General features: G+C 63.1%; 47 protein-coding genes, 2 tRNA genes and 1 riboswitch (2 of these 50 cut by a window edge). Of the genes, 25 read left to right on the top strand and 24 right to left on the bottom strand.

The window, feature by feature from the left end:
• Nucleotides 1-48: the 5' end (the start) of an acyl-CoA dehydrogenase family protein gene (locus tag K3136_RS10945; RefSeq protein ID WP_221430349.1), read on the bottom strand. Its footprint begins 1,602 nt before the window's first position; the window shows 48 of its 1,650 coding nt (coding positions 1-48); the start codon lies at nucleotides 46-48; its stop codon lies beyond the left edge, outside the window.
• A gap of 129 nt (nucleotides 49-177) precedes the next feature.
• Here K3136_RS10945 and K3136_RS10940 point away from each other — a divergent pair, with 129 nt between their 5' ends.
• The 9 genes from K3136_RS10940 (at nucleotide 178) to mmsB (ending at nucleotide 7,796) form a co-directional block, all read left to right on the top strand.
• Nucleotides 178-1,392: a DUF819 family protein gene (locus K3136_RS10940; protein WP_221430348.1), complete on the top strand. Its 1,215-nt coding sequence runs from the start codon at nucleotides 178-180 to the stop codon at nucleotides 1,390-1,392.
• A 90-nt stretch (nucleotides 1,393-1,482) separates the two neighbouring features.
• Nucleotides 1,483-2,979 carry a CoA-acylating methylmalonate-semialdehyde dehydrogenase gene (locus K3136_RS10935; RefSeq protein WP_221430347.1) on the top strand — a complete coding sequence of 499 codons (1,497 nt, stop codon included), beginning with the start codon at nucleotides 1,483-1,485 and terminating at the stop codon, nucleotides 2,977-2,979.
• Between the two features lie 80 nt (nucleotides 2,980-3,059).
• Nucleotides 3,060-3,290 carry an I78 family peptidase inhibitor gene (locus tag K3136_RS10930; RefSeq protein ID WP_247711335.1) on the top strand — a complete coding sequence of 77 codons (231 nt, stop codon included), beginning with the start codon at nucleotides 3,060-3,062 and terminating at the stop codon, nucleotides 3,288-3,290.
• Nucleotides 3,287-3,676, top strand: a complete 390-nt coding sequence (locus K3136_RS10925; RefSeq protein ID WP_221430345.1) for a RidA family protein — start codon at nucleotides 3,287-3,289, stop codon at nucleotides 3,674-3,676. Before K3136_RS10930 ends, K3136_RS10925 begins: the two co-directional genes overlap by 4 nt.
• Nucleotides 3,677-3,725: 49 nt before the next feature.
• The gene (locus K3136_RS10920; protein ID WP_221430344.1) at nucleotides 3,726-4,880 is read left to right on the top strand and encodes an acyl-CoA dehydrogenase family protein; all 1,155 of its coding nucleotides are present in this window, start codon (nucleotides 3,726-3,728) and stop codon (nucleotides 4,878-4,880) included.
• A gap of 11 nt (nucleotides 4,881-4,891) precedes the next feature.
• The gene (locus K3136_RS10915; protein WP_221430343.1) at nucleotides 4,892-5,938 is read left to right on the top strand and encodes an enoyl-CoA hydratase/isomerase family protein; all 1,047 of its coding nucleotides are present in this window, start codon (nucleotides 4,892-4,894) and stop codon (nucleotides 5,936-5,938) included.
• Nucleotides 5,935-6,717: an enoyl-CoA hydratase-related protein gene (locus K3136_RS10910; RefSeq protein ID WP_221430342.1), complete on the top strand. Its 783-nt coding sequence runs from the start codon at nucleotides 5,935-5,937 to the stop codon at nucleotides 6,715-6,717. The genes K3136_RS10915 and K3136_RS10910 overlap by 4 nt, the downstream gene beginning before the upstream one ends.
• A gap of 4 nt (nucleotides 6,718-6,721) precedes the next feature.
• Nucleotides 6,722-6,925 carry a hypothetical protein gene (locus K3136_RS10905; protein WP_221430341.1) on the top strand — a complete coding sequence of 68 codons (204 nt, stop codon included), beginning with the start codon at nucleotides 6,722-6,724 and terminating at the stop codon, nucleotides 6,923-6,925.
• 4 nt (nucleotides 6,926-6,929) lie between these two features.
• Nucleotides 6,930-7,796 (top strand): 3-hydroxyisobutyrate dehydrogenase, encoded by an 867-nt coding sequence (gene mmsB / locus K3136_RS10900; protein ID WP_221430340.1) that lies wholly within the window; start codon nucleotides 6,930-6,932, stop codon nucleotides 7,794-7,796.
• Between the two features lie 133 nt (nucleotides 7,797-7,929).
• Here the strand turns inward: mmsB and K3136_RS10895 are convergent, their stop codons facing one another.
• The 10 genes from K3136_RS10895 to K3136_RS10850 all read right to left on the bottom strand — a co-directional run bounded on the left by K3136_RS10895 (nucleotide 7,930) and on the right by K3136_RS10850 (nucleotide 19,471).
• On the bottom strand, nucleotides 7,930-8,661 hold the full coding sequence (locus tag K3136_RS10895; protein ID WP_221430339.1) for an Nmad3 family putative nucleotide modification protein: 732 nt from the start codon (nucleotides 8,659-8,661) through the stop codon (nucleotides 7,930-7,932).
• Between the two features lie 17 nt (nucleotides 8,662-8,678).
• Entirely contained in the window at nucleotides 8,679-10,244 is a 1,566-nt protein-coding gene (gene gcvPB / locus K3136_RS10890) for an aminomethyl-transferring glycine dehydrogenase subunit GcvPB (protein ID WP_425594369.1), read from the bottom strand.
• 56 nt (nucleotides 10,245-10,300) lie between these two features.
• On the bottom strand, nucleotides 10,301-11,668 hold the full coding sequence (gene gcvPA, locus K3136_RS10885; protein ID WP_221430337.1) for an aminomethyl-transferring glycine dehydrogenase subunit GcvPA: 1,368 nt from the start codon (nucleotides 11,666-11,668) through the stop codon (nucleotides 10,301-10,303).
• Between the two features lies 1 nt (nucleotide 11,669).
• Nucleotides 11,670-12,026, bottom strand: a complete 357-nt coding sequence (locus K3136_RS10880) for a hypothetical protein (RefSeq protein ID WP_221430336.1) — start codon at nucleotides 12,024-12,026, stop codon at nucleotides 11,670-11,672.
• A 29-nt stretch (nucleotides 12,027-12,055) separates the two neighbouring features.
• Nucleotides 12,056-12,427: a glycine cleavage system protein GcvH gene (gene gcvH / locus K3136_RS10875; RefSeq protein WP_221430335.1), complete on the bottom strand. Its 372-nt coding sequence runs from the start codon at nucleotides 12,425-12,427 to the stop codon at nucleotides 12,056-12,058.
• Nucleotides 12,428-12,431: 4 nt separating this feature from the next.
• The gene (gcvT, locus tag K3136_RS10870) at nucleotides 12,432-13,604 is read right to left on the bottom strand and encodes a glycine cleavage system aminomethyltransferase GcvT (RefSeq protein ID WP_221430334.1); all 1,173 of its coding nucleotides are present in this window, start codon (nucleotides 13,602-13,604) and stop codon (nucleotides 12,432-12,434) included.
• A 156-nt stretch (nucleotides 13,605-13,760) separates the two neighbouring features.
• Nucleotides 13,761-13,855, bottom strand: a riboswitch (glycine riboswitch).
• Nucleotides 13,856-13,911: 56 nt separating this feature from the next.
• On the bottom strand, nucleotides 13,912-16,539 hold the full coding sequence (metH, locus tag K3136_RS10865) for a methionine synthase (RefSeq protein ID WP_221430333.1): 2,628 nt from the start codon (nucleotides 16,537-16,539) through the stop codon (nucleotides 13,912-13,914).
• The gene (locus K3136_RS10860) at nucleotides 16,539-17,579 is read right to left on the bottom strand and encodes a homocysteine S-methyltransferase family protein (RefSeq protein WP_221430332.1); all 1,041 of its coding nucleotides are present in this window, start codon (nucleotides 17,577-17,579) and stop codon (nucleotides 16,539-16,541) included. The genes metH and K3136_RS10860 overlap by 1 nt, the downstream gene beginning before the upstream one ends.
• 3 nt (nucleotides 17,580-17,582) lie before the next feature.
• Nucleotides 17,583-18,503 (bottom strand): methylenetetrahydrofolate reductase, encoded by a 921-nt coding sequence (gene metF / locus K3136_RS10855; RefSeq protein WP_221430331.1) that lies wholly within the window; start codon nucleotides 18,501-18,503, stop codon nucleotides 17,583-17,585.
• Nucleotides 18,500-19,471: an ArsR/SmtB family transcription factor gene (locus K3136_RS10850; protein WP_221430330.1), complete on the bottom strand. Its 972-nt coding sequence runs from the start codon at nucleotides 19,469-19,471 to the stop codon at nucleotides 18,500-18,502. The genes metF and K3136_RS10850 overlap by 4 nt, the downstream gene beginning before the upstream one ends.
• Nucleotides 19,472-19,772: 301 nt before the next feature.
• Between K3136_RS10850 and K3136_RS10845 the strand changes: the two genes are divergently transcribed.
• The gene (locus K3136_RS10845) at nucleotides 19,773-21,782 is read left to right on the top strand and encodes a glycoside hydrolase family 3 N-terminal domain-containing protein (protein ID WP_221430329.1); all 2,010 of its coding nucleotides are present in this window, start codon (nucleotides 19,773-19,775) and stop codon (nucleotides 21,780-21,782) included.
• 94 nt (nucleotides 21,783-21,876) lie between these two features.
• On the opposite strand, the gene K3136_RS10840 is transcribed toward K3136_RS10845, so the two are convergent.
• The 5 genes from K3136_RS10840 to K3136_RS10820 form a co-directional block, all read right to left on the bottom strand.
• Nucleotides 21,877-22,281, bottom strand: coding sequence for a hypothetical protein (locus tag K3136_RS10840; RefSeq protein ID WP_221430328.1), 405 nt, complete (start codon nucleotides 22,279-22,281; stop codon nucleotides 21,877-21,879).
• Nucleotides 22,282-22,372: 91 nt separating this feature from the next.
• Nucleotides 22,373-23,797: an aldehyde dehydrogenase family protein gene (locus K3136_RS10835; protein WP_221430327.1), complete on the bottom strand. Its 1,425-nt coding sequence runs from the start codon at nucleotides 23,795-23,797 to the stop codon at nucleotides 22,373-22,375.
• 104 nt (nucleotides 23,798-23,901) lie between these two features.
• Nucleotides 23,902-27,606 (bottom strand): calcium-binding protein, encoded by a 3,705-nt coding sequence (locus K3136_RS10830; RefSeq protein ID WP_221430326.1) that lies wholly within the window; start codon nucleotides 27,604-27,606, stop codon nucleotides 23,902-23,904.
• Between the two features lie 102 nt (nucleotides 27,607-27,708).
• Nucleotides 27,709-31,380 carry a calcium-binding protein gene (locus tag K3136_RS14140; RefSeq protein ID WP_221430325.1) on the bottom strand — a complete coding sequence of 1,224 codons (3,672 nt, stop codon included), beginning with the start codon at nucleotides 31,378-31,380 and terminating at the stop codon, nucleotides 27,709-27,711.
• Between the two features lie 90 nt (nucleotides 31,381-31,470).
• The gene (locus K3136_RS10820) at nucleotides 31,471-34,890 is read right to left on the bottom strand and encodes an AAA family ATPase (protein WP_221430324.1); all 3,420 of its coding nucleotides are present in this window, start codon (nucleotides 34,888-34,890) and stop codon (nucleotides 31,471-31,473) included.
• Between the two features lie 152 nt (nucleotides 34,891-35,042).
• Here K3136_RS10820 and K3136_RS10815 point away from each other — a divergent pair, with 152 nt between their 5' ends.
• The 3 genes from K3136_RS10815 to K3136_RS10805 are packed head-to-tail and all read left to right on the top strand — an operon-like array spanning nucleotide 35,043 to nucleotide 39,964.
• On the top strand, nucleotides 35,043-36,725 hold the full coding sequence (locus K3136_RS10815) for a hydroxysqualene dehydroxylase (RefSeq protein ID WP_221430323.1): 1,683 nt from the start codon (nucleotides 35,043-35,045) through the stop codon (nucleotides 36,723-36,725).
• A gap of 40 nt (nucleotides 36,726-36,765) precedes the next feature.
• Nucleotides 36,766-37,752, top strand: coding sequence for an acetoacetate decarboxylase family protein (locus K3136_RS10810; protein WP_221430322.1), 987 nt, complete (start codon nucleotides 36,766-36,768; stop codon nucleotides 37,750-37,752).
• Entirely contained in the window at nucleotides 37,745-39,964 is a 2,220-nt protein-coding gene (locus tag K3136_RS10805) for an NAD(P)-binding protein (RefSeq protein ID WP_221430321.1), read from the top strand. The genes K3136_RS10810 and K3136_RS10805 overlap by 8 nt, the downstream gene beginning before the upstream one ends.
• A gap of 11 nt (nucleotides 39,965-39,975) precedes the next feature.
• Here K3136_RS10805 and K3136_RS10800 read toward each other — a convergent pair.
• Nucleotides 39,976-40,066 (bottom strand) — tRNA-Ser (locus K3136_RS10800).
• A gap of 123 nt (nucleotides 40,067-40,189) precedes the next feature.
• Complete coding sequence (hspQ, locus tag K3136_RS10795; protein WP_221430320.1) at nucleotides 40,190-40,570, bottom strand: heat shock protein HspQ; 381 nt, start codon at nucleotides 40,568-40,570, stop codon at nucleotides 40,190-40,192.
• Nucleotides 40,571-40,732: 162 nt separating this feature from the next.
• Between hspQ and K3136_RS10790 the strand changes: the two genes are divergently transcribed.
• The 3 genes from K3136_RS10790 (at nucleotide 40,733) to K3136_RS10780 (ending at nucleotide 42,475) form a co-directional block, all read left to right on the top strand.
• Nucleotides 40,733-40,822: transfer RNA gene (locus tag K3136_RS10790), tRNA-Ser, on the top strand.
• 214 nt (nucleotides 40,823-41,036) lie between these two features.
• Nucleotides 41,037-42,125, top strand: coding sequence for a peptidylprolyl isomerase (locus K3136_RS10785; protein ID WP_221430319.1), 1,089 nt, complete (start codon nucleotides 41,037-41,039; stop codon nucleotides 42,123-42,125).
• Nucleotides 42,122-42,475 carry a DUF1905 domain-containing protein gene (locus K3136_RS10780; protein WP_221430318.1) on the top strand — a complete coding sequence of 118 codons (354 nt, stop codon included), beginning with the start codon at nucleotides 42,122-42,124 and terminating at the stop codon, nucleotides 42,473-42,475. The genes K3136_RS10785 and K3136_RS10780 overlap by 4 nt, the downstream gene beginning before the upstream one ends.
• Here K3136_RS10780 and K3136_RS10775 read toward each other — a convergent pair.
• The 4 genes from K3136_RS10775 to K3136_RS10760 all read right to left on the bottom strand — a co-directional run bounded on the left by K3136_RS10775 (nucleotide 42,472) and on the right by K3136_RS10760 (nucleotide 47,975).
• Nucleotides 42,472-42,837, bottom strand: a complete 366-nt coding sequence (locus tag K3136_RS10775; protein WP_221430317.1) for a VOC family protein — start codon at nucleotides 42,835-42,837, stop codon at nucleotides 42,472-42,474. The genes K3136_RS10780 and K3136_RS10775 overlap by 4 nt on opposite strands.
• Nucleotides 42,834-44,927: a RelA/SpoT family protein gene (locus K3136_RS10770; RefSeq protein ID WP_221430316.1), complete on the bottom strand. Its 2,094-nt coding sequence runs from the start codon at nucleotides 44,925-44,927 to the stop codon at nucleotides 42,834-42,836. The genes K3136_RS10775 and K3136_RS10770 overlap by 4 nt, the downstream gene beginning before the upstream one ends.
• A gap of 49 nt (nucleotides 44,928-44,976) precedes the next feature.
• The gene (locus tag K3136_RS10765; protein ID WP_221430315.1) at nucleotides 44,977-45,960 is read right to left on the bottom strand and encodes a hypothetical protein; all 984 of its coding nucleotides are present in this window, start codon (nucleotides 45,958-45,960) and stop codon (nucleotides 44,977-44,979) included.
• A gap of 89 nt (nucleotides 45,961-46,049) precedes the next feature.
• The gene (locus tag K3136_RS10760; RefSeq protein WP_221430314.1) at nucleotides 46,050-47,975 is read right to left on the bottom strand and encodes a M1 family metallopeptidase; all 1,926 of its coding nucleotides are present in this window, start codon (nucleotides 47,973-47,975) and stop codon (nucleotides 46,050-46,052) included.
• 176 nt (nucleotides 47,976-48,151) lie between these two features.
• Here K3136_RS10760 and K3136_RS10755 point away from each other — a divergent pair, with 176 nt between their 5' ends.
• From K3136_RS10755 to K3136_RS10740, 4 genes are all read left to right on the top strand, one after another.
• On the top strand, nucleotides 48,152-49,048 hold the full coding sequence (locus tag K3136_RS10755) for a glycoside hydrolase family 16 protein (protein ID WP_221430313.1): 897 nt from the start codon (nucleotides 48,152-48,154) through the stop codon (nucleotides 49,046-49,048).
• 73 nt (nucleotides 49,049-49,121) lie between these two features.
• On the top strand, nucleotides 49,122-50,564 hold the full coding sequence (locus tag K3136_RS10750) for a cytochrome ubiquinol oxidase subunit I (RefSeq protein ID WP_221430312.1): 1,443 nt from the start codon (nucleotides 49,122-49,124) through the stop codon (nucleotides 50,562-50,564).
• Nucleotides 50,564-51,559: a cytochrome d ubiquinol oxidase subunit II gene (gene cydB, locus K3136_RS10745; RefSeq protein WP_221430311.1), complete on the top strand. Its 996-nt coding sequence runs from the start codon at nucleotides 50,564-50,566 to the stop codon at nucleotides 51,557-51,559. The genes K3136_RS10750 and cydB overlap by 1 nt, the downstream gene beginning before the upstream one ends.
• A complete protein-coding gene (locus K3136_RS10740; protein ID WP_221430310.1) occupies nucleotides 51,559-51,675 on the top strand; it encodes a DUF2474 domain-containing protein in 117 nt (38 codons plus the stop codon). Before cydB ends, K3136_RS10740 begins: the two co-directional genes overlap by 1 nt.
• On the opposite strand, the gene K3136_RS10735 is transcribed toward K3136_RS10740, so the two are convergent.
• Nucleotides 51,656-52,537: a Rieske (2Fe-2S) protein gene (locus K3136_RS10735; protein ID WP_221430309.1), complete on the bottom strand. Its 882-nt coding sequence runs from the start codon at nucleotides 52,535-52,537 to the stop codon at nucleotides 51,656-51,658. The genes K3136_RS10740 and K3136_RS10735 overlap by 20 nt on opposite strands.
• Nucleotides 52,528-53,385 (bottom strand): oxygen-dependent coproporphyrinogen oxidase, encoded by an 858-nt coding sequence (hemF, locus tag K3136_RS10730; protein WP_221430308.1) that lies wholly within the window; start codon nucleotides 53,383-53,385, stop codon nucleotides 52,528-52,530. The genes K3136_RS10735 and hemF overlap by 10 nt, the downstream gene beginning before the upstream one ends.
• Before the next feature lie 124 nt (nucleotides 53,386-53,509).
• On the opposite strand from hemF, the gene pdeM reads away from it, so the two are divergent.
• From pdeM to K3136_RS10705, 5 genes are all read left to right on the top strand, one after another.
• Complete coding sequence (pdeM, locus tag K3136_RS10725) at nucleotides 53,510-54,211, top strand: ligase-associated DNA damage response endonuclease PdeM (RefSeq protein ID WP_221430307.1); 702 nt, start codon at nucleotides 53,510-53,512, stop codon at nucleotides 54,209-54,211.
• A 100-nt stretch (nucleotides 54,212-54,311) separates the two neighbouring features.
• Nucleotides 54,312-54,830, top strand: a complete 519-nt coding sequence (gene infC / locus K3136_RS10720; protein ID WP_221430306.1) for a translation initiation factor IF-3 — start codon at nucleotides 54,312-54,314, stop codon at nucleotides 54,828-54,830.
• A 249-nt stretch (nucleotides 54,831-55,079) separates the two neighbouring features.
• Nucleotides 55,080-56,234, top strand: coding sequence for a DUF547 domain-containing protein (locus K3136_RS10715; protein ID WP_221430305.1), 1,155 nt, complete (start codon nucleotides 55,080-55,082; stop codon nucleotides 56,232-56,234).
• A 38-nt stretch (nucleotides 56,235-56,272) separates the two neighbouring features.
• A complete protein-coding gene (locus K3136_RS10710; protein WP_247711334.1) occupies nucleotides 56,273-56,431 on the top strand; it encodes an anion permease in 159 nt (52 codons plus the stop codon).
• A gap of 157 nt (nucleotides 56,432-56,588) precedes the next feature.
• A protein-coding gene (locus K3136_RS10705; RefSeq protein WP_221430304.1) for a cystathionine gamma-synthase family protein crosses the window boundary here: on the top strand, nucleotides 56,589-57,671 show its 5' portion. Its footprint extends 231 nt past the window's final position; the window shows 1,083 of its 1,314 coding nt (coding positions 1-1,083); its start codon is at nucleotides 56,589-56,591; its stop codon lies off the right edge, out of view.

Genomic DNA, 57,671 nt, shown 5'->3' with positions numbered 1-57,671 from the left:
CTGCGCTTCGCCGCATGCGTCGCGCGCAAGTTCAATCCAATCGCCCATGCCTGCTCCGTCTCCTCGGCACCCGCTTTCGTGCTGGGGAAGGCGCGATTGCGGGTCAACATGGTTTTTCTTATCGCAAGCCGCTAGGCAGGCCTGCGAACATCCGATTGGTAGCGGGACGCACACATCATGATCAGCGACGATCGCATTATTCTCGGCATTCTGGCCGCACTTCTGGCCTTCGTTTTCGCGACGCGCGACAGGCCCGGGTGGAAGAAGTTCTATGTCTTCGTGCCGATCATCCTCGTCTGCTATCTCGTGCCCTCTCTCTTCGTGACGACCGGGCTGATCGATACCAGCGAAAGCCAGCTGTGGCCGGTCGCCAAGGACTATTTCCTTCCCGCCGCGCTGTTCCTGATGACGCTCAGCATCGACATCAAGGGCATCCTCGGCCTCGGCAGCAAGGCGATCATCATGTTCCTGACCGCGACGGTCGGGATCATCCTGGGCGGACCGCTCGCGCTCTGGATCGTCGCTCAATTCGACCCCACCGTGATCGGATCGGGCGATACCGCCGCATGGCGCGGGCTGGCAACTCTGGCCGGCAGCTGGATCGGTGGCGGCGCGAACCAGACCGCCATGCTCGAAGTCTATGGCTATCCGCTCCAAGGTTTTGCCGCCCTGCTCGCGGTCGACATCATCGTGGCCGAGATCTGGATGATCTTCCTGCTTTATGGCGCAGGCGCGCATGAGCGGGTCGACAAATGGCTCGGCGCGGACAGTTCCTCGATCACCAGGCTGCAGGAAAAGATGCAGGACTATTCGGACAGCATCGAGCGCGTGGCCAAGGCGAACGATTACATCCTGCTGTTCGGGGTCACTTTTGCGGTCGTGGGCCTGTCGCACCTGCTCGGCGGGTGGCTGGGCAACTTCTTTGCAGAGCTGCAGGGCGAGGATGCGACGCTCGCGAGCAGCTTCTTCTGGGTCGTCGTGGTCTCCACCACCGCGGGCCTCCTTGCCAGCTTCACCCGTGCCCGCGAGCTCGAAGGCATCGGGGCGAGCAAGTTCGGCGTGCTCTTCATCTTCCTGCTGGTGGCGATCATCGGCACGCGGATGGACGTAACCAAGATCATGGACGCACCCGCCTTCATGGCGATCGGCGCGATCTGGATGCTGTTTCACATCGTCCTGCTGCTGGTGGTCGCGAAGATCATCAAGGCGCCGTTTTTCTTCGTGGCCGTGGGCAGCAAGGCCAATGTCGGCGGGGCAGCTTCGGCACCGGTCGTGGCGGGCGCTTTCCACCCTGCCCTGGCACCGGTCGGGGTCTTGCTGGCGGTGCTCGGCTACGCGCTCGGTACCTATGGCGCGATCCTGTGTGCGCAGTTGATGGCGGGCGTCGGCTAGGCTCCGAAGACAAAGGTTTCATCTGAAACCGGTTGATTTCGGACCTCTCGCTTGCCAAGGCCGTTGGCAAGGAAAGAGAGGAATACTCCCATGCGTCAGGTTGACCATTTCATCGCCGGTGGAGCCGCAGGTTCCGCAACTCGCACCCACAAGATCTGGAACCCCTCGACGGGCGAAGTCCAGGCCGAAGTCGCGCTTGGCGATGCGGCTCTGCTGCAGAAAGCGGTCGACGCGGCCAAGAAGGTCCAGCCCGAATGGGCAGCCACCAACCCCCAGCGCCGCGCCCGCGTGATGTTCGCGTTCAAGGAACTGGTCGAAGCGAACAAGCAGGAGCTCGCCGAGCTGCTGTCGAGCGAGCACGGCAAGGTTGTCGACGACGCGCATGGCGATGTGCAGCGCGGGCTCGAAGTCATTGAGTTTGCCTGCGGCATCCCGCAGGCGCTGAAGGGCGAGTACACGCAGAGCGCAGGCCCGGGCATCGACGTCTATTCGATGCGCCAGCCGCTCGGCATCGGTGCGGGCATTACCCCGTTCAACTTCCCGGCCATGATTCCGATGTGGATGTTCGGCATGGCGATCGCGGCGGGTAACGCTTTCATCCTCAAGCCCTCGGAGCGCGATCCCTCCGTTCCGGTCCGCCTCGCCGAACTGTTCCTCGAAGCGGGCGCCCCTGAAGGTCTGTTGCAGGTCGTCCACGGCGACAAGGAAATGGTCGACGCCATCCTCGACCATCCCGATATTCCCGCAATCAGCTTCGTCGGTTCGTCCGACATCGCGCAGTACATCTACTCGCGCGGCTCGGCGAATGCGAAGCGCGTGCAGGCCTTTGGCGGCGCGAAGAACCACGGCATCGTCATGCCCGACGCCGACCTCGACCAGGTGGTGAACGATCTTGCCGGTGCCGCCTTCGGCTCTGCTGGTGAGCGCTGCATGGCTCTGCCCGTCGTCGTCCCTGTAGGCGACGACACCGCAGACAAGCTGCGCGAAAAGCTGATCCCTGCGATCAACGCGCTGCGCGTCGGTGTCTCTAACGATCCCGATGCGCATTACGGCCCCGTAGTCACGCCCGAGCACAAGGCGCGCGTCGAAGGCTGGATCGATACGGCCGAGAAGGAAGGCGCCGAAGTCGTCATCGACGGTCGCGGCTTCAGCCTGCAGGGCCACGAAAACGGCTTCTTTGTCGGCCCGACGCTGCTCGACCGCGTCACCACCGACATGGAGAGCTACAAGGAAGAAATCTTCGGCCCCGTGCTCCAGATCGTGCGCGCCAAGGATTTCGAGGAGGCCGTGCGCCTGCCGAGCGAGCACCAGTATGGCAACGGAGTCGCGATCTTCACCCGCAACGGCCACGCCGCGCGCGAATTCGCCAGCCGCGTCAACGTCGGCATGGTCGGCATCAACGTGCCGATCCCCGTGCCCGTCAGCTACCACAGCTTCGGCGGCTGGAAGCGTTCTGGCTTCGGCGATATCGACCAGTACGGCATGGAAGGCCTCAAGTTCTGGACCAAGGCCAAGAAGGTCACCCAGCGCTGGCCCGACGGCGGCGGCGACGGGTCGAACGCCTTCGTCATTCCGACGATGGGGTGACGGCCATGCGTTGGAGCATCGCCCTACTCGCTGTCGCCCTAGTGGCCTGCACTCCTTCGCCAGTTCTTCCCACAGGCGGAGTGGACGCAAGCGACCTCGATGGCGATGGTGCCTGTCAGGCTGCTCCTGCGCAAACCCTTCTTCATCAGGCCGCCAGCGACGAGCTCGCAGAAGCGATTCTCAAAGCCAGCGGTGCCCGAACCCTGCGCTGGGGAGGGCCGGATACGGTCTTCACCATGGACTATCGCGAGGACCGGGTGAACGTGATCTACGATGCTGACGGCACCATTACGCGGATCACCTGCGGGTGAGCGAGCGCCGGCGCACCACCAGCGGATCGCCCTTCGAGGAGCAATTCGGCTTCTGCCGCGCCATTCGCGAAGGCAATCGCATCATCGTGGCGGGCACCGGCCCGATTGAGCCCGACGGCTCCTCCACCCAAGGCGATGCCGGCGCACAGGCCGCGCGCTGCTGCGAGCTGATAATCGCGGCGATAGAGGATCATGGCGGAAGCGCAGGCGACGTCGTGCGCACCCGCATGTTCCTCACCGACTTCGACGAGCAGGCAGCCGTGGGCAAAGTCCACGCGCGCTTCTTTGGCGCCGCAAAACCGGCCGCAACAATGGTCGGCGCACCATGGCTTTGCCGCAAGGAATGGAAAGTCGAAATCGAGGCCGAAGCAATCGTTCAGCGCTAGGTTCTCGCGCCTCTTCACTTGCCTGCCTTAGCGGTCTAGAGCGCAGCCCATGACTACGAATTCAGGACAATTCCAGCTCACCGAAGAGCAGCTCGCGATCCAGGAAATGGCGCAGCGCTTCACCGCCGACAACATCACGCCGCATGCTGCGGAATGGGACGAGAAATCGCACTTCCCGCGCGAAGTGATCCAGAGCACTGCCGAACTCGGCTTTGGGGCGATCTACGTCTCCGAAGAAAGCGGCGGCATTGGCCTCGGCCGGCTTGAGGCGGCGTTGATCATGGAGGCCATGGCCTATGGCTGCCCGACCACCAGCGCCTTCATCTCGATCCACAACATGGCGAGCTGGATGATCGACCAGTTCGGCAGCCAAGACGTGAAAGACCGTTACCTGCCCGACCTCGTCAGCATGGAGAAGATCGCCAGCTATTGCCTCACCGAACCCGGCAGCGGGTCCGACGCAGCAGGCCTCAAAACCAATGCGAAGCTCGACGGCGATCACTATGTCCTGAACGGCACCAAGCAGTTCATCTCGGGCGGCGGCGTCAACGATGTCTACGTCACCATGGTCCGCACTTCCGAGCACAAGACCAAGGGCATCACCTGCCTCGTGATCGACAAGGACACGCCCGGCGTATCCTTCGGCAAGCCGGAGAAGAAGCTGGGCTGGAACGCCTCGCCCACCGCACAGGTCATCTTCGAAGATGCGCGCGTGCCCGTCGCCAACCGCGTCGGCGATGAAGGCGAAGGCTTCCGCTTTGCGATGATGGGCCTCGACGGCGGTCGTCTGAACATCGGCGCCTGTTCGCTTGGCGGCGCGCAGCGCTGCCTCGACGAGGCGGTGGCCTATACCAAGGACCGCAAGCAGTTCGACACGCCGATCGCCGACTTCCAGAACACGCAGTTCATGCTCGCCGACATGGCGACCGATCTCGAGGCGGCGCGCGCCCTGCTCTACCTCGCGGCGGCCAAGGTCACCGACAACGCGCCCGACAAGTCGCGCTTCTCGGCCATGGCCAAGCGCCTTGCGACCGACAATGGCAGCAAGATCGTCAACGACGCGCTGCAGCTGTTCGGCGGCTACGGCTACCTCAAGGAATATCCGATCGAGCGTTTCTGGCGCGACCTGCGCGTCCACTCGATCCTCGAAGGCACCAACCAGGTCATGCGCATGATCGTGGGCCGTGACCTGCTGCGCCAGTAAGGACCTGCGCGATGACCGATGAAGTGAACATTCATACCCATGGCCGCACCGGCCATATCTCGCTCAATCGCCCCAAGGCGCTGCACTCGCTTACGCTCGACATGTGTCACGCGATGAGCAAGACACTCACCGGCTGGGCGGGTGACGATGCGGTCGAGGCGATAATCCTCGACCATGCCGAAGGCCGCGGCTTTTGCGCGGGCGGCGACATCAACCTGCTGCGCAACTCAGCGCTCAACGACGGCGGTGAGAGCGGGCGCGCCTTCTTCCATGACGAGTACCAGCTCAACCACCAGATGATGACTTATGACAAGCCGATCGTGGCTTTCATGGACGGCATCACCATGGGCGGCGGCGTGGGCATTGCCCTGCCCTGCAAGTACCGCGTCGCGACCGAGCACACGCGTTTCGCTATGCCGGAAACAGGCATCGGCCTTTTCCCCGACGTGGGCGGCGGCTGGCACCTGTCGCGCCTCGGCGGACGCCTCGGCCAGTTCCTCGCGCTCACCGGCGCGCGGCTCGACGGTGCGGAATGTGTCTGGGCGGGCATCGCCACGCATTACCTGCCGAGTGAGAAGCTCGCCGAAGCCAAGGCGCGCATCACCGAACACCCCGACCGTATCGCGGGCATCCTGTCCGAACTCTCGGTCACTCCGCCCGCAGCGCGGATCGAGGGTAATGCCGAGCTGATTAAGAAACACTTCGCCTCCGACCGCTACGAGGACATTCTCGCCAGGCTCGAGGCCGACGACAGCGATTGGGCGGCGAAGGAACTTGCCACCTTGCGCACCAAGAGCCCGCAGACCTGCAAGGTCGCGCTGCGCCAGCTGAGCGAGAGCGAGAAGCTCGACAGCTTCGCCGACAACATGGTCATGGAATACCGCATCGCATCGCGCGTCCTGACCCGCCCCGACTTTGCCGAAGGCGTGCGCGCAGTGATCGTGGACAAGACGAACGACCCAAAATGGGATCCGGCAACGCCCGAGGGCGTGAGCGAGGAGCTGATCGACAGCATCTTCGCCCCGCTTCCCGCCGATGAGGAATGGAAACCCCTATGACTTTCGAAACCATCACCGTCGAACAGCGTGACGCGGTTACGCTGATCACCCTGAACCGCCCCAAGGCGCTCAACGCACTCAACTCCAAAGTGCTCGAGGAACTGATCGAGGCCTTTGCCGCCTATCAGGCCGACAGCAGCCAGCTGTGCGCAGTCCTGACCGGCTCGGGCGACAAGGCCTTTGCCGCCGGCGCCGACATCAAGGAAATGAGCGAGAAGGAAGCGGCAGACTTCTATCTCGACGATTTCTTCAGCCCCTGGACCAGCGAGATCGTGAAGAAGACCCGCAAGCCGTGGATCGCCGCGGTGAACGGCTTCGCGCTTGGCGGCGGGTGCGAGCTCGCCATGATGGCAGATTTCATCATCGCTTCGGAAAACGCCAAGTTCGGCCAGCCCGAAATCAAGCTGGGCGTTGCGCCCGGCATGGGCGGTTCGCAGCGCCTGACCAAGGCCATCGGCAAGTCGAAGGCCATGGAGATGTGCCTGACGGGCCGCATGATGGGCGCCGAGGAAGCCGAGCGCAGCAATCTCGTCGCCCGCGTTGTGCCGCATGACGAGCTGCTCGACGATGCCATGAAGACCGCCGCGCAAATCGCCGCGATGCCGCCGATGGCTGCGATCGCGAACAAGGAAATGGTCAACGCCGCTTTCGAGACGTCGCTGGATCAGGGCCTGATCATCGAACGCCGCATCTTCCAGATCCTCACCGCGAGCGAGGACAAGAAGGAAGGCATGGCCGCCTTCGTCGAAAAGCGCGAGGGCAAGTGGAAGGGGCGCTAGAAGCGTGAATATGCGCAGCTACTTTGCCGGTATGGGCACCTACCTTCGGGTAATGGTTGTCCTGTTCTGGATTGTGGTTGGCATTATCATCATCTGGAATCTCGCGAGCGGCGTTCCCGCCGCACCGTGGTGGATTTACGCCTCTTTCGCTGCCGTTATCGTCCCAATGTGGTTCGTTGGTAAGTGGCTTCAGTCTTTCAAGGAATAGAACAATGAAAATCGCTTTCATTGGCCTCGGCAACATGGGCGGCGGGATGGCCGCGAACCTCGTGAAAGCGGGGCACGAGGTGAACGCCTTCGACCTTTCCGAAGAGGCGCTTGCGACGGCCGGGGACAACGGATGCGAAACTTTCACAGACGCCAGCGAAGCCGTGCAGGGCGTCGACGGCGTGGTGACCATGCTGCCCAATGGCGGGATCGTGAAGTCCGTCTACGAAGGCAGCGTGATCGGCAAGGCTCCTGCGGGCGCGGTGCTGCTCGACTGCTCGACCATCGACGTCGCCACCGCGAAAGAGGTGATCGCCAAAGCCGAGGCCGCCGGTTACGACATGGTCGATGCGCCGGTCTCCGGCGGGATCGCGGCGGCCAATGGCGGCACGCTCACCTTCATGGTCGGCGGAACCGACAAGGCCTTCAAGCGCGCCGAAGAGGTGCTGAACGCCATGGGCAAGGCGGTGATCCATGCAGGTGACGCGGGCGCGGGCCAGACCGCCAAGATCTGCAACAACATGCTGCTGGCCATCACCATGATCGGCACGACCGAGGCGATGAAAATGGCCGAGAAGCTCGGCCTAGACCCGCAGAAGTTCTACGAGATCAGTTCGCAAAGCTCGGGCTATTGCTGGCCGCTCAATGCCTATACGCCGATGCCTGGCGTCGGCGTCGAGAGCCCGGCGGACAATGGCTACAAGGGCGGCTTTGCGACTGCACTGATGCTGAAGGACCTGCGCCTCGCGATGGAGGCAGCCGGCAGCGTCGATGCCAAGACCGCGCTCGGCAAGCATGCCACCGAAATCTACGAGGCTTTCGCCGAAGAGAACGGCGGGCTCGACTTCTCGGCGGTGATCAAGACGCTCTAGGATCGGGTTGGTATCGCACTGCCGCTCAGTAGGGCGACTGGCCGAAAGGCTCGGAACAGCAATGCGATACCGAGCCTGAGCCTAACGACAAAAACCCTGCGAGTCCCGCGGCTGAAACCGGATATTCGCAGGATTAATCGCGCAACTCGGCCAGAATTCGGTCCAGCCAGCGCTTCGGACCCTGCCTTCGTCCGATGTCGGCGACGAATTCCTGGCCCCTAGCGACGCTCCTGAGCCTGCCGCCGCGCAGCCAGCGATCCGCGCGGTCGTGATAGGATAGCCCGCCCTTCTTCAGCCAGTCGGGCCGCTCCCATAGCGAGGGCGGGCCGCCGGACACCGTGAGGCGCAAGGCGGCACTTGCCCGCGGCGCGGTGCCGCCCGGACCGACATAAATGCAATCGTTGGAGCCGTGCATTTCGAGCGCATGCGGATGAGCGTGAGCAGCCAATGCCGTGCGCTCCTGCTCGGCGCATTCGGCAAGGTGGACCATGCGCTCCACCTCCATCCAGCCGAAGATGCGGTGATGGGGTTCGCCGCTGTCTTCCTCGCGGAAGAGCCCGAAGAAGAGGAATACATCGCCCTCCCCCACGCCCTGGTTGGCGAGATGGGTCTGCGCGGCCCCTACCTGACCGAACAGGCAGGTGCCGTCCGCGAGGAACATCGGGTCATGATGGCAGAGGTCGCCCGCGCCGAGCTTGCCGCGGCTGGAGAGCGATGCATGCTCGCCCAGCCCAAGCTCGCCATAGGTCGTACGCGAGGCAGTACCTGCCGGGATCGGCAGGCTCAGTGGCCTGCCGTCCACGATCGGCGACGGACCTCCGCCCGCCGCGCTGTCGAAGCCCTTGCGGCTGAAGATTATCCTCATGGCCGCTTCGGACAGGCTTACCGCCCGCCCTGCTCGCTCATCGTCGGCTCGCCAGCAGGAGGATTGGGCTCTTCCCAGGCGAGGATCGGCTTGCGCGCGGCGAGCGTCTCGTCGAGGCGGCGGCGCGGCGCGTAATGCGGCGCGGTCTTGAGCGTCTCGTCGCCAGCCTTGGCACGCTCGGCAACGCTGCGCAGGGCCATGATGAACTGGTCCAGCGCCGCCTTGCTCTCGGTCTCGGTGGGCTCGACCAGCATCGCGCCATGCACCACCAGCGGGAAGTACATGGTCATCGGGTGGTAGCCCTCGTCGATCAGCGCTTTGGCGAGATCGAGCGTCGAGATATCTTCCGCAAATCCCTTATCGCTGAACAGCGCCTCGTGCATGCAGGGGCCGCTGTGGCCGAAGGGCGCATCGAGCACATCGTCGAGGCTGCGGAGGATATAATTGGCGTTGAGAACCGCGTCCTCGGCGACCTGGCGCAGCCCGTCCGCGCCGTGGCTGAGGATGTAGCTCAGCGCGCGGGTGAACATGCCCATCTGCCCGTGAAAGGCGGTCATCCGGCCGAAGCTCTGCATCACGCCGCCGAAGTGTTCTTCGGAGAATGCGTCGGCATCCTCTTCCTCGATCAGGTGGACGACGCCATCCTTGGTACGCGCCGTGTAGGGCAGCGGGCCGAAGGGGCTGAGCGCTTCGGACAGGACCACGGGGCCCGAGCCCGGACCGCCACCGCCATGCGGGGTGGAGAAGGTCTTGTGCAGATTGATGTGCATCGCATCGACGCCGAGGTCGCCCGGGCGCACCTTGCCGACGATGGCGTTGAAGTTCGCGCCGTCGCAATAGACGAAGCCGCCTGCCTCGTGGACCGCGTCGGAGATTTCCTTGAGGTCGCGCTCGAACAGGCCGAGCGTCGAGGGGTTGGTGATCATCACGCCCGCAACATCTGGGCCGAGACGGTTTTTCAGCGCATCGAGATCGACGCGCCCGTCCGAATTGGCAGGGATGTCCTCGATCTTGTAACCCGCAAAGGCAGCAGTGGCGGGATTGGTGCCATGCGCGCTTTCGGGCACGAGGATAACTTCACGCGCATCGCCGCGCGCTTCCAGCGCGGCACGAATGCAGAGGATACCGCACAATTCGCCATGCGCGCCCGCCTTGGGGCTCATGGCGACGCCGTGCATACCGGTGAGGTCAATCAGCCAGTGCGCCAGCTCGTTGATGACTTCGAGCGCACCGCGCACGGTGTCCACCGGCTGCAGCGGATGGACATCGGCAAAGCCGGGCATCCGCGCGACCTTCTCGTTGAGCCGCGGGTTGTGCTTCATCGTGCAGCTTCCGAGCGGGAAGAGGCCGAGGTCGATCGCGTAGTTCTGGCGGCTGAGGCGCGTGTAGTGGCGCACGGTTTCCGGCTCGGAAAGACCGGGCAGGCCGATCTTTTCGGCACGCTCGAGCCCGCCAAGGCGGTTGGCGCCGCCCGTCGGTTCGGGCAGGTCGACGCCGGTGGTCTCGGTGGTGCCGATCTCGAAGATCAGCGGCTCTTCGAGCATCAGCGCGCGGTTGCCGGTGACGGTGTCGGGGCCGCTCATCGCATTGTGATCCTGAACGGGGCTGCCGGGCTTCCAGCCGGATGCGTTGGGACTGCTCATGCCAGCACCTCCTTCAAAGCGGAGGCAAGTGTCTCGATGTCCTCCTCGGTGGTGGTTTCGGTGACCGCGACGATCAGGCCGTCGGACAGCTCTTCGTGCTCGGGGAACAGGCGCCCGAGCGAGACGCCTGCCAGAATGTTGTCCTTGGCAAGCTTACGCACCACCGCGCGGGCATCCTGGCCGAGGCGGATGGTGAATTCGTTGAAGAAGCTGTCGTTGAGGACAGAGACGCCCGGCACTTCGGCCAGCTTGTCGGCGGCGAGGCTGGCGAGGCGGTGGTTTTCCATCGCCAAGGCACGCAGGCCCTTCTCGCCCAGCAGCGTCATGTGGACGCTGAACGCCAGCGCGCAGAGGCCCGAATTGGTGCAGATGTTCGACGTCGCCTTTTCGCGGCGGATATGCTGCTCGCGGGTCGAGAGCGTCAGGACGAAGCCGCGCTTGCCCTCCGCATCCTGCGTTTCGCCGCACAGGCGCCCGGGCATCATGCGAACATGCCTGGGATCGCGCACGGCGAAGAGGCCGAGATAGGGCCCACCGAACTGGAGGCCGACGCCGATCGACTGGCCCTCGCCCACGACGATGTCCGCGCCCATTTCGCCGGGCGACTTGATCGCGCCCAGCGCCACCGGTTCGGTGTTGACGACGATCAGCAGCGCGCCCTTTTCATGCGCAGCATCAGCAATCGGCTGCAGGTCGGTGACGCGGCCGAGGATGTCGGGATATTGCACCACGACGCAGCTTGTGTCGCCATCGATGCGCGCGATGAGTCCGTCCGTATCAGGCGAGGCCTGCATGGCGGGCTTGGCATGCGCAATCTCGTCGTCGGTGAACTTCGCCATGGTCTTCACGACCTCGGCGTAATGCGGGTGCAGCGCGCCCGAGAGCACGACCTTGCGCTTCCTGCCGCGCGCGATGCGGCTCGCCATCGCCACCGCTTCCCAGCAGGCGGTCGAACCGTCGTACATCGAGGCATTGGCCACAGCGCAGCCATAGAGATGCGCGACCTGGCTCTGGAACTCGAAGAGCATCTGCAGCGTGCCCTGCGCGATTTCCGGCTGGTAAGGCGTGTAGGCGGTCAGGAACTCGCCGCGCTGGATGATATGATCGACGCTTGCGGGCACGTGGTGCTTGTAAGCGCCTGCGCCGAGGAAGAAGGCCGCATCGGAGGCCGCGAGGTTCTTCTTCGACAGCGTGCGCATATGCTTTTCGACCGCCATCTCGCTGGCATGCATCGGCAGGCCATGGATCGGACCGTCGAGCCGCGCCTCTTCGGGCACATCGACAAACAGCGCATCGACGTCAGGCGCGCCGATCTTCTCAAGCATCGCCGAACGGTCGGCATCGGTCAGGGGTAGGTAGCGCATCTTAGTAAACCTTGAGTATTTGGAGCGGGACGATGTCCGGTCCGCGATCTGTACAGATTTGACGAGCGCATTCGTCTGTCACGCGGGCACGCAACAAAATCTCCCTCCCCGCAACTGCGGCCAGTTGAGGCTCCAGTTCGGGGGCGAAATCGATAATCAAAACTGAACGTTTGTCATCCGAAGGACCGCTAAACAAAACGCAGCCCCAGGCTTCGCCTTTGCAGCCCTCGATTGTGCCGCGAACATTTACCGTGCGACCGCTCCATTCCAAGCGTTTCTCTCTCACTTCTGCCAGTGAGGGATCATCGAATACCGGCGTCGATTGGCAGGCAGCGACAAGGGTTGCAAGAATCGCCACAGACGGATTCACCCTTGTCGCGATCAAAATCAAAGCTCGTCGCAGAAGCTCTTGTAGGCCTTGTCGTCCATCAGCCCTTCGAGTTCGGACTTGTCGGAGACGGTCATCTTGAAGAACCAGCCGTCTTCTTCCGGAGAGGAATTGACCAGCGCGGGGTCTTCTTCGAGACCGTCGTTCACTTCGACGACTTCGCCCGAAAGCGGCGCGTAGACGTCGCTCGCGGCCTTGACGCTTTCGACCACGGCGGCGTCCTTGCCCTTCTCGACCATGGTGCCGACTTCGGGCAGTTCGACGAAGACGATGTCGCCCAGCTGGCCTTGCGCGTAATCGGTGATGCCGACCGTGGCGGTGTCGCCTTCGAGGTCGATCCATTCGTGTTCATCGGTGAAATAACGGGCCATCAGGTCACTTCCCTCTGTAGTAGCGGTGGGGGACGAAGGGCATGGGTGCGACCTTCGCCGGCAGTCTCTTCTTACGAACCTCGACCTCGAGTTCGGTTCCCTCTTCGGTGAGCTCGGTGTCGATGTAAGCCATTGCAATCGGGCGCTGGAGCGTGGGCGAGAAGCCGCCGCTGGTCACGCGGCCGACCTGTTTGTCGCCGGAATAGACGAGCGCACCTTCGCGCGCCGGCAGGCGGCCTTCGATGTCGAGGCCGACGCGCTTTTGCGCCGGACCATCGGCGAACACCTTGGCGACCGCTTCGTGGCCCATCCAGCCCCCTTCCTCGCGGCGCTTCTTGGTCAGCGCGAAGGTAAGATCGGCAGAAACCGGGTCGGTTTCTTCGGTGATGTCATGGCCGTAAAGCGGCAGCCCCGCCTCCAGGCGCAGGCTGTCGCGCGCACCGAGGCCGATCGGGCGCACCTCGATTTCGGCGCACATGCGGTTGCAGAAGGTCTCCGCATGCTCAGCCGGAAGTGAGATTTCGAAGCCATCTTCGCCCGTATAGCCCGAGCGCGTGATGCGCAGCGGCCATTCGCCGAAATCGTGACAGACCGAATCCATGAAAACCATGTCGTCGATCACATTGCGCATGACGCGGTTGAGCGCGGTGGCGGCATTGGGACCCTGCAGCGCGAGCAGCGCGTGTTCGTCCATGTGGGTAAGCGTCACATCGTCGTCGAGATGTTCGCGAAGATGCGCGATATCGTCCCACTTCATCGCGCCGTTGACGACGAGGTAATAGGCAGGCTCGCCCCAGTGGCCTTCGGTGCCGGCTTCCTCGTCCGCTTCGATCCAGGGCGTAGCATTGGTGACCATGAGATCATCGAGGATGCCGCCGTCCTCCGCCATCAGCAGCGAATAGCGCGTACGGCCGGGCTTGAGCGAGGCGATGGCGCCGGGAAGCAGCTTTTCGAGTTCCTCGGCGGCCTTATCGCCCGTGACCATCAGCTGTCCCATGTGGCTCACATCGAACAGGCCCGCCTGCTCACGCGTCCAGTTGTGTTCGGCGACGATGCCTTCGTACTGGATCGGCATTTCATAGCCCGCAAAGGGGACCATGCGCGCGCCCTTGCCGCGATGCCATGCATCAAGCGGCAGCGTCTGTACTTCGTCGATGGTTTCGTTGTCTTCGCTCAAGTCCCGTCCTTCAAAAGCATGGGAGCGCCCGCCATCGGGACGCCCAACCAACCCATGCCCCCTCTGTCGGGAAACCTGAGAGACTGACGCGCAGATGAGCGCGCTTACCCCTTCGGTGGCCACGCGCAGGAAGCGGTGGCGCTTTCCAGAGTGTCGATGGTGCGCACGGTCCGTGTGCCTGAGAGTTTCCGGGGCGGTTGCTCCTTCGGCGTCGGGCAACTGTCCTGCCCGAACTCTCCCGTGCGCGCCCGCCGCAGAATCGCTTCCACAGCCGACGGATATGCCCTGCGCGATAAGCCCTGCGGGGTCAATCCAGATTGGGCCGCAGCCAGCGCTCCGCAGTTGCGATATCCACACCGCGCCGCGCCGCGTAGTCCTCCAGCTGGTCGCGGCCAATGCGCGCGACACCGAAATACTGTGCTTCGGGGTGCCCGAAATAGAACCCGCTGACGGCGGCCGTGGGATACATGGCGAAGTTCTCGGTCAGTTCCAGCCCGACATTCTTCGGCACATCGAGCAGGTCGAACAGGATCGGCTTCAGGCTGTGATCGGGACAGGCGGGATAGCCCGGTGCCGGACGGATACCGCGGTATTCCTCCTTGATCAGCGCCTCGTTGGTGAGCTGCTCCTGCGGCGCATAGCCCCACAAATCGGTGCGGACGTGCTGGTGCAGCCGCTCGGCAAAGGCTTCCGCAAACCTGTCGGCCAGCGCCTTGAGGAGGATATCGGAGTAATCGTCCTTGTCCTCGATGAATCGCTTCGAATGCGCCTCGATCCCGTGAATGCCGACGGCAAAGCCGCCGATCCAGTCGCCCGCCGGATCGATGAAGTCGGCAAGGCACATGTTCGCACGCTCGCGGCTTTTCTTCACCTGCTGGCGCAGGAAAGGCAGGATCACCCGCTCCTCGCGATCGGCGAGGTGGAGCGTGACATCGTCGCCATCTCGGGCGCAGGGCCAGAAACCCGCGACACCCTTCGCGGTCAGCCATTTGCCCTCGATAATCCGGTCGAGCATGGCGTCAGCATCGGCCTTCAGCTGGCGCGCCGTCTCGCCGACCACCTCGTCGTCGAGGATCTTGGGATAGGTGCCGTGCAGTTCCCAGGCGCGGAAGAAGGGCGTCCAGTCGATGTAGTCTCGCAGGTCTTCCAGCGACCAATCGTCGAAGGCGTGGACGCCCGGACGCAGCGGCGGAGCGGCGCGGTTGGAATAGAACGGGTCGTAATGGTTCGCGCGCGCCTCTTCGATGGAGAGGAGAACGCTCTGCGACTTGCCTTCGCGGGCTTCGCGAACCTTCACATATTCGGCTGCGGTGTCGGACACGAAATCGTCGCGCTGGGTGTCCGACAAGAGGCGACTGGCGACGCCAACCGCGCGGCTCGCGTCGAGCACATGGATCACGGGCCCCTCATAGGCCGGGTCGATACGGAGCGCGGTATGGACCTTGCTGGTGGTCGCGCCGCCGATCAGCAGCGGCAGGTCCATTCCCGCTGTCTGCATTTCCTCGGCCACCGTCACCATCTCGTCGAGCGAGGGCGTGATGAGGCCGGACAGGCCGATCATATCCGCCTTTTCCTCGCGCGCGGTCTCGAGGATCTTGGACCATGGCACCATGACACCAAGGTCGATGACGTCATATCCGTTGCACTGCAGCACCACGCCGACGATATTCTTGCCTATATCGTGCACATCGCCCTTCACGGTCGCCATCACGATCTTGCCCTTGGCTTTCCGCTCTTCTTCCGGAAGCAGGTCCTTTTCCGCCTCGATGAAGGGGATGAGGTGGCCGACGGCCTTCTTCATGACGCGCGCCGATTTCACCACCTGCGGCAGGAACATCTTGCCGCTGCCGAATAGATCGCCGACGACGTTCATGCCGTCCATGAGCGGGCCTTCGATCACCTCGATCGGGCGCCCGCCGGAGGCTGCGACAAGTTCGCGCGCTTCCTCGGTATCGGCGACGACATGCGCGTCGATACCCTTCACCAGCGCGTGTTCGAGCCGCTTTTTCACGTCCCAGCCGCGCCACTCCTCGGCGGCCTTCTCGTCGGCAGCGGACTTGCCTTTGTAGCTTTCGGCAAGGTCGATCAGCCGCTCGGTCGCATCCTCGCGGCGCGTGAGGATCACGTCCTCGCACGCCTCGCGCAGGGTCGGGTCGATCTGGTCGTAGACGTCGAGCTGGCCCGCATTGACGATCGCCATGTCGAGCCCGGCAGGGATCGCGTGGTAGAGGAAGACAGAGTGCATCGCGCGGCGCACGGTCTCGTTTCCGCGGAAACTGAAGCTGAGGTTCGACAGGCCGCCGCTGGTCTTCGCATGCGGACAGCGCTGCTTGATCTCGGCCACCGCCTCGATGAAGTCGAGGCCGTAGCGGTCATGCTCCTCGATCCCCGTTGCGACGGCGAAGATATTGGGATCGAAGATGATGTCTTCGGGGGGAAAACCGATGCCGGTGAGCAGGTCATATGCGCGGCTGCTGATCTCGACCTTGCGCTCCTTCGTGTCGGCCTGCCCGGTCTCGTCGAAGGCCATGACGACCACGGCTGCGCCATAGTCCATGCACTTGCGCGCATGCTCGAGGAACTGCTCTTCGCCTTCCTTCATGCTGATCGAATTGACGATCGGCTTGCCTGAAACGCATTTAAGACCCGCCTCGATCACGTCCCATTTCGAGCTGTCGATCATCACCGGAACGCGCGCGATATCGGGCTCAGCGGCGATCAGCTTGAGGAAGGTCGTCATCGCCTTTTCGGCGTCGAGCAGGCCCTCGTCCATATTGACATCGATCACCTGCGCGCCGTTCTCGACCTGGTCGCGTGCGACCTCGACGGCGGTCTCGTAATCGTCCGACAGGATCAGCTTCTTGAACCGGGCCGAGCCGGTCACATTGGTACGTTCGCCGATGTTGACGAAGCGGGCAGTTGTCAGGTCACTCATCAGGCAGCAATCGTAAAGGGTTCAAGGCCGGCAAGGCGCATGTCGGGGTCGATCGTGGGCACTGTGCGCGGCGCAATGCCCTCGACAGCCTTGGCCATCGCAGCGATGTGCTGCGGCGTAGAGCCACAACAGCCCCCCAGTGCATTGACGCGGCCATTCTGCGCCCAGACCTTCGTCAGCGCCGCCGTGGTTTCCGGAAGTTCGTCATATTCGCCGAGGTCGTTGGGCAGGCCCGCGTTGGGATAGGCCATCAGGTAGGTATCGGCGATGTCCGACAGGATCTGAACATGCGGTCGAAGCTGCTCTGCGCCAAAGCTGCAGTTGAGCCCGATGGTCAGCGGCTTGGCGTGACGCACGGTATACCAGAACGCTTCCACCGTATGGCCCGACAGGTTGCGGCCGGACAGGTCGGTGAGCGTGAGCGAAATCATCAGCGGGATGTCGCAGCCGAGCTCGCGCTCCAGCTGCTTCACCGCCATGATTGCGGCCTTGCAGTTCAGCGTGTCGAACACGGTCTCGATCAGGATGAAGTCGGCCCCGCCCTCGACCAGCGCGCGCGCCTGTTCGACATAGACCTCGACAATCTCGTCATAGGTCACTTCGCGAAAGCCCGGGTCTTCGACATCGGGCGAGAGCGACAGCGTCTTGTTCGTCGGTCCCATTGCGCCTGCAACGAAGCGCTGGACGCCATCGGTTCGCGCATCGACGGCTTCGCGGATGATCCTTGCAGCCGACACGTTGATATCGTGCACCAGCGCTTGCGCCCCGTAATCGGCCTGGCTGATGCGGTTGGCGTTGAAGGTGTTGGTGGCAAGGATATGCGCGCCTGCGTCGATGTAGCTGTCGCAAATGGCGCGGATGACCTGCGGCTGGGTCAGGTTGACGAGGTCGTTATTGCCCTTCTGGTCCGCCTCCAGCCCGGTCTCGCCCGCATAGTCCTCCGGCGCGAGGCTCGCGCGCTGGATCTCGGTGCCATAGGGCCCGTCCTTGATCAGGATGCGCTGGGCAGCGGCGGCTTCGAATTCGGCTCGCTTCGACATGGGCTACGCTTTCGGGCGCAGGCCGAGCATATGGCAGATCGCATAGCTCAGCTCGGCGCGGTTGAGGGTGTAGAAGTGGAACTGGCGGACACCGCCGGCATAAAGGCGGCGGCACATTTCGGCGGCGATGGTGGCGCTGACCAGCTGGCGCGCCTCGGGGCGTTCATCGAGACCGTCGAACAGCCCTTCCATCCAGTCGGGGATCGCGGTGCCGCACAGGCCCGACATGCGCTGGACTGCGGCAAAGCTCAGCACCGGCATGATGCCGGGCACGATCTCGCCCTCGATCCCTGCAGCGGCTGCCTTGTCGCGGAAGTCGAAGAAGCATTCGGGGTCGAAGAAGAACTGGGTGATGGCGCGCGTCGCACCGGCGTCGAACTTGCGCTTCAGATTGTCGAGGTCGGCCTGTCGGTCGGGCGAATCCGGATGGACTTCGGGATAGGCTGCGACCGAAATCTCGAAATCGGCGACCTTCTTGAGCCCCGCGATGAGATCGGCAGCATTCTCATAGCCACCGGGATGCGGCGTGTAGGTCCCGCTTCCATCGGGCGCATCACCGCGCAACGCGACAATGTGGCGAACGCCTTCCTCCCAGTATTCGCGCGCAACCTCGTCGACTTCCTCGCGAGTCGCATCGACGCAGGTCAGGTGCGCCGCAGCCGGGATATCGGTTTCGCCCACGATCCGGCGCACGGCCTCATGCGTGCGCTCGCGGGTCGATCCGCCGGCACCATATGTCACCGACAGGAATCGCGGGTCGAGCGGCTTCAAGGTCTCGACGCTCTGCCACAGCGTTTCGGCCATCTTCTCGGTCTTGGGCGGGAAGAATTCGAAGCTCACCTCGATATCGCCGGGCAGGCCGGAGAAGAGCGGCGTCTCAAGCGCCCGCTGTGCCTCGCGCATCTGGTCAAGCGTGGGGCTCATGCCGAATTCCTTTCCTGTATGCGCCGCCGCGCGGCGACCCAGATTTTCACCACCAGTTCGCCGTCTTCCAGTGACACGGGATCGCCGACGTCGAAACCGGCATCGTCGAGCAGGTCGCGCATGTGCGAATCTTCAAAGCCGAGGCGCGCGTGCGCATGGCGGTCGCGCAATTCCTCGCGCTGGTGGGCGGCGAAATCGACGATCGCGATCCGGCCCCCGGCACGCGTCACGCGGGCGGCCTCGTAGAGTGCGGCAGCTGGGCTGTGCGCGAAATGGAGAACCTGATGGAACAACACCGTGTCGAAGCTGGCCGGCGGAAACGGCAGGCCGGAAAAATCGCCCTGAACGAGTTCCACGCGTTCGGCCGGCAGGTGCTGCAGCTTGGCGCGGGCGACGCGAAGCATGGCAAGGCTCTTGTCGAGCGCGACGATGTGGTCCGCCCCTTCAGCAAAGAGTTCCGCCATGCGGCCGGTGCCCGTTCCGATATCCAGCAGGCGGCCCAGACGCTTGTCGCCAAGCGCCCTGGAAAGCGCCGCTTCGACCTGTTCGTCGGAGGAATGGAGACGGCGTAATTCGTCCCAGTCATGAGCATGGTCGGCGAAATACTGTTGCGCCTGTTCCTCGCGTGCATCACGGATTTCGGCGAGTTTGCGGCGATCGGCCTCGCATTGTTCGCCAAAGGCAGGATCGGCGGATTCGGCCCGGGTCAGGAGGCGGGCGACATCCGATCGCAGCGGGACCGCACCCTGTCCTTCGGTTTGTGCGCGAAGGAATATCCAGCTTCCCTCACGCCTGCGTTCGGCGAGTCCCGCGTCGCACAATATGCCCACATGGCGCGACACGCGCGGCTGGCTTTGCCCGAGGACCTGCGCGATTTCGCCCACCGCCAGCTCCATCGAGCCAAGCAGTCGCATGATCCTCAGCCGGGTCGGGTCGGCCAGGGCGCGGAAGAGTGTTTCGGTGCGCATCGCCTGACCTACATATAAAGATATTGTTATGTCGTAAATCGTCTTGTCGAAAGCTTTGCTTCGGCCGCCCCAATGACCCGTTCCTGCGCAGGCTTACGTGAAATTTACCATTCGGGCGCAGGATCCCTCGCTTCGGGGCACCGATTGCCGGCCCATCCGGCTTTCGATCGGCGCGCTCTTGAGGGGACGTGCCGATCCACATCCTCTCGCATCGACTGGGAGGTTTTGTGCTCGGGCAATCGCTCGCCGGCATCGGGATCAGCGAAGCTGCACGCTTGTGCGGGCGCGGGGGACTGCGCGCATGAGCCGGTTCCATGCCGATCCAGATTGCGAGCGCTTCGTCAGCGACATGCTGGCGCATATGACCCTGCTCGAGAAGGCGGGCCAACTTGCGATCAGGCCGGCACCGGACTCCGACCAGCCCGAAGCAGCGGAAAGCTTCACCCGCGCGCTGCGTGCAGGCCGCATCGGCATAGTGCGCGGCGTCGCCGACCATGCTCAGGCCCAAGCGCTGCAGCAGATGGCGCAGGAGGAAACCCGCCTCGGCCTGCCGCTGCTTTTCACTGGCAGGATCGCGTCGGGCTTCGACACCCAGTTCCCCGCACCGGCCACCATGGCGGCGAGTTTCGATCCCGAAGCGCTTGCCAAGGCAGGTCGGATCATCGCCAGCGAAGCAGCCGACAAGGGCGTCAACTGGGGCCTCGGCCCCGAGGTTTGCCTTGGCGAGGGATGCGGGAAGCAGAATGAAGCCTTCCACGCGGATCACGATCGGCTCGCAAGCATCCTTGCCGCAGCTTTCATCGACGGGCTTCAAGGCGCGGATGACAAGGACGGTGCTGCAATACTCGCCTGCCTCGACCTGACCCAAGCGCAAGCTCAGGGCGGCGAGCCTCTCCACGAAGCGGCCCTTACCCTGTGCTCGGAAGTCTTCGCGCGATCCGGTGTCGGTGCCATCGCCCTGCACCGCCTTTCCGAAGGCACACGCACCGCGATAGCACCGCATCTGGCAACAGTTTCCCGTCCGGGCGGCTATGACGGTATTGTCCTGCCCGAATGGGATGCGCTGGCCAGCGAGGCGAGCTTCTCGATGGAGGGTGTGTCGCATTCTTCGATGCCGCTGGATTCCCTGGTCGAGGCGGTGACGACGAACCGGATATCCGAGCAGCGCTTCGAAGATGCGGTGGCGAGAGTTTTGCGCGCCAAGTACAGGACCGGCCTGTTCGGCCAGGCACTGTCCGGAAAGCTGGCAAAAACGCGCGCCAAGCCACCCATGCCCGCCCACAATCGCGAGGTCGCGCTCGACCTGGCGCGGCGCTGCGCGGTATTGCTTCGGAACATGCCCGCCACGCTTCCGCTGGGCATCGATTCCGGCGAGATCCTGATCGTCGGCCCTGCAGCGAGCGACCGGCAGATCTCGCTCGGCGGTCGGGAAGGCCTTGCAGCAAGCGTCATCGACGGGCTCGAACAGCTCGGTGTGCCGCATCGCTACGTTCCCGGCCTTGCCCTGCGCAACAACGGAACACCGGTAGACAGGCTGATCGACGCGGATCGCATGGCGATCGGCATGGCCTGCGAAGCGGCAAAGCGCGCCGGGACCGTCGTCGTCGTGCTGCCCACCGGCCAGAGTGCAACCTTGGGAGAAGCGCAGCAGCAATTGCTCACCTCGCTGTCACGATCCAACGGCCAGACCGTGCTGGTCACAATCGGAACGACGGCAATCGACCCTGTCATCGAAGGCCGGAACCTGCCGAGCGTCCTGCATGCTGGTGAACTCGGCGCAATGGCCGGCCACGCGATTGCCGAGCTCCTCACTGCAGAGGCCAGTCCTTCGGGCAAGCTTGTCCATGGTCTTCCCGGCACCAAGGATCGGCCAGGCCTGCCGTTCGGACATGGTGAGTCCTATGCCGATTTTGCGATGACCGACCTTGCCCTGGATTTCCATGCGGGCCGCATCCGGGTCAATGGAGCCTTGCGCAATGTCGGTGATCGTGAAGGTACCGAGACGGCCCAGCTATATGTCCGGCACCTTGCGGAGAAGGGTACCAAGCCACGCCTTGTCGACATCTCGCGGGTCAGCCTCCGCCCTGGCGAGCGGCAATACTTATCCTTCGAGATCACGCGGGAAGATATCGGGAAGCGCACGTCGGGCAGCACATTCGTGGTACCCAGCGGGGAATATGAGATTTTCCTCGGCACCAGCATGGTTCGCACGATCAGCGAGACCGCACTGATCGATGAAGATTTCGCCCGGCTCATGGCCCGGGGCGATGGCTCCCGTCCATCTGCCCACGCTGGTCGCCGGACAGCCTGACCAGCGACCAGATCGCGGAGCCCCATGCGGGTCATCGCGCGCACTTTAGGCACGCGCGATGGTCATGGAAGTGCTCATCAATGCAGCTTTCAGCCTATTCGGCTGGAGCAACTACCCGCGGGGTGACGGTCACCGTGACACCTTCGTCGAAATTCGCCGTGAAGCTGCCGCCTTCTCCCGTCGCCCCCTCGGTCCAGCAGACCCCATCGCCGCCTTCGGGAGTGAAGCAGGACTTGCCGTCGGTCACCACCCATGTGCCGTTGATCACAGTGCCGTCGGGTGCGGTGGCAGTGTAGGTCCCGTCGGCCCGGGTCTCCATCACAGAGGCCGTTCCGTCTTCCCAGCTGACCTCGTATTTGCCCGGCTCGATGCCGTTGGCAGCAGTGACTGCGGGTTCTTCGACGGCTGCCACCGTTTCCTCGACGACAGGCTCTTCGGCTTGCTGGCCAGAGCAGGCTATCAGGACGAACGGCAGGGCGATTGAAGCAAGCGTGCGCATATGGTCATTCCATTCGCTTGGTCGACCGCGCACGCTGCTTATCGCGCAATTATCCGAGTCGGGACCCGGAATCGGAAATCCCTGGCCTTTGTCAGACGACGGCGTCGCGCTTGACCGTGATCACCTGCGCATAGGTGAATTCCTTCAGGCCATCGATGCCGTATTCCGCGCCTATGCCCGACTGCTTGTGCCCGCCGAAGGGCGCAAGCGGCGAGATGTGCAGGAATTCGTTGATCCACACGGTGCCCGTTTCGAGCTGTTCGGCGATCTCGACGCCCTTGTCGGTGTCCTTTGTCCAGACAGCGCCGGCAAGGCCGTATTCCGAATTGTTGGCGCGCTCGATCGCTTCTTCGACGCTGCCGAACTTCATCAGCGGCATGACCGGACCGAACTGTTCTTCAGCCACGATGCGGGCATCTTCGGGCGGATTGTCGAGAATGGTGATCGGCACGTAATAGCCGGTGCCCGAAGGGTCGACCTCGCCGCCGGTCAAGAACTGGTAGCCATTGTCCTTGGCATCCTGGATGAGCTCGCACACGCGGTCGAACTGCTTCTTGTTCTGGATCGGGCCGACACCCGTCCCCTGCTGCGAACCGTCGCCAACGACCACGGTCTTGGCGTATTCCGCAATGGCCTTCGACAGGTCGTCGTAAATGTCCTCGTGGATGTAGATGCGCTTGGCCGCGACGCAGATCTGGCCCGCGTTCGAGAAGCTCGACCAGAAAAGCTGCTGCGCAACCGCTTCGACATCGGCATCTGGCAGGACGATCGAGGCGTCGTTACCGCCGAGCTCCAGCGTGATGCGCTTCAGGTCGCCCGCAGCGCCTTCCATGATCTTCTTGCCCGTTGCGGTCGAGCCGGTGAAAGTGATCTTGTCGATATCGGGGTGCTCGGTGATCATCGGGCCGAGTTCGTCGGGGCCGGTGATGATGTTGACCGTTCCGGCGGGCACGACATCCTTGATCAGCTCGGCAATCCGCAGCGTGGTGAGCGGAGTGAAGGGCGAAGGCTTCAATACGATGGTGCAGCCGGAAATCAGCGCGGGCACGATTTTCTGGATCGCCATCATGACGGGGAAGTTCCACGGGACGATGCCGCCGACCACGCCCACCGGTACACGGCGCGTACGGCTGAGGCGCGTGTCGTCATCCTGATTGATCACGTCATCGAGCGTCAGCGTCGACTGCGCGGCGGCGAGGCCTGCTGCGCCGTAGATTTCCTGCTGGGCCTGCGCATGCGGCTTGCCCTGTTCGGTGGTGAGCAGGCGGAACAGCTCGTCAGCGTTTTCCTTGATGGCGGCCGAAATGCCCATGACGACCTTCTGGCGCTCTTCCGCGCTGGTCTTCTTCCAGGTCTTGAATGCGCGGCGGGCAGCGGCGACCGCACGGTCGAGCTCGTCCTTACCGCAGGAGGGGACGAGACCCACGACCTCTTCATTGGCCGGATTGACGACTTCGAACGTATTGCTCGTCGTCACCATCTCGCCGTCGATCAGGTTCGCATATGTGGTGGTCATGGCTCTCTCTCCTCAAAACGCAGAATCGGTTTCGGAGAGAAACTTAGGCATGCTGGACGGAATCGCAAACGGGATTCGACCACAGGCCCGCGGCGAGCGGTGCGTCAGAGCACGAAGTCGCTCGCCTGCAGGTCGGTGAGATCGGACAGCAGGAAGTTGAGATCGGCGGCGCCGTCCCCGTCCGTGTCCATCAGGACGCGCAGGCCGCCCGCCCCGTCGGAGACATAGCGAAGCTCGCCAGCAGTGCCGCTGAAGGCCGCCGTTCCAATGAAGGTGAAGGCCTGGTTGCCCGCCGCATTCGTGTCGGCGTCGATGCCCCACAGGTTGATTGTGTCACCCGCCGCGCGGTCGAAATCGGTGATGCGGTCGGCATTCCAGGCCTTGTCCGACAAGTCGGCTGCGCTGCGGAAGAAGAACGTGTCCGCACCCTCGCCGCCGGTGAGAATGTCGGTACCGGCACCCCCGTCGAGCCCGTCGTTGCCATTGCCACCGAGCAGGATGTCGTTGCCCGCGCCGCCCCACAGGACGTCGTCCTGGCCGCCGCCGTCGAGCATGTCGGCATCATTGCCGCCAAACAACTCGTCCAAGCCGGAGCCGCCGAACAGGTCGTCCCGGCCGTTGCCGCCGATCAGGCGGTCCGCCCCGCCGAGGCCCGAGAGCGTGTCGTCGTTACCGCTGCCGATGATGACATTATTGCGAGCGTTGCCGGTGCCCGAACTCGCGGCTCCGGTGAGGAACAGTTTCTGGATTTCGTCGGGAAGGATGAAATCCACGCTGGCGCGCACGATATTGTAGCCGCCAAGCTGGTCGATCACGACGTCACCCGCATTGTCGACGACGTAAAGGTCATTGCCCGCGCCACCATCCATGATGTCCGCGCCTTTGCCGCCGTAAAGCCGGTCGTTCCCATCGCCGCCTTCGAGGACGTCGTCGCCGTCATTGCCGAAGAGCGAGTCGTTGCCGGAAAGGCCGATCAGGACATTGGCATCGAGATTGCCGCGCAGCTGGTCGTTGTAAGCAGATCCGGTGAGGTTCTCGAACCCGAGCAGCGTATCGATACCGGCGCCTTGCGTATTTTGCGCCGCCCCGACCAGGAGGTTGACCCGGACGCCGCTCGTCGCCTCGTTGTAAAGGGCGGTATCGATACCCGCGCCGCCGCGCATGGTGTCGTTGCCCGCGCCGCCGTCGAAAATGTCGTCGAATGCGCCACCCAGCAGGGTATCGTCGCCGTCCATGCCGTAGACCGTGCCGACGATTTGGCCGTTCCTGCCGTCATATTCTTCGGCCCCGCCGACAAGGAGGATGTCGCCGTCCATCAAGCCATTGTTGACGACGCCTCCGCCGCTGCCGCCGAACAGGACGAGCGAATAGGTGCCCGTGATGTCGCCATTGTTGGTGAAGGTATCGGAACCACCGGCCACCACGCCTACGGTGTGCGCACCTGCGACCGCATCGGGCGAAAGCGCGGCGATGATCGTCCCGTCGTTGATCGCGTCCTTGAAAATGCGAAGGCCGATCGCGGAGGAACCCACGACCGGGTTCAGGTCGGGAATGTCCTCGTTCCAGGGATCGCTGATGTTGCCGCCCTCGGCGTAAATCAGGCCGGTGTTATAGAAGATCCGGTCACCGTTGAAGTCCACGCCGGTCGCAGTGACACCCACCGCAAAACGGGTCGCCGAGATTGCGAACACCTCGCCCGTGTTGTCGAACAGGCTGGACGGGCTCCTGCTCTCGACAGCTTGCACATTGCCGAATTCGGAAAAGATAGAGATCGTGCCGGTATTCAGCGTGTCACCGTAAACCCCGACGCCAATCGAGACTTCCAACAGATCGCCGAGATCGGTCAACGGCGCCGTCGATTCGACTGCGATTAGTCCGTTGTTCGTGAAGTCGATGAACCCGCTGTTGCTCAACGACAGGCCGTTTACGGTCACGTACCCATCGTCGAAAGCGTAAATCTCGCCATTGTTCGTGAAGGCATCAAGGCCGTCCCCGGCCCGGAAAACGGGATCGATGCCGGCGGTGTAGAATACCTCATCGGCATCGACGACGAACTCGTCATATTCTCCTGAATCCAGCCGGGAATCGTATGCTCCATGTGCCGTCAGGACGGTTTCACGCGGAGTGTAATCCACTCCGGCCGCTTCGCTCGCCCGCAGGGCTGCTCCGCCTCCGGCCACGGCATCGAGTCCCGCAAAACCCGGCGTCGAATTGACCTGGACTGCCGAAACCGCGGTCACGAGTACGGTGTAAGCCCCCTTCTGCCAGACTGCGTAGTCGACGCCGTCGAAGGTGACATCGTCGCCCCGGGTCCACTGGCCTACGAGATGGACGGTATCGCTTGCGGTCGCATCGACCCACAACGTGGTCGCGTCGTCGCTAAGTTTCGCGATCGAAGCAGTGTCGATGGCCAGCTGCTGGTCGCCCTGAAGCTCGATGGCGTCGATCCCGGCCAGACGTCCGCCAGAGACCAGCGCCGCAAGACCGAAATTGCGCGCGCCCTGCGCCATGGCGAGGACGTCGAAACCGGACCCGCCGTCGATCCTTTCGAAGCTGTAATCGCCCAGCTCGATGCGATCGGCGCCCGAGCCGCCCTCGACGTAATCGCCGCCTTCGGTGAGGATCGTATCGTTGCCATATTCGCCGAACAGGCCGTCATTGCCCGAGCCGCCGACGAGCACGTCGTCACCGAAACCGCCGAGGAGCAGGTCCCCGCCGGCAAAGCCGTTGAGCGTATCGTCGCCGCGTCCGCCCGTGGCCCGGTCGGTATTGGCCGAACCGTCGAAGAGGTCGTCGTGCCAGCCCATGTCGACATAGCCGTCGATCGTGCCCGAGCCGAAGTAATAGTCGTCGCCCTCACCCATGAGCACGCGGCCGATGATCTGGCCGTCATTCTGGACCGTGTCCGCGCCCCAATCGAGAATAATCAGGCCATCGATGATGCCTGTGTCGGTGTTGATGATTTCCTCGATCGCATTGGTACGAGGGCTGCTGCCATCGGTCCCGTAGATCGCGAATTCAGCGCGAATGGTCCCGTGGTTGACGATGGTCGTCTGGTTGTAGGACGGCGCGCCGGGTCTCGCCCCGACATGCGTGGCGTAGATGCCGAAGGAAATGCCGTCCGGGGTTGTGGCATGGGCCTCGATCAAGCCGTGGTTGGTGAGAGTCGGATCGCCGGAGTCGCCGTCGTAGCTTCCGATGCTGACGGCAATCGCAAGATCCGGAGCCTCGGCAAGAATCTGGCCGGTGGATGCATTGTTGATGATCCCGCCACTGGATGCCGTCACGGCCGTGGCGTTGCCCGAGTTGTCGAAAAAGGTGGATTGCAGCGTTTGGGCAGCGATGAGCCCGGAGTTTTCCAGAAGGAGGAAGCCTCCACGGATTACGCGGGCCCAGCCGGCTTCGGAAATGCCGTAAATTTCGCCCGTATTCGTGATATCGGAAGAGAGGGCGAGCTGTACCTGGCTTTCGCCCCGCAGATAAATCAGGCCGTTATTGATGATCTCGGGAAAAACACCCACGGAGAAGAATACATTCCCGGCGTCGGTTTCGAGCCACACAGTACCATTATTTTCGACGACGTTGCCCTGTCCATAACGAAACAGGGAGCTGTACACTGTGGAATAGTAAATCTCGTCGGATGCGATGACTGTGTCGCCGGTCGGCTCTATTTCCCCGGTCATCTCGGGAACATCGGGCGCAGGGCCGGGATCGGGAATAATGGTGGTGGGCGAAGAATTTTGCGGCTTGGCTTGCCACGAATTCCTTACCCAGAATTCCTTTTCGAAATCGAATCCAATTGCGACCATTACGAGACCCTCAAATACTTCGGGGACAGTAGCATAGGGACTTAATTGCGCAACCGCCTCTTGAGCGCGCAGTGGCCGTCAAGCGCCGCTTTTCTTCCACGATTACAATACGAAATCGCTGGCCTGCAGGTCGGTCAGGTTCGACAGCGAGAGGATAAGGTCGGCAACGCCGTCGCCATTGGTGTCCATTTGGACCCGCAGTCCGCCCGCACCATCCGACACGTAGCGCAGCTGGCCTGCCACGCCGCTGAAGGCAGCCGTCCCGATGAAGGTAAAAGCCTGGTTGCCTGCCGTATTGGTATCGGCGTCGATGCCCCACAGGTTGATCCTGTCACCAGCCGCGCGGTCGAAGTCGGTGATCAGATCGGAAGTCGCGTTCGTGATGCCCATGTCGGATGCGCTGCGGAAGAAGAAGGTATCCGCGCCCGCACCGCCGGTGAAGACATCGCGGCCCGCGCCGCCATCGAGCTGGTCATTGCCGTCGCCGCCGCCCAGCGTGTCGTCGCCGGAGCCGCCCCACAGCACGTCGTCCTGTGCACCGCCGTCGAGGATATCGGCATCATTGCCGCCGAACAGCTCGTCCATGCCATTGCCGCCCGACAGATTGTCCATGCCGGAACCGCCCAGCAGTCGGTCCGCACCGCCAAGACCCGACAGCGTATCGTCATTGCCGGTGCCGATGATGACGTTGTTGCGGGCGTTGCCGGTACCGGTGGTCGCCGCGCCGGTCATGATCAGCTTCTGGATGGTGTCGGGCAGGACATAGTCGATGCTGGCGCGCACCGTGTTGTATCCGCCAAGCTGGTCGATCACGACATCGCCCGCATTGTCGACGACGAAGAGGTCGTTCCCTTCACCGCCGTCCATCGTGTCGGCGCCGGCGCCGCCATACATCTGGTCGTTGCCAGCACCGCCGATGAGGATGTCGTCGCCGGCATTGCCGAACAGCCTGTCGTGCCCGCCAAGACCCTCGATGGTGTTTGCCACCATGCTGCCCGTCAGGCGATCGTTGAACTCGGAGCCCGTCAGGTTCTCGATCCCCGACAAGGTGTCGACGCCAGCGCCGAACGTATCCTGCGCGGCGCCGATCATCAGGTTGACGACCACCGCTCCGCTGGCCTGCGAATAGGAAGCGCGGTCAATGCCCTCGCGGCCCCGCATCGTGTCGTTGCCATCACCGCCTTCGAAGCTGTCGTCGAACGCGCCGCCGAGCATGATGTCGTCGCCGCCCATGCCGTAGACCGTGCCGGTGATCTCGCCGTCGGTGCCGTGGTATTCGTCATTGCCGTCTTCGAAGCGGACGTTGCCGATCAGCAGGCCGTTGTTCTCGACCCAGTAATCATGGTGCTCGTAATAGCCGTTGTAGAGGAAGAAGCTCTCGTGGTTGAGGTTCTTGAAGACGATCGCATCGACGCCCTCGATTGTGCCGTTATTGGTCACGCCGTAGCTGCGGTCGAACTGCTCGTAGAGCGGCATCAGGAAGACGCCGATCGTTTGCAGCGTCTGGTCGGCGTTGGCATTGAGCACCGCTACAATATCACCGTCGTTCACCAGCGAACCCTGCGCGGCCACGCCTGTCGCGGCGACATCGTCCGGGACGCGCGAATCGTTTTCGACGTAGATCTGCCTACCTGTACCTCCGGCTTCGGCATAAATCAGACCGGTATTGAAGAAGGTCTGGTAATGCTCGGTAATGTGCTCTGCATAGACACTATTGACGCCGATGGCGCGCGAACTTGCGGAGATCGCGTAAATTGCGCCAGAGTTTTCGAACCAAGACCCAAGGTTGCTGCCAATGGCGCTACCGGTGTTGGAATAGGCGAGGATTTCGCCCGCATTGACGATCTCCGAGTACGTGCCCAGCTGGAGAGCGATGGTCGGGTAATAGAATACGTCCTCGCCCAACTCGGAATACTGTTCTGCGGTGATGATGCCGTAATTCTCGACCCGCGAATTGCCGGTCGAATCGACCGCAACTGCCGCTGAATACAGCTCTTGGATGCTGTAGATCTGGCCGTAGTTGACGAGAGTGGACTGCTGGGAAGAATCGGTCGCCTGCAGGTTCACGACTTGCGGACCTGCCGAGAAAAAGATCTCCTCTGCCTCGATCGCAAATTCGCCATTCAGCACGTTATAACCCTGCAGGAAATTGACCTGCGAGCTGTAATCCAGACCTGCCGCCTGACCCGCCCGCGGAGCGGCCCCACCGCCGGCAACCGCATCGAAACCGCCATAGCCGGGGTTCGAATTGGCCGTTACCGTTGCCGTTTCGGTGACGAGGATGGTCGCATTGCCAAGCGTCCAGGTTTCGTAGAGCACATCGTCGATGGTCTGGTCCGCGCCGCGTGTCCACGCGCCTTCGAGGTGGATCGTATTGCTCGCATCGGCATCAATGCGGAGCGGATTGAGCCCGGCGAGGTTTACGGCAGACTTGTCGTCGATCGAGAGGTTCTGGTCGTCCTGCAGCTCGATCTGCTCGAAGCTGGTAATGCGGTCGCCTGCGACCATCTGCGACAGGCGGAAATTGCGCGCACCGCTCGCCATGACAAGCGTGTCGAAACCGGTGCCGCCATGCGCGGCTTCAAAGGTGTAGTCGCCGAGGATCACGCGGTCATTGCCCGCTCCTCCCTCGACGTAGTCTCCGCCCAGCGTGTGAATGGTGTCGCTGCCCCACTCGCCATAGAGACCGTCATTGCCCCAGTCGCCCATCAGCACGTCGTCGCCGAAGCCGCCGGTCAGGATGTCGCGGCCACCCTTGCCCGACATGACGTCGTCGCCCCTACCGCCGGTTGCCCGATCGGCATTGGCAGAGCCGGAGTAGTTGTCGTTGCCGAAGCCCATGTCGACGACGCCGCTGACCGAGCCGTTGCCCGAGAAGACATCGTCGCCGTCTTCCATGATAACGTCGCCGATGATCTGGCCGTCGTTGGTGATCGTATCGTTGCCGCGGTCGAGCCAGATCAGCCCGTCGATCACGCCGCTCGAAAGGTTGTTGATGGTGAACGAAGGGTCGGCAGAGATGTTGTTGCCGGACACACCGTAGATCGCGAACTCGGCGCGGATCGTGCCGCCATTGTTGATCGGCGTGATGCCGTAGCCATTGTTGACAAGGTAGATGCCGAAGGACGCACCGTCCGGCCCGGTCGAATTGGCTTCGATCAGGCCCCAGTTATTGATCATCGGCACGCCCGGGGTCGGGTTCGCCGACTGCGAGGCGTAGACCGCGATCGCGCGCTCCGGAGCCTCGACCAGAATTTGCCCACCGACACGATTGCGCAATTCGAGGCCGGCCACGTCAATGGCTGTCGCATTGCCGCCGAACAGCGGCTGGCCGTCATCCATCAGCGACTGAACCGCGATGATACCGGAATTGTCGACGAAGCTGTTGCCGTAGAAGTTCTTGACGCCTCGTGCCCAGCCCTCGTTGGAAGTCACGAAGATCGACCCGCTGTTTTCCAGCAGATCCATTTCGGGAGACAGCTCGACCTGGGAATCGCCGTGAATGTTGATCAGGCCGGTATTGGTGAGCTGAGTGACGCCGCCGGTGACCAGCCAGCCGTGAACCTCGTTCGCTCCGAGGTTTTCCAACCAGATCGTACCGTGGTTGTAAACGTGGAGGTTCCAGCTCTGGAATATCACATCGAGGTCGTCGGCGAAAATGACCTCGCCCTCGGCAACGACATACTCCGGCTCGTACGATTGGGGTTCCTGCGCCAGAGGCTCGGTAATCGGCGCGACCGTCGGTCGCGGCCCCGGATTCGGAATGATCGACATGGAATTGCGCCCCCAAGTAAAACCCAAGAAAAAGAAATACTCGGAATCTACTAACACCGCAACGAATTACTCGGCGCTGAATAGGGGCGGCTAGGCGTCGGCCGAAACACCGAATTCGGCGAGCGCTTTTTCTGCTCTCTCGACATTGCCGCGGTAGGCGATCGACCGGGTCTCTTCGATGATCCGCGCCGCCTCTCCTACGTCTTTGGCGACATCTTCCAGCGAGGCCTTGCCATCGCGGCAGAGTTGCGCGTGCGCCCTCAATGCAAGCGAACGGGCGAAGATCGGCTTGACGTTGCAGCGACGCGCCACCATGCAAGCCTTGTCGGCCTTGGCGAAGGCCCCTTCGTAATCGCCCTTGCCGAGCAGCGCGTTCGCATGGAGGGCCATCGCGAAGCCTTCCCAATGCTGGTCGAGGCGGGAGAAGAAATCCTCGGCGCGCCGCGCCCATTCGACCGCCTCGTCATAGCGCTCTTCGTATGTCGCCAGTTCCGACTGGGCCAGGTAATGATGCGCCATGTTGAGCGGGCCGCCGGTCTCTTCACACAGCTTCTCGAGCTTCGCTGCGCTTTTGGAAGCCAGCTCGTGGTCTCCCTTGTAGAGCGCGAAGATGCAGGTCGAGAAATTGACCCAGCCGTTCACCTCGTGGGTTCCGTCCTCTTGCACCAGCGCGGTGACCTTCTCGAAGCCTTCGATCGCCTCGTCATACCTGCCGGTCCAGCCACAGGCTGCGGCGGCCATGAAACAATGGAAGGTGTAAGGATTCACTCCGGTCGCCCATTGTTCGCGGGGGAGATCGCGCGGATATTCCTCCGCCCATTCCTTCGAGCTCTCGATCACCTCGTCATAGTTGCAGGAGTAGATGCAGGCATCGAGGACCATGACGCGCGCCGCCATGATCAGCCCCTCGTCGCCCGAGGCCTTGGCCTTTTCGAGATTGGCACGGGCCATTTCCCGATAGCCGTCGAGATCCCCCGCACCGCACCTGATGCGCGAGAAGAGGATCGACAGCTGCAGCTTGAGACCCTCGTTGCCGATCATGTCGGCGATCGCCTGGCCTTCCTCGACCAGCGTCCGTGCAAGTTCGAGGTTCACCGCCACCCGGAAATTGAGGTTGAGCAGCTGCATGATCGCCTCGAGCTTGAGGCCGATCTCCTCTTCGCTGGCAGGCTCCGCACCGATCAGGTCGCGAACCTTCGACCAGCTGGTATTCGAGGCCGATTGGTTGGTCAGCATGACCCAGCGTCCGGCCCTCGCATACCACGTGGCGGCCTTGCTCTTTTCTCCCGCTTCTTCCCAGTGGTGGGCGACGAGGCCGGCCTGTTCGTCCAGCTGCTGCGGATCACCTTGTTCGAGGATGGCTGCGACCTTGCCGTGAAGCGCGCGCCGCCTTTTGCGCAGGAGGCTACCCAGCGCAGTCTCGACGACAAGCGGATGGCGAAAGGTGAAGCGGGCAACCGGGAAGATGTCGGTCTCTTCGATGAACTCGCTGCGCTGGAGGTTGGTGAGCGCGTCGCCGATCTCGGCAACGGTGAGACCCGAAATCTGCTCGAGCACCGGCTCTTCGAAATCCTTGCCGATGACCGAAGCCGCCTGCAGCACGGCCTTGTCCTGTGGCGCAAGGCGATCGATGCGGGCGGCCAGCACCGATTTGACCGTGTCGGGCACGCCGAGGTTATCGATGTCTCCTGCAAAGCGGTAACCGCCCTTCTCTCCGGTCAGCTGGCCGGTTTCGGCAAGTGTGCGGACGATTTCCTCGATGAAGAAGGGATTGCCCTTGGTCCTTTCGAGGATCGGTGCCCGCAAGGGATCGGTCGAGGGATCGGTCCCGACAAGATTGGCAAGCAGCGCGTTGACGTCCTCGCTGCCGAGCGGCTGCAACGCGATCTGCCGGCAGTGGCTGGCCTGCATGAAAGGTCCGCGAAATTCGGGCCGGTAATTGAGCAGCAGGAGCGAGCGCGAGCGCGGCTGCGCTTCCACCAGCGCCTCGAGGAACTGGTTCGAGGATTCGTCCAGCCAGTGCAGGTCCTCGACCAGCACCAGCGCAGGCGCGTCCTTGCTGACAAGCCCGACAAGGTGGCGAAGCATGCCGACAAGCTGGCGCTGGCGCACTTGCGGATCGATGCCGCTCGGCTCTGCGCCTTCCTCGGTGATCGAGAGGAATTCGAACAATAGCGGCAGCGCGCTCTCGAGCTTTGGTTCGTGGCTGGCGACCCATCCCGAGATACGTTCGCGTGCTTCCTCGGGCTTTTCCTGGCCGGTCAGGTCGAAGAAACTGCGGAACAGTTCCAGCACGGCATGCAGCGGCACATTGCCCGCATTCGATCGTGCCGAGCCTTCGATGATCCGCATGCCGGAAAGGCGGCATTCCTGCTTGAATTCGTGGCACAGGCGCGACTTGCCGGAGCCAGCTTCCGCGACAAGGCCGACCACGCGGCCCTCCCCGCGCGCTGCTGCATCGCAGGCTTCGCGAAGGATGGCGAATTCCTCCTCGCGCCCGACGAAGGTGGTCAGCCCGCGCGAGCGCGACAGTTCGAACCGCGTCTCGGCCGAATGCGGCCCGTCGACCCGCATCGTGCCTTCGTTGGTTTGCGAGAGCGGGAAAAAGCCTTCGACGAGGTTGGCGGTGACCGGACAGACAAGGACTTCGCCCTCGCCGGCGCGCATTTCGAGCCGCTGGGCCTCGTCGATCGCCCCGCACAGCGGTTTGGAGTTCTCGTTCTCGATGATGACGGTGCCGGTGCGGATACCGCAACGCAGATGGACTTGCTCGCCGGTCCTCTTGGAGAGGCGGGCGATGGCGTCCTTGCCCGCAAGCGCGGCATCGACGGCGAGGATGGCGTCATCCTCATGCGTGTGCCGAAGACCGAACAGGGCCGTGAAGCTTTCGGTTGCGGATTCGATCACCCGTCCGCCGAAGGGGGCCATCGCCTGGCCCAGCTCCTTGTGGGCTGCTTCGACCAGCTCGATCCGGTCCTCCGGATCCTCTGCCAAATCCTCGGGCAGGGTGAAGTTGCAGTTGACGACCGTGACCTGCCGCCGCTCTCCGCCAGGAACCGCGCTGCGGGTGGCAGCGGGGGCCGCAGCGGCCGGGGGCGGACGGCGTATATGCCCGCCCGACTGCTCGACCTTGGACATTACATCGGACAGGAATGCCCGCCACTTCGGATCGTCCTCGCCTCCCGACCAGTGCGACAGGTCGGCGGTCTGGGTCATTTCGAAAATGATCGGCAGATCGCACGGCGCGATCACGGCGGGGACGAGGCTGCCCTTGCGCTGCGCGACGGTTGCCTCTGCCCTCACCCAGCGGGAGTTCACCGCGTCCGGCGACCACAGCACGACCACTGCATGGGCAGACCGCAGCGCGTCCTCGATGACCCGGTCCCACTCCTCGCCCGAGCGCAGGTGGCTGTCCCACCATACTTCCATCCCGGCCTCGATGAAGCGGTCGGCATAGCGCCGCGCCACCGCCTCGTCAGGGCGAGAGTACGAGATGAAAATATCGGGCATTATGCGTTGCAGCCCTCCTCCGCGGCGCGTCCCTGTTGTCATCATTAACCACAAATCGAGCAGCCGTCGATTCCAAGCTAGCCCTTGACTCCGCGCCGAAAAACGCGCCGATTGCCGTTCAGGGACGACAGTTCGGGTCGAAAGGAGGGGGCATGGCTCGACTTTCGGTAGCAATTATCGGTGGCGGAGTTGCCGGCATGAGCGCGGCGCATGAACTCATGCGGCGCAGCGGCCACGGCGCTGACTACGAGATCACGGTTTACGACGCGAATCCGGTCCGCTGCGGCGGCAAGGCGCGTTCGATCCCCGTTCCCAATTCAGGGACCGACGGGCGCGACGACCTGCCGGGAGAGCACGGGTTCCGTTTCTTCCCCGGCTTCTATCGCCACCTGCCCGACACGATGGCGCATATTCCGTACGGCGATCCGAAAGATGACTGGAACGTCTTCAAGAACCTGGCAGTGGCCGACCGGCTCGAGATCCCGCGGCACAACCAGCCGCCACTCGTGATCTCGGCGCGGTTTCCCAGGACGCTGGGAGACCTGGTGACCGACTTCAAGGCGATCTTCCTCGAGCATACCGACCTTACGGTGGAAATGATCGAGTTCTTCGCCGAACGCATCTGGCAAATCCTGACCAGCTGCCACGAGCGCAGGCTCAAGCAGTATGAGGGGATGACCTGGCGCGAATTCCTGCAGCCGGAAAAATTCGATAACGACAAAGCCTATGTCGACCTCCTGATCGACGGGCTGTCGCGCTCACTGCTTGCGAACGATCCCTCGATCGCCAGCCTGCGTACGACCGGCGATACCAATATCCAGCTGATCCTCGGCATGGTCGATCCCGGTCACCCGACCGACCGCCTGCTCAACGGCCCGACCAGCAAGGTCTGGCTCGACCCTTGGTTCGATTACCTGACGAGCCACGGCATCACCTATCACCTCGGTCACAAGGCGACCGAGATCACCTTTGCCGGCGGCCAGGTCGAAAGCGTGACGATCGAAAGCGACAATGGATCGCAGGAGGTCAGGGCCGACTATTTCATCTTCGCCCTGCCGGTGGAGCGCATGGCAGACCTGCTCGACGCGAGCCCCACCGGCGACGGCCTCGTGAGGGCCTTCGACGACATCAGGGACCTGAAGAGCCAGGTGCGCTGGATGAACGGCGTACAGTTCTTCCTCTACGAAGATGTGCCGATCACGCATGGTCACATGCTGTTCGCCGACAGTCCCTGGGCGATCACCGGTATTTCCGAAGCCCAGTTCTGGAGCGATGAGCATCTCCGGAACGCAGGCGACGGCACGGTGAATGGCGTGCTGTCCTTCTGCATCTCCGAATGGGACGAGAAAGGCCGTTTCAACGGCAAGATCGCACGCGACTGCACCGACCAGGAACTGGCAAAGGAAGTCTGGGAAGAGGTCAAGCAATCTGTCAACGCCGGCGGCAAGGAACTGCTCGAGGACAGCAACCTTCACAGCTGGTTCTTCGATCCGGACATGATCGACAGCGAGAACGGCGGGAAGCTGAAGCTGGCCGATTCAGAACCGCTGTTCATCAATACGAAGAACAGCTGGCAGAAGCGGCCCGACGTCACGATCGGCGTGCCCAACATGCTGCTCGCCTCGGACTATATCCGGACCTACACCGATGTGGCCTGCATGGAGGCGGCGAACGAAGCCGCCCGGCGCGCCGTCAATGCCCTGCTGCAGATGACCGGATCGCGCGCGACGCAGTGCACGCTGTGGCCGCTCCACGAACCGATAATTTTTGCCCCGTTCCGCTGGCACGACAAGCACCGGTTCGAGCACGGCAAGAAATGGGACGGCAAGATCTAGGAGAACGAGCGGTCGCGGGAAATTTGGGAGGAGAACCAGAATGGGAAGCAATTTGCCCGAATATGTCGTGCGTCCGGGAGAACCTTCCCGCAAGCCTCCGTTCGCCTGCATCGGCATGCAGCTCTACGGTTTCTACATCGAGGCAGACCGCGCGACGATTCAGGAGAAGCTGATCGACCCCGTGCTCAATGCACCGCGCGGTGACAGCCACGAGCAATACCGCACCTTCACCGACTACGTGCTGGTCACCTATTCGTGGACCGAGAAATGCGTGTCGACGACGATGCCGGACAAGGACTTCGGCTACGTCCCCGAATATTGCTGGACGGTTTGGGTGCCGTTGTTGCTCGTGAAGAAAGAACTCGACATGCATGTCGCCCAGCGCCTCGTCATGTCGCCTGCCTTCATCGAGGTCGACAACGAATGGTCGCTGGTTGCCGGACGCGAAGTCTACGGTTTTCCCAAGAACCTCGGCCCCTTGACCATCCCGCTCAAGGGCGAGGACCCGGCGCTGTTCTCCAACTCGACGCTCGCCATCGACACGCTCGGCGCCGACAAGAAGGCAAGCGTGCAGGAACTGATGCGCATCGAACGTACCAGGAAGCTCAGCCAGGCAGGCGAGGCGTGGGAAGATATCGATGACGCGATCAAGGCGATCGCGGGATTCCTGCACAAGTCAGGCGGCCTCCCGGTGCCCGGCTTCAACCTGCTGGTCGACCTGCTGCACCTCGCCAGGCACAAGGAAGTACCTGCCGTATTCCTCAAGCAGTTCCGCGATGCGCTGTTCGGTGACCGCGCCTGTTACCAGGCCGTCATCGAGGCCGGCTGCGAGATTACCGGCTTCCACGGCGGCGGCCTGCTCGACGGCGAATACACCATGACCACCGCCGACTTCCAAAGCATCCCGATCGCCAGCTCGCTCGGGATCGATCCGGCCGGCATGAAGTGCGAATTCCCCTTCTGGGCGAATATCGATTTCATCGTCGAGGACGTGAAGGAAGTCTGGAAGGCGGGCGGCAATGGCTGAGGGTAAGACCAGGATCGCCGTCCTCGGAGGCGGCGTCGGTGCAGTCACGGCCGCATTCGAGATTACCGAAAGTCCCGGCTGGCAGGACAAGTACGAAATCACCTTCTACCAGCTCGGCTGGCGGCTGGGCGGCAAGGGCGCGAGCGGGCGCAACCGCAAGGCGGGCGACCGGATCGAGGAGCACGGGCTCCACATGTGGTTCGGCTATTACGAGAATTCGTTCAACGCCATGCGCCGCTGCTACGAGGCACTGAACCGCGATCCGTCTGCACCGCTATCGACCTGCCTTGGAGGCGATAACCCGGCCTTCAAACCGCACGAGCTGTTCATCATCTGCCAGTTCTGGAATGCCAAGTGGAGCCAGTGGGACCTCAAGCCCCCGGCAATCGGGCACGAAGTCCCCGGTGACGGCCAGATCCCGCCGCTATGGGAGGCACTCGACCGGCTGCTCGACTTTCTTCACCGGCACTATCTCGACCATGTGCCCCCGAAGGTGATGGAGCTGATGATCAAGGGGCCGCCGCCGCACGATATCCGCGGCTGGCTCGAACGTTTCGGTCTGCTGCACCACCACGACAAGGACGGTGCGGGTGAATTCCTTGCGGCACGCGCGACGCTCCAGAAGATCGGCACCCAGTCGAGCATCGACGACGTGCTGCGCCACGAGCTGATGGAAGCCGTCGCCGGGATCGAGAGCTTCCTCAACCGGCTCAATGAAGCGCTCACCTCCCACTTCGCCACCAAGATCGAGGACCTGTTCGGCATCGAGCCGGTCGTGCACCGGCTCCTCTCGCTGCTCGATCTGGGTTTCTACATGTTCAAGGGCATCGTGATCGACGACGTCTTCGAAAAGGGTTTCGACCACCTCGACGACCAGGACCTGCGCGAGTGGCTGCACGGCCACGGAGCGCGCAAGTTCGCGATCAATGCCGATGCGCTGCGCGTCGCCTATGAAAGCATCTTCGCGTACGAACAGGGTTCCTACGAGCTGCCCAATCTTGCAGCCGGCACTGGCCTTCGCGGCCTGCTGCGCCTGTGCTTCAGCTTCAAGGGCGGCTTTTCCTACAAGATGCAGGCGGGCATGGGCGACACGATCTTCGCCCCCTATTACGAGGTGCTCAAGAAGCGCGGCGTGAAGTTCGAATACTTCTGCCGGGTGAAGGACATTGTCCCCTCGCCCGACGGCACCGAGATCGATCGCATCGAGATCGGCCGGCAGGCGACCGTCAAAGGCGGGCCGGACAATTACGATCCGCTGTTCGACGTGAAGGGCCTGCCCTGCTGGCCGAGCACGCCGCTCTACGAGCAGCTCGAAGAGGGCAAGGAGCTCGGGAAGGAAGGCTACAACCTCGAGAGCTTCTGGACCGCGTGGAAGGACGTGGACGAATTCACGCTCGAGAAGGGCGCACATTTCGATCACGTCATCATGGGTATCTCGCTCGGCGCAGTGCCCTATGTCGCGGCAAAGCTGATGGACCAGAAACCGCAATGGCTGGCGATGCAGCACAACGTCCTGACGGTGCAGACTCAGGCTTTCCAGATGTGGACGCGGCACTCGACGCCCGAGATGCGCGCGCTGCCAGGCCAGGAACCGAGCGCCAGCGATGATGTCGAGCATCCGGTGTTCGGCGGGTTTGCGCAGCCGCACAACACCTGCGCCGACATGTCGCACCTGATCCCGCGCGAGAGCTGGCCGGAAGATTGCGAGCCCAAGGGAATTTTCTATTTCTGCGGCCCGATGGTCGATGGCGCCCTGCAGCCGCTCTTCACAGACACCAATTTTCCGGCTCAAGCGAACGCGGCGGTCAAGGTCAGGGCTGCGCAATGGCTGCGCACCAATGGCCAGTTCCTGTTCCCGAGCGCAGTGGCATCGGGCGACTATCACGGCGGCTTTCCGGACACTTGGGATTTCCGCACCCTCTACGAGGATGGCCTCACCGGGCCGCTGGAATCCGAAGTGTTCGACGGCCAGTTCTGGCGGGCCAATATCGATCCGTCCGAACGCTATGTCCTGTCGGTGAAGAACAGCACGCAATACAGGATCAAGGCGAGCGACACAGGCTACAGCAACATGGTCTGCGCAGGCGACTGGACCTACACCGGCCTCAACTACGGCTGCGTGGAAGCGGCGACGATGTCGGGCATGGAAGCTTCGCGAGCGATTTGCGGCTATCCGAAGATCATCTTCGGCGAAAACTACCCGAAGACCTGAGCGCAAGGGAATGGCGGAGCAGGAGGGATTCGAACCCTCGATACGGGGTTACCGTATACACACTTTCCAGGCGTGCGCCTTCGACCACTCGGCCACTGCTCCGCGCGCCCTGTCAGGGAACGCGGGCCTCTAGCGAGGTTCGGTAGGGGGTGCAAGCAGACTCCAGCGCGCAGGCGTCGCAAACTATTCCCGCGCTCAAGCAGCGCGAAGCGCGGTGGCGCCGATTTAGTGCGTGAGACAGGTCCGCATGCGATAGCGGCCGTTTTCGAAATCGCCGAAGTACTGGTGCACGTCGGGATGCGACACCGGCCCTGCCAGCGAATCGCGGATCAGGTTTTGCTGGCTGACGTAGGCGACGTAATCGCTCTCATCGCTTTCGGCGAGCAGGTGGTAGAACGGCTGGTTGCGGTCGGGCCGGATCTCTTCGGGGATCGACTGGTACCATTCGTCGCTATTGGCGAAGACCGGATCGATATCGAAGATCACGCCGCGAAAATCGAAGGCGCGATGGCGCACCACGTCGCCGATGGCGAAGCGCGTGCGGATGCGGCTGGGCGCCTCGATCGTGCGACCTGCCGTTGCGGAGAAAAACGTAGCCCTGTCCATGAGTGGGCAGGATATGGTGCGCTGCGGCGAATAGACAAGGGGTGGCGGGTCGCCGTCCCCCGATTTCGGCATCAAAAGGGGTTGGCAAGCCAGTCGGTGGCGGCTAATGGGCGCGCTCGCTTCGACCTGCGGGCCCTGCCCGCTCAAGCGCACCCGACATGCGGAGAGGTGGCAGAGTGGTCGAATGCGCTGCACTCGAAATGCAGTATACGGGCAACCGTATCGAGGGTTCGAATCCCTCCCTCTCCGCCAGTCACCTCCTTCGCTGCAATCATCCGTCTCCCGGTTTGCGATGAACCGTGGGAACCCGTTCGCGGTATCCGGCGTATCTGTGCTACACCCCCCAAGTTGCGGTGCTGCGCGGAATGGCATTCCCTGCGAACACTGCATCAGAGCCCCTTCCCGCCCATCAAAACGCGCGTGAAGGGGCTTTTCTTTTGCGAGCATGCTGGCAAGTTGCCCGCCCATGACCAAGCACCTGATTTCGCTCGCCGCAGCGCTCGCGCTCGCCACTCCCTCGATTGCGCAGGAGGAGTCCTCGCGCTCAAGTAGCGAAGCGGTGGCGCAGACCAGTGAACCCTCGCCCAGCCCTAACGAGATCGTCGCCCAGGCCGAGGCAGACGAATGGGTGGCAATCGCGCCGGAAGACCTGCTGGTGATGACGCTCGCCCCCGATGCCGAGGGCAACGAGCGCAAGGTCGTGATCCAGCTGATGCCCGCGCCCTTCAGTGAAGCGTGGACCGCGAACATCCGCACCTTTGCTCTTAGTGGCTGGTTTGACGATATCACCGTCAACCGCGTTCAGGACAACTATGTCGTCCAATGGGGCGATGCGAATTACGACAATCCGGAAGCAAGCGGCGAGCCGAAGACTTTGCCGGATGGTCTCCTCGCCACGAACGAAGCCGATTACGAAGAGCCGCTTTCGGCACTTCCCCGCCGCAAGGGCATCGACATGAAACGCCTCATGGAGGCATGTCCGGAAGGAAAAATGTGCAAGACGGACGAATTGCCGACCGACTTGCTCGGGATGTTTAGCGCGGTCACGCGCAAGCAACTGTATCAAGATGTTTACGCCAGCTCGGCGCGCTTCAGCGCCGGATGGCCGCTGGGGTTTGACGAGGCCAAGCAGACCGTCTGGCCCGTCCACTGCTACGGCATGGTCGGTGTCGGTCGGAACCTAACTCCCGATGCGGGGACCGGCGCCGAACTCTACACGGTCATCGGCCACGCACCGCGTCATCTCGATCGCAACATCGCATTGGTCGGGCGGATCGTGGAAGGCATTGAGCACCTGTCGTCGCTGCCGCGCGGCAAGGGCGTACTCGGCTTCTACGAGGACGAGAGCCGGCGTACGCCGATCCTGACCGTCCGCGTCGCGAGCGACCTGCCCGAAGGCGAGCGTCCGGCGTTCGAATATCTCGATACAGAGGGTGATACCTTCGCGGCCTATGCCGATGCACGCGCCAACCGCCGTGATCCGTTCTTCAACGTGCCCGCCGGCGGCGCGGACATCTGCAACATTCCCGTACCAGTTCGCCGTGTGGCGGAGTGACTGAAAGCCTGTCCTGCACCCTTCCCCTGCGCCGCTGGCAGGGGGATCGCAGGACCTATCACCTCGTCACCATCGGCGGCGAGACCGCGGAGGCTATTGCCGCGCACGCGTTGATGCACCGGCTCGAATTCGGGATTCAGCGCGGCTTCGGATCGGTCAAGGTGATGGCCGAAATCGGCTGCTCTCGCTGGAAGACCTCGGTGTTCCCGCAGAGGGAGAAAACGTCCTCAAGCAGCGAAGCGGTAGGACAGAAAAAGACCGAATGGGTGCTGCTCGTGTCGAAAAAGGTGATGCGCGCGGAAGATCTTGCCGAAGGCGATCCGGTCGCACTCGAACTCGAATTGCTCTAGAGCTTTTCCATCAGTTCGATGCGGTTACCGAAGGGGTCCTTGATGTCGCCGCGGCGATAGCCTTCCAGCTTCTTTCCCGGCTTGAAATCGACGCCGGATGCTTCGAGCTTCGCCACCAGCGCGCCGAGGTTTTCGACCAGCAGGGCCGGATGCGCGCGGCGCGCGGGCAGGAACCCGTCCTCCACGCCGCAATGGATCGAGATGCCTTCGCCTTCGAACCAGCAGCCGCCGTTCAGCGCGAGGTGCGCGGGCTTGGGAACCTCTTCCAGCCCCATGACCCCGGTCCAGAATTCGCGCGCATGCGGTTCGCCGCCATGGGGCATGGCGAGTTGCACATGGTCGATGCCGGTGATGAGGCTCATGCGCGCTCCGCCTGTGCAACGGCATCGCTGGCGCGAAGGGCGCTGAGGATGCGGGTGAGGTGGGCGAGGTCGGCCACTTCGAGATCGACCTCGTAGGTCGTGAAGGGATGGTCGAGCTGTGTCTGCTCGAGGCTTTTCACATTGACCGCGTTCTGCGCGAAGATGCCCGCCATCTCGGCCAAGGTACCGGGGCGGTCGTAAAGCGTGACGCGCAAACGGCCGACGGCACCGCGCGAGCGGCGACCCCATGAAAGGTCCAGCCAGTCGTTGTCGATGCCGGTCGCCAGCTGGTGACAGTCGATGGCGTGAACCTCTACCGCCTTGTCCTGCTGGCGCAGGCCGACGATGCGGTCGCCGGGCACCGGGTGGCAGCATTCGGCGAGCGTATAGCCCACGCCCGGGGTGAGGCCGCGGATCGAGAGCGACTTGCCGCTGCGTAGCCATTCGTCATCCTCGTCGGCCATGCCCTCGGTGCAGCCCGGAACCAGCGCCTCCATCACGGCACGGTCGGTGATCTTGGCTGCGCCGATCGCGTAGAAGAGGTCTTCCGGCTCTTCCATGTCGAGCCGCTTCAAGGCCTCTCGCAATGCCTTCTTGCCGATCTTGGCAGGCACGCGGGTGACTATCTCGTCATAAAGCTTCTGGCCGAGATCGGCGATCTCGCCGCGCTCCTTTAGGCGCACTGCGCGGCGGATTGCGGCGCGCGCCTTGCCGGTGACGACAAAGCCCAGCCAGCTCATCTGCGGCTCGGCATTCTTGCCCTTGATGATCTCCACCACGTCGCCGTTGTTGAGCTGCGTGCGAAGCGGCATGTGGCGTCCGTTGATCTTCGCGCCGACCGTCTGCGCGCCGAGATCGGTGTGCACGGCAAAGGCGAAGTCGACCGCGGTCGAACCCTTGGGCAGCTGGTGCAGCGCACCCTTGGGCGTGAAGGCGAAGATGCGGTCCTGGTAGATCGCCATGCGCGTATGCTCGAGCAGTTCCTCGGCATCGTGGCTGGCATCGACGATCTCGATCAGGTCGCGCAGCCAGCCGACCGCACCATCGGGACGGTTGCCCTGCTTGTAGGCCCAGTGCGCGGCGAGGCCGAATTCGTTGGTGCGGTGCATTTCGCGCGTGCGGATCTGCACCTCGACACGCATCGACTTGCCGTAGATCAGCGAGGTGTGGAGGCTGCGATACCCGTTGTTCTTGGGCGTCGAGATATAGTCTTTGAACTTGCCCGGCAGGAACTGCCACGTGGTGTGCAGCACGCCCATCGCGCGATAGCAGTCGGACACATCGTCGCAGATGACGCGGAAGGCCATGATGTCGGTCACCTGTTCGAAGGACACGTGGCGCTCGGCCATCTTGCGCCAGATCGAATAGGGATGCTTCTCGCGGCCCGACACTTCCACGTGAAGGCCGGCTTCGGCGAGCGCATGCTTCATGTCGAGCGCGATGGCATCGACCTGCCCGCCGTCCTGATCGCGGATCTGTTGCAGGCGGTTGGTAATGGTGGCGAAGGCTTCGGGCTCGAGCTGCTCGAAGGCGAGAAACTGCATCTCGCGCATATATTCATACATGCCCACACGCTCTGCCAGCGGGGCATAGATATCCATCGTCTCGCGCGCGATGCGCTGGCGCTTTTCCGGCTTCGTGATGAAGTGGAGCGTGCGCATGTTGTGCAGCCGGTCGCCCAGCTTCACCAGCAGGACGCGGATGTCCTCGCTCATGGCGAGCAGGAATTTGCGCAGGTTTTCCGCCGCGCGCTCGTTCTCGGGCATCTGCTCGATCTTGGAGAGCTTGGTCACCCCGTCGACCAGCCGCGCGACGTCGGGCCCGAAGTTGTTCTCGATATCCTCGATCGTTGCCAGCGTATCCTCGACGGTGTCGTGGAGCAGCGCGGTGGCGATGGTCTCCTGGTCGAGTTTCAAATCGGTCATCAGACCGGCGACTTCGACCGGATGGCTGAAATAGGGATCGCCGCTCGCGCGGGTCTGCGTGCCGTGCTTTTGCACCGTATAGACATAGGCACGGTTCAGCATCGCCTCGTCGGCGTCGGGGTCATATTCGAGGACCCGCTCTACGAGTTCGTACTGGCGCAGCATGGTTCGGTCACGATGTGAGCAAACCTTGCTGCATTGCAACGGGAAAATCTCAGATTCTGTGTTCGAGTGCCTCGAAAAACGGCGCTGGCTGGTCGAGACGGAACGCAACACGCTTGATCATCCGCTTCCGGCCGAGAAATCCGGTGTGTTCGAGCGGACGGGCAAGCGTCAGGACAATGTTGGGATGAGACAGGATTGCAGCGTTCAACACGTCGCCCCGTTTCGTTTCCGCATCACTGATTGCTCCCCCTATCCCTTCGATCGCGTCGAAAGGGACGTAGAGGTCGATGATCGTCCCCGAACGGACCCTGACGCCCGCCCCATCGATCAGAATGGGCTTCAGGCGAAAGGCTCTCATCAGAGCGACCAGGAACAGCGCGCCCCATATGCCGAGCGCCAGCAGGACCAGCGCAGCGCGCTCGCTCCAGTGGCTGACGAGCAGGTGGACCACGAGGATCTCGATAAGCTGAAGCACGAGGAAGGCCGCGATCATCGGGTTGACGACGCGGTGATATGCGAAGGCCTTCGCTCCGGGCGGCACATCGGGCGCCGCTCCCCAACTGAAGAGCGCGAGCCGCATCATGGCGCTTTCATGCATGGCAAAGGTGACCAGGCGAGCAGGCAGGATTTCGCCGAGCGTCTGCTCCAGCGAGCGCGTGGCGCGCCAGCGGCGCAACGCAAGCACCATGCTCCAGCCCAGATAGGCAGCAAGCGTCAGCCCCATTGCCGCTATCACCGCATGCATATCGAGCAAGGCGTTTCGAACCGGGCCGGCCGCGGCCAGCGTGGCGACGATGCACCCGGCCGCAATCGCCCCCAGCAATGCGCGCAGGCCCGGCTTGTTCGCCGGAGCCTTCGCGATCAGGGCGAGCGCCAGCGCATCGGCGCATAGCCACAGGAAAAGCAGCGCCGCAGTCCGCGGATTGCCTGCCGCAAGCTCGCTATGGGTCGCGAAACGCCCCGCGGTTATGGCGAGCAGTGGAGCGAGCAGGAGCAGGACCGGACCTGCACGCGAAATTAAGCGAAGCTGCATTCGACATCTCCCTGTCTTCAGGGACGATTATCGCGCCTGCCTTTACCGATCAATCGCAAGGTCTGCACCGGCAAGTGCAGGCCGCGCAATCAATCTTCCGCCATCACCCTGTCGACACCGGCGCGGGTTACCGCATGGTAGCTGTCACGGGTCTTGGCATAGATGCGCGTTGCAATCGGCCTGCCCCATTCGCCTTCGTTCCACAGCACGGCGAACAACGGGCGCACGAACTTGGCGCGCCCGACTTCCGACAGGAACTCCTCTGCCTGTGCAACCGCAGGTTCGTACCGGTTTTCCAGCGCCATCTCGAGCCACAAGAACAGGATTTCGTTATTGCCCGTCGCCGAAAGGCCGAGTGCGGTGTCGAGCGCGGCCAGCTGGGCGTGCGATAGATCGGCAGGCAGGTTGTCGAGGAAGCGCATCTGCTCGGCGGCGGTCCAGCCTGCATAAGCGGCAGGGATGGTGCCATCGGCTGCGTAGGCCGCAACCGCACCGTCCACCTCGGCAAAAGCTGCCGGATCGGGCTTTGCCACGTTGGACGGCAGGCCCGGCTCGAAAATCCAAGCGCGCAGCATGAGCGCCTCTTCCTCGGCGTCTCCGCTCACGAGGTTTGCGAGCATGTCCTCGTAGAACATCTCGCTGGTCGCGGGCTGGAAGGCGTGATTGTCGAACCACTGGCGCAGCCAGGCATCGAAGCGCTCGCGGCCGACAATGCGCTCGACCGTACGCAGGAAGAATGCGCCCTTATCATAGGCGATCGCGCTGCCGAGCTCGTATTCGCCTTCGGTGCTCAGCGCTGTGCCCGGCGCATCCTCGCCCACTTCGGCCAGAGTTTCCTGTATATTGGCGAACATCAGCGCGGCTTCCTGCTCGGCGCGCTTCTCGCCGTAGACTTCTTCGACGATGCGGTTTTCGAAATAGGTCGTCACCCCCTCGTTGAGCCAGCTATCGCCCCATACCGCATTGGTGACGAGATTGCCCGACCAGCTATGCGCCAGTTCGTGCGCGACGAGGCCGTTGTTCGACCGGTCTCCGGCGATGAAGGTCGGCGTAAGGAAGGTCATCACCGGGTTTTCCATCCCGCCATAAGGGAATGCCGGCGGCAGGACGATCATGTCGTAGCGGCCCCAGCGATAATCGCCGTAGAGGCCTTCTGCCGCGACGACCATTTCCTCGGTGTCGGCGACTTCGCGATAGGCGCGTTCGAGGACGGAGGGCTCTGCCCAGACGCCGGTGCGCGGGCCGATTGCCTTGAAGTCGATGTCGCCCGCAGCGAGCGCGATCAGGTAGGGCGGGACCGGCTTGTCCATGACGAAGGTGAAGGCGCGGCGACCGTCGCCGAGGTCTTCAGGCTCGCCCTGTGCGACACCGCTCATGACCACGTCGAGGGGCTTGGGCGCAGTGATGCGCGCCTCCCACGTCTGGCGGATGCCCGGGCTGTCCTGCGTCGGGATCCAGGTCCGGTTGAGGATCGCCTGCCCCTGGCTGAAGAGGAAGGGATGCTCGCCGCCAGCCGTCTGCTGGGGCGTGAGCCACTGGAGCGCGGCTGCGTCCGGGGCAGCTTCATAGGTCAGCGTGATCCGGCGCGGGTTACCGGCCTCTTCGCTGATGGCGATCGACACGGGCAGGCCATTGCCGTCTTCACCCGTGCCGTCGCCGGTGTGGAAGTAGAGCGGCTGTCCTTCGGCATCGGTTACCGAGGTGATCTGCAAACCGTTGCTGTCGAGGACCAGTTCGTCGGCACCGTCGCGGGCAGCGATGTCGAGCGTTGCCGTGCCTGCGACACGCTTGGCATCGAAATCGAGGTCGAGGTCCAGCGCGACATGCGTCACTCGCGCGACCTGCGGCTGCGCGTAGGTCAGCGTGTCGAGAGCCTCGGGACCGGTCAGGATCGGTGAGACCATCGGCTCCGGAATGGCAGTAGACAGTTCGGGTTGGACGGCCGTGCCGGAACAGGCGGCGGTGGCGAGGACGATGGCAAGGCTCGAAACAAGGTTGAACGCGTTGCGACGCATGTTTTTCTCTCCGGGTAGGCCATGACCGACGCATGGTCGGCATGAGCGGGTGTGCCGCGTCCTATCGACGATCTCGCCGCGGCTTTCCACCCCGGGCACTGAAAACGTACCCACGGACTCGCCAAACGCGCTAGAATGCGTATTGATAACGTTCACAAGAACACTGGGAGGCCCCGATGAACCGCTTTTCGACTTTCGCACTGACCTGCGCGCTGGGCGCCGCAGGCATGACTGCAGGCTGCTCGGCGAATGGCGACGCCGGCCCGAGCCAGGCTGGCGACACCGCGATCGACCGCGAATTGCTGTTCGCCGACGAATTCGACGCGGACACGCTGGACCGCGACAAGTGGAACGTCATCGGGACCGACTTCTGGGTCAATAACGAGCAACAGGCCTATATCGACGATCCTTCCGTCATCGCCTTCACCGACGAGGCAGAGGGTGCGGACGGCGGCGCCTTGATCCTGCGCCCGGTATTCAAGCCGGGCGAAGACCCGAAGGCAGAGCGCAATGCCCCCTTCGTATCGGGCCGCATCGAGAGCCAGGGCAAGTTCGACTTTACCCATGGCCGCGCCGAAGCGCGCATCAAGCTGCCCGACAATGTCGGAGTCTGGCCCGCCTTCTGGCTGCTCGGCAACGACCAGTGGCCGGGCACGGGCGAAATCGACATCATGGAATATGTCGGCGAGAAGGACTGGATCGGCGTAGCGCTCCATGGCCCGGGCTATTCGGGCGAAACCCCGCTCGTGAACAAGTACTTCTTCCCCGAGGGCGAGGACGTGACCGACTGGCACGTCTATGCCGTGGAATGGACCAACAAGCAGATCGATTTCATGGTCGACGACCACGTGCTCTACCGCGTGACCAAGCCGATGGTCGATAACTACGGCGAATGGCGTTTCGACAATGACAAGTACCTCATCCTCAACTTTGCGATGGGGGGCGCCTATCCGTTCAAGACCAATGGCATCGAAGAGCCCTACAACGGCATCCCGCAAGAGACCGTGGACGCCGTAAAGGCGGGCGAGGTCGAGATGCTGGTCGACTGGGTCAGGGTCTACGCGCCGGAGTAATCTTGCACCGCGCGCAACAGTTGGTGCGCGCTGTCGATTGGCAAAGCCCGCATTCCTTGATTAGAAAGCTCTCATGTTCGAGGCTTTCGACGCACTGACGCTCGCTCGCATCCAGTTCGCCTTCACGGTGAGCTTCCACTTCTTTTTTCCGGCCTTTTCGATCGGGCTCGCGAGCTACCTCATGGTGCTCGAAGGGCTATGGCTGAAGACCGGCAGGCAGCTTTATCTCGACCTGTTCAAATACTGGCTGAAGATCTTCGCGATCGCCTTTGCCATGGGCGTCGTCTCGGGGATCGTGATGAGTTACCAGTTCGGCACCAACTGGTCGGTCTTCTCCGACGTGGCGGGGCCGGTGATCGGGCCGCTGATGGCCTACGAGGTGCTGACCGCCTTCTTCCTCGAAGCAGGGTTCCTCGGCGTGATGCTGTTCGGCATGAACCGCGTCGGCAAGAAGCTGCACTTCGCGGCCACCTGCATGGTCGCGCTGGGCACATTCGTATCGGCCTTCTGGATCCTGTCGGTAAACAGCTGGATGCAGACGCCGACCGGCTTCGAGATGGGCGCCAACGGCCAGTACCTGCCCGGCGAAAGCTGGTGGGACATCGTCTTCAACCCGAGCTTCCCCTACCGCCTCGTCCACACGGTGATGGCAGCCTATCTCACTACGGCCTTCGTGGTCGGCGGGGTCGGCGCCTGGCACCTGCTCAAGGACCGCGCAAACCTGCATGCGCGCAAGATGTTCTCGATGGCGATGTGGATGGCAGCGATCGTCACGCCGCTGCAAATCTTCGCGGGCGACCTGCACGGGCTCAACACGCTCGAGCACCAGCCGCAGAAGGTCATGGCGATGGAAGGCCATTTCCAGAGCCATCCGGACGGCGCGCCGCTGATCCTGTTCGGCATCCCCGACAGCGAGGCCAAGACAGTCCGTTACGCCATCGAAATTCCCAAGGCCTCCTCGCTTATTCTCAAGCATGACCCCGACGCGCCGCTCGCCGGGCTCGACACCATTCCCGATGACGAAGAGCCGCCGGTCGGCATCGTCTTCTGGTCCTTCCGCATCATGGTCGGCATCGGTTTCGCCATGCTCGGCGTGGGTGTGTGGAGCCTGTTCGCGCGCTGGCGGGGCAAGCTTTACGAGTGGAACTGGCTCCATCGCGCGGCGCTGGTCATGGCGCCGTCGGGCTTCATCGCGGTGCTGGCCGGATGGATCACCACGGAAGTCGGCCGCCAGCCCTATGTCATCTACGGCCTCCTGCGCACCGCCGATGCGGCCAGCCCGCTCGACGCGCCGGCAGTCGCGGCTTCGCTGCTCGCCTTCATCGTGGTCTATTTCACCGTCTTTGGGATTGGCGTCTGGTACATCCTGCGCCTGATGAGCCACACGCCGCATGTCGGCGAGCTGGGCGTGAAGCGCGGCGATACGGGACCGATCCGTACCGCAGGTATCACTCCGGGTCCGACCCAGAATCCGGGCCACGAAGAGCCTCTGCCCGATAGCAAGGAGGACGCGTGATGGATCTCACCACCATCTGGGCCTTCATCATCGCCTTTGCGGTCTTCGCCTATGTCGTGATGGACGGCTTCGATCTTGGCATCGGCATCCTCTTCCCGACCTTCGATCCCGGGCGTGAGCGCGACCGCGCGATGAATTCGATCGCGCCGGTCTGGGACGGCAACGAGACCTGGCTGGTGCTGGGCGGAGGCGGATTGTTCGCTGCCTTCCCGCTGGCCTATGCGGTCGTGCTGCCCGCGACCTATCCGCTGATCATCGCCATGTTGCTCGGCCTCGTATTCCGCGGGGTTGCCTTCGAGTACCGCTGGCGCGATCCCAACCACCGCCGGTTCTGGGACTTCGCCTTCACCGGCGGCTCGCTCATGGCGGCGATGGCGCAGGGCATGACGCTGGGCGCATTGCTGCAAGGCGTGGAAGTGGTCGACCGCGCCTATGCGGGTAGCTGGTTCGACTGGCTGACGCCCTATACACTGCTCTGCGGTTTCGGCGTGGTCGCCGGATACGCGCTGCTAGGCAGCACGTGGCTCATCTGGAAGCTCGACGGAGAGGGGCAGGCGCATGCGCGCAAGCTGGCGCTACGTTCTGCGCTCGCAACCGTCGTGCTGATGGGGGCGGTCAGCCTCTACAACGTCTTCCTCAACGCCGAATATGCCGCACGCTGGCTGACAGCGCCGGAAATCTATTTCGCCGCGCCGGTGCCGATCCTCACTCTGCTGATCGCCGCTTCGCTGGTCCGCGCGATTACGCGCGATCGTAATTCCAAGCCCTTCTGGTTGTCGATCGCGCTCTTCTTCTTCGGCATGGCGGGCCTGGGCGTGACCATGTGGCCCTATGTCGTCCCGCCCGACATGACGATCTGGGACGCCGCTGCGCCCGAGCGCAGCCAGGTCTTCATGCTCATCGGGGTCGCGATCACCATGCCGCTGATCCTCGCCTATACCGCCTGGGCATACTGGGTGTTCCGCGGCAAGGTCGGCGACGATGGCTACCATTGATGGAAGAACCCACCGCCCCGCTCTGGAAACGGCTGGCATGGATGGCCGGGATCTGGGCGGCGAGCGTCGCCGTGCTGGGCGTGGTGGCGTGGCTGCTCAGGTTGTGGATCGCCTGACACCAGCAGGGGCTGCCACCAGCCGACCGTCTTTCTCTTCCAGCCTGACAAGAACTGGCAACTTGCCGCATCGCCGCCGCTCCTCCTCGCCGTCGGACAGCGCGAAACGGTAGCCGTGCCAGGGACAGACCACCGCGCCGTCTTCGACAGATGCGCTGTCCAGCGGCCCAAGCATATGGGGACAGAGCGCCGAATGGGCGATCCACTCCCCCTCGTGCCAGCGAATAACGATAGGCGCACCTTCATGTTCGAGACGGTTCGGCAGCTCGCGATCGAGCTCGGCGATCTCGGCGAGAGCGGTGCCTGCCGGGATGCCGGACGCAGCGCGATTGCGAAACCTATCGAGGGCAGCCTGCCTCCCCGTCATCAACGCCTCGTCCTCGTTATAGAGCGTGGCATATTGATGGGTCAGCGCTGCCAGCAGCATCTGTCCTTGCGCTTCGCTTTCGGGCGGCTGCGGAAGGTAGAAATTGACCGAGACGACAATGCCGCCAGCGCCGTTCTCGCTCGCCTGCGTGTGGATTTCGACACCCTGCCCGAACCCCTCGACGACCGTTGTCGCCCAATAGTGGCGGGGCTTGTCGACGAGGAGTTCGACCGCCTGCGTCCCGCCATTATTGGGAAGCGCGGCCTTGCAACGCCAGCCCCAGCTACCCTGCTCGATGAGCTCGATATCCGCAAAGCTCGTGGGATGTACGAAGGGAAGATGCTCCCAGTCATATGCGTTCTCCATCATCCGCTGGAGGTTGTTGGGCAGCTCGCGGCGGTATTCGCCAAGGTAGTGCAGCTGCTCGCGCCGATCGTAATCGATCTCGCGCGGACGGCCGTCGAAGGCCGCGCGGTCTGCTGCGGTCAGCTCCACGTCGCTTCGGGCGGCAGGCTCATCAGGATCGCATCGATATTGCCGCCGGTCTTGAGGCCGAACAGAGTGCCCCTGTCATAGACGAGGTTGAATTCGGCATAGCGCCCGCGCCATTCGAGCTGCTGCGCCTTGTCTTCCGGCGTGAAGTCGCTCTCCATCCGGCGGCGGACCAGCTTGGGGAAGATGTCGAGGAAAGCCTCGCCCACGTCTTTCGTGAAAGCGAGATTACGCTCGAAACCGGCATCGTCCTCGCATTCGAGGTGGTCGTAGAAAATACCACCCACCCCGCGATGCACGCCGCGGTGGGGGATGTAGAAATAGTCGTCCGCCCACTTCTTGAAGCGTTCGTAATAGGTCGGGTTGTGCGCGGCGCAGGCGGCGCGGAAGCGCGCGTGGAAATCGTCGGTGTCCTCTTCATAGGGAAGCGGCGGGTTGAGGTCCGCCCCGCCACCGAACCAAGCGGCCTGCGTGGTGAGGAAGCGCGTGTTCATGTGGACCGCGGGCACATGCGGGTTCGCCATGTGTGCGACGAGGCTGATGCCGGTGGCAGTGAAGCCGGGGTTCTCTGCCGATGCGCCGTTGATGGAAGCCGCGAACTCGGGCGCGAAATTGCCGCGCACGGTCGACACGTTCACGCCGACCTTCTCGAACACCTTGCCCTTCATCAGGCCCCGCGTGCCGCCGCCCGGATCCTCGTTACCCTCTTCCTCGCGGCTCCAGCTGTCGTACTGGAACGCGGCATCGCTGCCCGCCTCGCGCTCGATACTCTCGAACTCGGCGCAGATACGGTCGCGCAGGGTTTCGAACCAGGTGCGGGCGGTGTCGGTTTGGCTAGTCCGGTCGGTCATGGTATCTCTTTTCAGTCTGTCCTGCGCGGCGGCGAAAGCCCATCGCGGCGCGCATCGCATTGATGCAGGTCAATTCGTCGCAAGCGGCCTTGCCATTGCTGCGCGCAGGCGGCAATAGCGGCGCATGGTTCCCCTTTCGTTCGCTGGCGAGGAATGGCTCCTCACCGAAGGCCGTGCGCTTTACTGGCCGCGCGAGCGCGCGCTGCTGGTCGCCGACCTGCATCTGGAAAAGGGAAGTTTTTTCGCGGGACACGGGCAGATGATCCCGCCCTACGACAGCCGCGAAACGCTCGAACGCGTGGCGCTGGCCATCCGCGAAACCGGCGCGCGGCGGGTGATCACGCTGGGCGACAATTTTCACGATTCGGAAGGCTCGGCGCGGCTCGAACCCCACGCCTGCGGCATGCTGGAAGCGCTGACCAAGGCGGTCGACTGGGTCTGGATCACCGGCAACCACGATCCCGACATGGAAGCCCGCTGTGGTGGCACGCTCGCCGAGGAACTCGAGATCGGCGGCACGATCCTGCGCCACCGCGCCAAGAAGGGCGAGACGCGTCCCGAACTGTCGGGCCACTACCACCCGCGCCTCCAGATAAAGGTCCGCCAGCGCATGATCCGCCGGCCCTGCACCGTGGTGAGCGCGAACGAGGGCGCCGATGGCAAGCCTTCGGGCCGCATGATCCTGCCCGCTTTCGGAGCCTATACCGGCGGGATGAATGCGGCGGATCCGGCGATCCTCAAGGCCCTGCAGCCTGCGGATCGCATCGATGCCGTGGTTCCGGCGAAGGGAAAACTCGCCCGCTTTCCCCTATGGAAGGCCGCCTAGTTATAGCCACTAGCGGTTTGCGGTGTTTCACCCTACATAGCCACCGATACAAACGGCAGAATCAGGAGATTGCCCCATAGCCCGTCCACCCCGGCGCAGCATGCAAATGCCCGTGAAAAGCGGCCCGCGCTACGATAACATGATCAATGTCCCCAAGGTCCGCGTGATCGATCACGAAGGTGAGAACCTGGGGGTGATGTACACCCGCGAAGCGACCGAGCAGGCCAACGAACTGGGCCTCAACCTCGTCGAAGTGAGCCCCAATGCGGACCCGCCGGTGTGCAAGTTCCTCGATGTGGGCAAATATCGCTACGAGGCGCAGAAGAAGGCGAACCTCGCGCGCAAGACGCAGAAGACCCAGGACATCAAAGAGGTCAAGATGCGCCCCAACATCGACACGCACGACTATGAAGTGAAGATGCGCAACGTCGTGAAATTCATCGAAAACGGCGACAAGGTGAAGTGCACGCTGCGCTTCCGTGGCCGCGAAATGGCGCACCAGCAGCTGGGCATGGACCTGCTCAACCGCGTGCGCGACGACGTGGAAGAAATCGCCAAGGTGGAAAGCTTCCCGCGCCTCGAAGGGCGCCAGATGCTCATGGTGCTCGCGCCGAAGTAAGCGCGCTGCAAATCAAGGACTTGTAGAAAAGGGCGGGCCCGATGGTCCGCCCTTTTCATTCGGGAGCCCGGGAATCTCCGCAGAACTGTCTCTCCGACGAACGTCATCAATTCTTGGGCTGCATCGACGAAATGCATCCAGTCATCGGCAGGCCACATTGAGGGCCTATTGATGGCCAAGTATACTTGCCGCGTTTTCTAGAAGTATTTGCGACATTAGCAATCACAGCAATTTACCAGGGACTGCATCATGAAACTCCGTTCGATCGCAACAATGGCAGCGGTTGCCGCACTGGCCAGCGCCGCTCCCGCACAGGCGCAGGTCGAACAGACCACCATCGTGGCCGGCACTGCCGCCGATGCGGAGTTCGACCGGTTCGTCCCACGTCCCCTCGATGAAACCACCCAGATCGACTACAGCTTCTTCAACGATGCGCTGGAATTCATGGTGCTGCGCATGGGCCCCTCGACCCGTCAGGGCGAGCGCCGACCCGACGCCAATCTCGGCACCCGCCGCGTGTACGGCCACGATTCCCGCATTCGCCTCGAAGGCAACCGCGTCGTTTTCTCGTTCCTCGACGAGGCAGCCGTCGCACCTCTGGCTGAATACCGCCGCGACCTCGAGCGTATTGCCAGCGAAACCGACATCGCACGCCTCTCGCGCAATGAGCAGCTCGCCTTCTGGATGAACCTGCACAATGTCGCGGTGATCGAGCAGATCGCGCTCAACTATCCGGCGCCCTCCCCCTCGCGGCTCAAGCTCGGTCCAGACAAGAGCCCGCTCGACACCACGCGCTTCATCAATGTTGCCGGCGTGGCGATGAGCCCGCGCGACATCCGTACCAAGATCGTCTTCCCGAACTGGAACAGCCCGGACGTGATCTATGGCTTTTTCCGCGGCGAAGTCGGCGGCCCGTCGATCTGGCGCCGTGCCTACACCGGCCAGAACATCAACGAAATGCTCGATATCTCGGCGAAGGAATTCGTGAACTCGCTGCGCGGCGTGGAGGCCTATGGCAGCAACCTGCTCGTCTCGGCGATCTACGAGGAAGCAGCACCGTTCTACTTCCCGCAGATGGGCGCAGACCTGAAAGCCCACCTTTCGCGCCATGCCCAGGAAGATGTCCAGGGCCTCATCGCGAGCAAGCCCGGCGTGAAGGTCAACACCTATGTCGACACCGTCGCAGACCTTGCGGGCGGTGAGCGTGAGCCGATCTACAACACCATCCTGCGCGACGGAAACGCGCAGGGCACGCGCATCACCCCCTCTATCGCGCGCCTCATGGTCGAACGCGGCGAGAAGCTCGAGAAGCTGCGCCGCGAAGGTCTCCTGCGTGGCCGGGTGATCATACTGCCGCCGACAGGGGTGGAAGAAACGCCGCCGCCTGCAGAAGAAGTCGAATAAGCGAGGCAGAGCCGGAAGGGTTCAAAACCGTATCAGCCATGGCGGGCGCCGCTCCCGCAGGCACCGGCCCCAACGCCATCGCATGGCCGACCGGCCGCATCCGGATCGAACCTATGGTGAAGGCGGGCATCCTGCTCGACCTCGTCGGTATTTTCATAATCGTCGCAGTCGTGTGGGGAATGGCTGAGCTGCTCTGAACACGCGGTTGAATCCAACTCGCTTCCAACATAACAGACGTGCCACATCCAGCCGGTGGAGAGGCGTTCCTGCGGAGGTTAGGAACGGGTGCCAGCGGACAGGCAACAACGGCCCCGGCCTTCCTCGGGGCGATATGCAGGAAGGATGCTCTTCACGATGAGCGACAAGGATATCGACCCCACCAGCCCCCGCATGGCTCCCAAGCGCGAGGTCCCCAAGATCAAGGGCCGCGAACTCAAGCCCAGCACGCTGATGATGGGCCACGGCTTCGACCCCACGCTTTCGGAAGGTAGCCTCAAGGCGCCGATCTTCCTCACCTCGACCTTCGCCTTCCCCAGCGCTGCCGACGGCAAGCGCCATTTCGAAGGTATCACCGGCAAGCGTCCGGGCGGTGCGGACGGCCTCGTCTATTCGCGCTTCAACGCGCCGAACCAGGAAATCCTCGAAGACCGCCTCGCGGTGTGGGACGGCGCGGAAGAGGCGCTCTCCTTCTCCAGCGGCATGACCGCGATTGCCGTGCTGCTTCTGGCAGCGTGCAAAGCGGGCGACGTGATCGTCCACTCGGGCCCGCTTTATGCAGCCAGCGAAGGCTTCATCGCCAAGACCATGGCGAAATACGGTGTCAGCTTCATCGACTTCCCTGCCGGCGCGACGCGCGAACAGCTCGACGAGGTCATGACCCGCGCCAAGGCGCTGGCCGAGGAAAAGGGCGGCGAAGTGCCGATGATCTACCTCGAAAGCCCGGGCAACCCGACCAATGCGCTGGTCGATATCGAAGCGGTCAAGGAAGCGCGCGATGCCCATTTCGACCCCGACAAATGCTCGATCGCGATCGACAACACCTTCCTCGGCCCGCTGTGGCAGCGCCCGCTCGACCATGGCGCGGACCTCGTGGTTTATTCGCTGACCAAGTATGTCGGCGGCCACTCCGACCTCGTGGCGGGCAGCGTATCGGGCAGGAAGCGCTTCATCGATGCCATCCGCATGCTGCGCAACACGATGGGCGGCATCTGCGACCCCAACACCGCATGGATGCTGTGCCGCAGCCTCGAGACCGTCGAACTGCGCATGCAGCGGGCCGGCGAGAATGCGGAGAAGGTGTGCGAGTACCTTGCCAAGCATCCCAAGGTCGAAGGCCTCGGCTATCTCGGCATGATCAAGGATGCGCGCCAGCAGGACATCTACTACCGCCACTGCAAGGGCGCAGGCTCGACCTTCTCGCTGCTGCTGAAGGGCGGC

This window comes from Qipengyuania gelatinilytica, from assembly GCF_019711315.1.
In the GTDB taxonomy this organism is placed as follows: domain Bacteria; phylum Pseudomonadota; class Alphaproteobacteria; order Sphingomonadales; family Sphingomonadaceae; genus Qipengyuania; species Qipengyuania gelatinilytica.
This window is presented reverse-complemented; position numbering and strand designations above follow the sequence as displayed.

Excerpts from the sequence above, each read along its gene's own strand:
- K3136_RS14140 (WP_221430325.1), bottom strand. The coding sequence starts at position 31,380 with ATGTCGATCATTCCGAATCCGGGGCCGCGACCGACGGTCGCGCCGATT.
- K3136_RS10860 (WP_221430332.1), bottom strand. The coding sequence starts at position 17,579 with ATGTCGAAGCGAGCCGAATTCGAAGCCGCCGCTGCCCAGCGCATCCTG.
- K3136_RS10815 (WP_221430323.1), top strand. The coding sequence starts at position 35,043 with ATGGCTCGACTTTCGGTAGCAATTATCGGTGGCGGAGTTGCCGGCATG.
- metH (WP_221430333.1), bottom strand. The coding sequence starts at position 16,539 with ATGAGTGACCTGACAACTGCCCGCTTCGTCAACATCGGCGAACGTACC.
- K3136_RS10935 (WP_221430347.1), top strand. The coding sequence starts at position 1,483 with ATGCGTCAGGTTGACCATTTCATCGCCGGTGGAGCCGCAGGTTCCGCA.
- K3136_RS10820 (WP_221430324.1), bottom strand. The coding sequence starts at position 34,890 with ATGCCCGATATTTTCATCTCGTACTCTCGCCCTGACGAGGCGGTGGCG.
- cydB (WP_221430311.1), top strand. The coding sequence starts at position 50,564 with ATGGATCTCACCACCATCTGGGCCTTCATCATCGCCTTTGCGGTCTTC.
- K3136_RS10810 (WP_221430322.1), top strand. The coding sequence starts at position 36,766 with ATGGGAAGCAATTTGCCCGAATATGTCGTGCGTCCGGGAGAACCTTCC.
- hspQ (WP_221430320.1), bottom strand. The coding sequence starts at position 40,570 with ATGGACAGGGCTACGTTTTTCTCCGCAACGGCAGGTCGCACGATCGAG.
- K3136_RS10750 (WP_221430312.1), top strand. The coding sequence starts at position 49,122 with ATGTTCGAGGCTTTCGACGCACTGACGCTCGCTCGCATCCAGTTCGCC.
- K3136_RS10910 (WP_221430342.1), top strand. The coding sequence starts at position 5,935 with ATGACTTTCGAAACCATCACCGTCGAACAGCGTGACGCGGTTACGCTG.
- K3136_RS10785 (WP_221430319.1), top strand. The coding sequence starts at position 41,037 with ATGACCAAGCACCTGATTTCGCTCGCCGCAGCGCTCGCGCTCGCCACT.
- K3136_RS10740 (WP_221430310.1), top strand. The coding sequence starts at position 51,559 with ATGGAAGAACCCACCGCCCCGCTCTGGAAACGGCTGGCATGGATGGCC.
- K3136_RS10770 (WP_221430316.1), bottom strand. The coding sequence starts at position 44,927 with ATGCTGCGCCAGTACGAACTCGTAGAGCGGGTCCTCGAATATGACCCC.
- K3136_RS10840 (WP_221430328.1), bottom strand. The coding sequence starts at position 22,281 with ATGCGCACGCTTGCTTCAATCGCCCTGCCGTTCGTCCTGATAGCCTGC.
- K3136_RS10805 (WP_221430321.1), top strand. The coding sequence starts at position 37,745 with ATGGCTGAGGGTAAGACCAGGATCGCCGTCCTCGGAGGCGGCGTCGGT.
- K3136_RS10760 (WP_221430314.1), bottom strand. The coding sequence starts at position 47,975 with ATGCGTCGCAACGCGTTCAACCTTGTTTCGAGCCTTGCCATCGTCCTC.
- gcvPA (WP_221430337.1), bottom strand. The coding sequence starts at position 11,668 with ATGCGCTACCTACCCCTGACCGATGCCGACCGTTCGGCGATGCTTGAG.
- K3136_RS10940 (WP_221430348.1), top strand. The coding sequence starts at position 178 with ATGATCAGCGACGATCGCATTATTCTCGGCATTCTGGCCGCACTTCTG.
- hemF (WP_221430308.1), bottom strand. The coding sequence starts at position 53,385 with ATGACCGACCGGACTAGCCAAACCGACACCGCCCGCACCTGGTTCGAA.
- K3136_RS10765 (WP_221430315.1), bottom strand. The coding sequence starts at position 45,960 with ATGCAGCTTCGCTTAATTTCGCGTGCAGGTCCGGTCCTGCTCCTGCTC.
- K3136_RS10710 (WP_247711334.1), top strand. The coding sequence starts at position 56,273 with ATGGCGGGCGCCGCTCCCGCAGGCACCGGCCCCAACGCCATCGCATGG.
- pdeM (WP_221430307.1), top strand. The coding sequence starts at position 53,510 with ATGGTTCCCCTTTCGTTCGCTGGCGAGGAATGGCTCCTCACCGAAGGC.
- K3136_RS10915 (WP_221430343.1), top strand. The coding sequence starts at position 4,892 with ATGACCGATGAAGTGAACATTCATACCCATGGCCGCACCGGCCATATC.
- infC (WP_221430306.1), top strand. The coding sequence starts at position 54,312 with ATGCAAATGCCCGTGAAAAGCGGCCCGCGCTACGATAACATGATCAAT.
- gcvPB (WP_425594369.1), bottom strand. The coding sequence starts at position 10,244 with ATGAGCGGCCCCGACACCGTCACCGGCAACCGCGCGCTGATGCTCGAA.
- gcvH (WP_221430335.1), bottom strand. The coding sequence starts at position 12,427 with ATGGCCCGTTATTTCACCGATGAACACGAATGGATCGACCTCGAAGGC.
- K3136_RS10715 (WP_221430305.1), top strand. The coding sequence starts at position 55,080 with ATGAAACTCCGTTCGATCGCAACAATGGCAGCGGTTGCCGCACTGGCC.
- metF (WP_221430331.1), bottom strand. The coding sequence starts at position 18,503 with ATGAGCCCCACGCTTGACCAGATGCGCGAGGCACAGCGGGCGCTTGAG.
- K3136_RS10835 (WP_221430327.1), bottom strand. The coding sequence starts at position 23,797 with ATGACCACCACATATGCGAACCTGATCGACGGCGAGATGGTGACGACG.
- K3136_RS10895 (WP_221430339.1), bottom strand. The coding sequence starts at position 8,661 with ATGAGGATAATCTTCAGCCGCAAGGGCTTCGACAGCGCGGCGGGCGGA.
- K3136_RS10850 (WP_221430330.1), bottom strand. The coding sequence starts at position 19,471 with ATGCGCACCGAAACACTCTTCCGCGCCCTGGCCGACCCGACCCGGCTG.
- mmsB (WP_221430340.1), top strand. The coding sequence starts at position 6,930 with ATGAAAATCGCTTTCATTGGCCTCGGCAACATGGGCGGCGGGATGGCC.
- K3136_RS10775 (WP_221430317.1), bottom strand. The coding sequence starts at position 42,837 with ATGAGCCTCATCACCGGCATCGACCATGTGCAACTCGCCATGCCCCAT.
- K3136_RS10830 (WP_221430326.1), bottom strand. The coding sequence starts at position 27,606 with ATGGTCGCAATTGGATTCGATTTCGAAAAGGAATTCTGGGTAAGGAAT.
- K3136_RS10755 (WP_221430313.1), top strand. The coding sequence starts at position 48,152 with ATGAACCGCTTTTCGACTTTCGCACTGACCTGCGCGCTGGGCGCCGCA.
- K3136_RS10845 (WP_221430329.1), top strand. The coding sequence starts at position 19,773 with ATGAGCCGGTTCCATGCCGATCCAGATTGCGAGCGCTTCGTCAGCGAC.
- K3136_RS10920 (WP_221430344.1), top strand. The coding sequence starts at position 3,726 with ATGACTACGAATTCAGGACAATTCCAGCTCACCGAAGAGCAGCTCGCG.